The sequence below is a fragment of the Sphingomonas ginsenosidimutans genome (assembly GCF_002374835.1).
GTDB classification, from domain to species: Bacteria; Pseudomonadota; Alphaproteobacteria; order Sphingomonadales; family Sphingomonadaceae; genus Sphingomonas; species Sphingomonas ginsenosidimutans.
On the sequence record NZ_NWVD01000005.1, the window covers coordinates 1 to 57,125 of the forward strand.

52 protein-coding genes, 1 pseudogene and 1 other annotated feature (1 of these 54 running past the window's edge) are annotated in these 57,125 nt (G+C 67.1%); of the genes and pseudogenes, 24 read left to right on the forward strand and 29 right to left on the reverse strand.

From position 1 onward, the window contains the following. The 5 genes from COA17_RS12180 to COA17_RS12200 all read right to left on the reverse strand — a co-directional run. The coding region (locus tag COA17_RS12180; RefSeq protein WP_141397088.1) for a transposase at positions 1-186 on the reverse strand (186 nt) is incomplete at its 3' end. Positions 187-518: 332 nt separating this feature from the next. Beyond that, positions 519-1,916, reverse strand: a complete 1,398-nt coding sequence (locus COA17_RS12185; RefSeq protein WP_217991009.1) for an efflux transporter outer membrane subunit — start codon at positions 1,914-1,916, stop codon at positions 519-521. After that, the gene (locus COA17_RS12190) at positions 1,913-2,809 is read right to left on the reverse strand and encodes an HlyD family secretion protein (protein ID WP_096612792.1); all 897 of its coding nucleotides are present in this window, start codon (positions 2,807-2,809) and stop codon (positions 1,913-1,915) included. The genes COA17_RS12185 and COA17_RS12190 overlap by 4 nt, the downstream gene beginning before the upstream one ends. A 13-nt stretch (positions 2,810-2,822) precedes the next feature. Next, positions 2,823-3,020: a DUF1656 domain-containing protein gene (locus COA17_RS12195; RefSeq protein WP_096612794.1), complete on the reverse strand. Its 198-nt coding sequence runs from the start codon at positions 3,018-3,020 to the stop codon at positions 2,823-2,825. Next, a complete protein-coding gene (locus tag COA17_RS12200; protein ID WP_096612796.1) occupies positions 3,017-5,116 on the reverse strand; it encodes an FUSC family protein in 2,100 nt (699 codons plus the stop codon). Before COA17_RS12200 ends, COA17_RS12195 begins: the two co-directional genes overlap by 4 nt. A 28-nt stretch (positions 5,117-5,144) precedes the next feature. Here COA17_RS12200 and COA17_RS12205 point away from each other — a divergent pair, with 28 nt between their 5' ends. Continuing rightward, complete coding sequence (locus COA17_RS12205) at positions 5,145-5,990, forward strand: AraC family transcriptional regulator (RefSeq protein ID WP_245857770.1); 846 nt, start codon at positions 5,145-5,147, stop codon at positions 5,988-5,990. A 373-nt stretch (positions 5,991-6,363) separates the two neighbouring features. Here the strand turns inward: COA17_RS12205 and COA17_RS12210 are convergent, their stop codons facing one another. The 5 genes from COA17_RS12210 to COA17_RS18835 all read right to left on the reverse strand — a co-directional run bounded on the left by COA17_RS12210 (position 6,364) and on the right by COA17_RS18835 (position 8,722). After that, entirely contained in the window at positions 6,364-6,534 is a 171-nt protein-coding gene (locus COA17_RS12210) for a metallothionein (RefSeq protein ID WP_096612798.1), read from the reverse strand. A gap of 4 nt (positions 6,535-6,538) precedes the next feature. Continuing rightward, on the reverse strand, positions 6,539-6,844 hold the full coding sequence (locus COA17_RS12215; RefSeq protein ID WP_096612800.1) for an ArsR/SmtB family transcription factor: 306 nt from the start codon (positions 6,842-6,844) through the stop codon (positions 6,539-6,541). 61 nt (positions 6,845-6,905) lie between these two features. Then, positions 6,906-7,613, reverse strand: a complete 708-nt coding sequence (gene dmeF / locus COA17_RS12220; RefSeq protein WP_217991010.1) for a CDF family Co(II)/Ni(II) efflux transporter DmeF — start codon at positions 7,611-7,613, stop codon at positions 6,906-6,908. 105 nt (positions 7,614-7,718) lie between these two features. Next, positions 7,719-8,426 carry a ZIP family metal transporter gene (locus COA17_RS12225; RefSeq protein ID WP_141397089.1) on the reverse strand — a complete coding sequence of 236 codons (708 nt, stop codon included), beginning with the start codon at positions 8,424-8,426 and terminating at the stop codon, positions 7,719-7,721. Further along, positions 8,423-8,722 (reverse strand): hypothetical protein, encoded by a 300-nt coding sequence (locus COA17_RS18835; protein ID WP_141397090.1) that lies wholly within the window; start codon positions 8,720-8,722, stop codon positions 8,423-8,425. The genes COA17_RS12225 and COA17_RS18835 overlap by 4 nt, the downstream gene beginning before the upstream one ends. 136 nt (positions 8,723-8,858) lie before the next feature. Here COA17_RS18835 and COA17_RS12230 point away from each other — a divergent pair, with 136 nt between their 5' ends. The 4 genes from COA17_RS12230 (at position 8,859) to COA17_RS12245 (ending at position 12,394) form a co-directional block, all read left to right on the forward strand. Beyond that, positions 8,859-9,215, forward strand: coding sequence for a hypothetical protein (locus COA17_RS12230; RefSeq protein WP_141397091.1), 357 nt, complete (start codon positions 8,859-8,861; stop codon positions 9,213-9,215). Between the two features lie 79 nt (positions 9,216-9,294). Then, on the forward strand, positions 9,295-9,486 hold the full coding sequence (locus tag COA17_RS12235; protein ID WP_245857772.1) for a hypothetical protein: 192 nt from the start codon (positions 9,295-9,297) through the stop codon (positions 9,484-9,486). Positions 9,487-9,494: 8 nt separating this feature from the next. Further along, positions 9,495-11,480 carry a TonB-dependent receptor gene (locus COA17_RS12240; protein ID WP_245857775.1) on the forward strand — a complete coding sequence of 662 codons (1,986 nt, stop codon included), beginning with the start codon at positions 9,495-9,497 and terminating at the stop codon, positions 11,478-11,480. Positions 11,481-11,698: 218 nt separating this feature from the next. Next, on the forward strand, positions 11,699-12,394 hold the full coding sequence (locus COA17_RS12245; protein ID WP_245857778.1) for a class I SAM-dependent methyltransferase: 696 nt from the start codon (positions 11,699-11,701) through the stop codon (positions 12,392-12,394). A gap of 32 nt (positions 12,395-12,426) precedes the next feature. Here COA17_RS12245 and COA17_RS12250 read toward each other — a convergent pair whose 3' ends face one another. Genes COA17_RS12250 through COA17_RS12270 form a run of 5 tightly spaced genes read right to left on the reverse strand, consistent with a single transcriptional unit; the run spans position 12,427 to position 19,109 of the window. Next, complete coding sequence (locus tag COA17_RS12250) at positions 12,427-13,101, reverse strand: superoxide dismutase (protein WP_096612808.1); 675 nt, start codon at positions 13,099-13,101, stop codon at positions 12,427-12,429. 14 nt (positions 13,102-13,115) lie between these two features. Next, positions 13,116-15,146 (reverse strand): TonB-dependent receptor, encoded by a 2,031-nt coding sequence (locus COA17_RS12255; RefSeq protein WP_096612810.1) that lies wholly within the window; start codon positions 15,144-15,146, stop codon positions 13,116-13,118. Continuing rightward, a complete protein-coding gene (locus COA17_RS12260; RefSeq protein ID WP_245857781.1) occupies positions 15,146-17,233 on the reverse strand; it encodes a M3 family metallopeptidase in 2,088 nt (695 codons plus the stop codon). The genes COA17_RS12255 and COA17_RS12260 overlap by 1 nt, the downstream gene beginning before the upstream one ends. 53 nt (positions 17,234-17,286) lie before the next feature. Then, on the reverse strand, positions 17,287-17,865 hold the full coding sequence (locus COA17_RS12265; RefSeq protein WP_096612989.1) for a DUF1826 domain-containing protein: 579 nt from the start codon (positions 17,863-17,865) through the stop codon (positions 17,287-17,289). 8 nt (positions 17,866-17,873) lie between these two features. Beyond that, entirely contained in the window at positions 17,874-19,109 is a 1,236-nt protein-coding gene (locus tag COA17_RS12270; protein ID WP_176484893.1) for a GTP-binding protein, read from the reverse strand. A gap of 54 nt (positions 19,110-19,163) precedes the next feature. Here COA17_RS12270 and COA17_RS12275 point away from each other — a divergent pair, with 54 nt between their 5' ends. From COA17_RS12275 to COA17_RS12290, 4 genes are all read left to right on the forward strand, one after another. Then, positions 19,164-19,598, forward strand: a complete 435-nt coding sequence (locus tag COA17_RS12275; protein WP_096612814.1) for a MerC domain-containing protein — start codon at positions 19,164-19,166, stop codon at positions 19,596-19,598. Continuing rightward, the gene (locus tag COA17_RS12280) at positions 19,595-20,692 is read left to right on the forward strand and encodes a CobW family GTP-binding protein (protein ID WP_096612816.1); all 1,098 of its coding nucleotides are present in this window, start codon (positions 19,595-19,597) and stop codon (positions 20,690-20,692) included. The genes COA17_RS12275 and COA17_RS12280 overlap by 4 nt, the downstream gene beginning before the upstream one ends. Positions 20,693-20,880: 188 nt before the next feature. Next, the gene (locus COA17_RS12285; protein ID WP_141397092.1) at positions 20,881-21,096 is read left to right on the forward strand and encodes a hypothetical protein; all 216 of its coding nucleotides are present in this window, start codon (positions 20,881-20,883) and stop codon (positions 21,094-21,096) included. Between the two features lie 41 nt (positions 21,097-21,137). Next, on the forward strand, positions 21,138-21,677 hold the full coding sequence (locus tag COA17_RS12290) for a hypothetical protein (protein ID WP_245857782.1): 540 nt from the start codon (positions 21,138-21,140) through the stop codon (positions 21,675-21,677). 222 nt (positions 21,678-21,899) lie between these two features. On the opposite strand, the gene COA17_RS12295 is transcribed toward COA17_RS12290, so the two are convergent. Both COA17_RS12295 and COA17_RS12300 read right to left on the reverse strand, forming a co-directional pair. Then, positions 21,900-22,799 (reverse strand): alpha/beta fold hydrolase, encoded by a 900-nt coding sequence (locus tag COA17_RS12295; protein WP_245857784.1) that lies wholly within the window; start codon positions 22,797-22,799, stop codon positions 21,900-21,902. Continuing rightward, positions 22,768-23,184 (reverse strand): GFA family protein, encoded by a 417-nt coding sequence (locus COA17_RS12300; RefSeq protein WP_096612824.1) that lies wholly within the window; start codon positions 23,182-23,184, stop codon positions 22,768-22,770. The genes COA17_RS12295 and COA17_RS12300 overlap by 32 nt, the downstream gene beginning before the upstream one ends. 331 nt (positions 23,185-23,515) lie before the next feature. On the opposite strand from COA17_RS12300, the gene COA17_RS12305 reads away from it, so the two are divergent. Continuing rightward, entirely contained in the window at positions 23,516-24,088 is a 573-nt protein-coding gene (locus COA17_RS12305; RefSeq protein WP_176484894.1) for a TetR/AcrR family transcriptional regulator, read from the forward strand. Here COA17_RS12305 and COA17_RS12310 read toward each other — a convergent pair. From COA17_RS12310 to COA17_RS12330, 5 genes are read right to left on the reverse strand one after another with little or no spacing between them, the layout of a single operon-like run. Then, the gene (locus tag COA17_RS12310) at positions 24,085-26,217 is read right to left on the reverse strand and encodes a molybdopterin-containing oxidoreductase family protein (protein ID WP_096612828.1); all 2,133 of its coding nucleotides are present in this window, start codon (positions 26,215-26,217) and stop codon (positions 24,085-24,087) included. The two genes, COA17_RS12305 and COA17_RS12310, sit on opposite strands and share 4 nt — an antisense overlap. After that, entirely contained in the window at positions 26,217-27,383 is a 1,167-nt protein-coding gene (locus COA17_RS12315; RefSeq protein ID WP_096612830.1) for a thiolase C-terminal domain-containing protein, read from the reverse strand. The genes COA17_RS12310 and COA17_RS12315 overlap by 1 nt, the downstream gene beginning before the upstream one ends. Continuing rightward, positions 27,380-27,781 (reverse strand): Zn-ribbon domain-containing OB-fold protein, encoded by a 402-nt coding sequence (locus tag COA17_RS12320; RefSeq protein WP_176484895.1) that lies wholly within the window; start codon positions 27,779-27,781, stop codon positions 27,380-27,382. Before COA17_RS12320 ends, COA17_RS12315 begins: the two co-directional genes overlap by 4 nt. Next, positions 27,778-29,004 carry a cytochrome P450 gene (locus tag COA17_RS12325; RefSeq protein ID WP_096612834.1) on the reverse strand — a complete coding sequence of 409 codons (1,227 nt, stop codon included), beginning with the start codon at positions 29,002-29,004 and terminating at the stop codon, positions 27,778-27,780. The genes COA17_RS12320 and COA17_RS12325 overlap by 4 nt, the downstream gene beginning before the upstream one ends. Before the next feature lie 10 nt (positions 29,005-29,014). Next, entirely contained in the window at positions 29,015-30,514 is a 1,500-nt protein-coding gene (locus COA17_RS12330) for a class I adenylate-forming enzyme family protein (RefSeq protein WP_281253323.1), read from the reverse strand. Positions 30,515-30,701: 187 nt separating this feature from the next. Here COA17_RS12330 and COA17_RS12335 point away from each other — a divergent pair, with 187 nt between their 5' ends. Further along, positions 30,702-32,312, forward strand: coding sequence for a GMC family oxidoreductase (locus tag COA17_RS12335; RefSeq protein WP_096612838.1), 1,611 nt, complete (start codon positions 30,702-30,704; stop codon positions 32,310-32,312). 92 nt (positions 32,313-32,404) lie between these two features. After that, entirely contained in the window at positions 32,405-34,906 is a 2,502-nt protein-coding gene (locus COA17_RS12340) for a TonB-dependent receptor (protein ID WP_096612840.1), read from the forward strand. A 56-nt stretch (positions 34,907-34,962) separates the two neighbouring features. Here COA17_RS12340 and COA17_RS12345 read toward each other — a convergent pair whose 3' ends face one another. Beyond that, complete coding sequence (locus COA17_RS12345) at positions 34,963-35,646, reverse strand: TetR/AcrR family transcriptional regulator (RefSeq protein WP_070321394.1); 684 nt, start codon at positions 35,644-35,646, stop codon at positions 34,963-34,965. A 201-nt stretch (positions 35,647-35,847) separates the two neighbouring features. Here COA17_RS12345 and COA17_RS12350 point away from each other — a divergent pair, with 201 nt between their 5' ends. From COA17_RS12350 to COA17_RS12360, 3 genes and pseudogenes are all read left to right on the forward strand, one after another. Further along, positions 35,848-37,029 (forward strand): aromatic ring-hydroxylating oxygenase subunit alpha, encoded by a 1,182-nt coding sequence (locus tag COA17_RS12350; protein WP_096612842.1) that lies wholly within the window; start codon positions 35,848-35,850, stop codon positions 37,027-37,029. Beyond that, a pseudogene (locus tag COA17_RS19920) lies at positions 37,030-37,249 on the forward strand (hypothetical protein). It abuts the gene before it with no gap. A 2-nt stretch (positions 37,250-37,251) separates the two neighbouring features. Then, positions 37,252-38,274 (forward strand): acyl-CoA dehydrogenase family protein, encoded by a 1,023-nt coding sequence (locus COA17_RS12360; protein WP_176484896.1) that lies wholly within the window; start codon positions 37,252-37,254, stop codon positions 38,272-38,274. Positions 38,275-38,355: 81 nt separating this feature from the next. Here COA17_RS12360 and COA17_RS12365 read toward each other — a convergent pair whose 3' ends face one another. Together COA17_RS12365 and COA17_RS12370 are read right to left on the reverse strand one after the other, a co-directional pair. After that, positions 38,356-39,555, reverse strand: a complete 1,200-nt coding sequence (locus tag COA17_RS12365; protein WP_096612846.1) for an acyl-CoA dehydrogenase family protein — start codon at positions 39,553-39,555, stop codon at positions 38,356-38,358. Next, the gene (locus COA17_RS12370; protein ID WP_096612848.1) at positions 39,552-41,012 is read right to left on the reverse strand and encodes an aldehyde dehydrogenase family protein; all 1,461 of its coding nucleotides are present in this window, start codon (positions 41,010-41,012) and stop codon (positions 39,552-39,554) included. The genes COA17_RS12365 and COA17_RS12370 overlap by 4 nt, the downstream gene beginning before the upstream one ends. Before the next feature lie 93 nt (positions 41,013-41,105). Between COA17_RS12370 and COA17_RS12375 the strand changes: the two genes are divergently transcribed. From COA17_RS12375 to COA17_RS12410, 8 genes are all read left to right on the forward strand, one after another. Then, positions 41,106-43,331: a CaiB/BaiF CoA-transferase family protein gene (locus tag COA17_RS12375; RefSeq protein ID WP_096612850.1), complete on the forward strand. Its 2,226-nt coding sequence runs from the start codon at positions 41,106-41,108 to the stop codon at positions 43,329-43,331. A 207-nt stretch (positions 43,332-43,538) separates the two neighbouring features. After that, positions 43,539-45,323, forward strand: a complete 1,785-nt coding sequence (locus COA17_RS12380) for an SLC13 family permease (RefSeq protein WP_245857786.1) — start codon at positions 43,539-43,541, stop codon at positions 45,321-45,323. A 79-nt stretch (positions 45,324-45,402) separates the two neighbouring features. After that, positions 45,403-48,216: a monovalent cation/H+ antiporter subunit A gene (locus COA17_RS12385; RefSeq protein ID WP_281253326.1), complete on the forward strand. Its 2,814-nt coding sequence runs from the start codon at positions 45,403-45,405 to the stop codon at positions 48,214-48,216. Then, positions 48,213-48,560 carry a Na+/H+ antiporter subunit C gene (locus tag COA17_RS12390; protein WP_176484897.1) on the forward strand — a complete coding sequence of 116 codons (348 nt, stop codon included), beginning with the start codon at positions 48,213-48,215 and terminating at the stop codon, positions 48,558-48,560. The genes COA17_RS12385 and COA17_RS12390 overlap by 4 nt, the downstream gene beginning before the upstream one ends. Further along, positions 48,557-50,083: a monovalent cation/H+ antiporter subunit D gene (locus COA17_RS12395; RefSeq protein WP_096612852.1), complete on the forward strand. Its 1,527-nt coding sequence runs from the start codon at positions 48,557-48,559 to the stop codon at positions 50,081-50,083. Before COA17_RS12390 ends, COA17_RS12395 begins: the two co-directional genes overlap by 4 nt. Next, positions 50,080-50,568 (forward strand): Na+/H+ antiporter subunit E, encoded by a 489-nt coding sequence (locus tag COA17_RS12400; protein WP_066490436.1) that lies wholly within the window; start codon positions 50,080-50,082, stop codon positions 50,566-50,568. The genes COA17_RS12395 and COA17_RS12400 overlap by 4 nt, the downstream gene beginning before the upstream one ends. Then, positions 50,565-50,834 (forward strand): K+/H+ antiporter subunit F, encoded by a 270-nt coding sequence (locus tag COA17_RS12405; protein ID WP_066490437.1) that lies wholly within the window; start codon positions 50,565-50,567, stop codon positions 50,832-50,834. The genes COA17_RS12400 and COA17_RS12405 overlap by 4 nt, the downstream gene beginning before the upstream one ends. Next, positions 50,831-51,244 (forward strand): Na+/H+ antiporter subunit G, encoded by a 414-nt coding sequence (locus tag COA17_RS12410; RefSeq protein WP_066490440.1) that lies wholly within the window; start codon positions 50,831-50,833, stop codon positions 51,242-51,244. The genes COA17_RS12405 and COA17_RS12410 overlap by 4 nt, the downstream gene beginning before the upstream one ends. A gap of 101 nt (positions 51,245-51,345) precedes the next feature. Here the strand turns inward: COA17_RS12410 and COA17_RS12415 are convergent, their stop codons facing one another. Beyond that, on the reverse strand, positions 51,346-52,842 hold the full coding sequence (locus COA17_RS12415; RefSeq protein ID WP_096612854.1) for a SulP family inorganic anion transporter: 1,497 nt from the start codon (positions 52,840-52,842) through the stop codon (positions 51,346-51,348). Between the two features lie 59 nt (positions 52,843-52,901). Beyond that, positions 52,902-52,957 (reverse strand) — a sequence feature (sul1 is cis-regulatory element that is thought to sense ions involved in sulfur or methionine metabolism; They are found in Alphaproteobacteria). Positions 52,958-53,180: 223 nt separating this feature from the next. Here COA17_RS12415 and COA17_RS19400 point away from each other — a divergent pair. Continuing rightward, positions 53,181-53,357 (forward strand): hypothetical protein, encoded by a 177-nt coding sequence (locus COA17_RS19400; RefSeq protein WP_176484898.1) that lies wholly within the window; start codon positions 53,181-53,183, stop codon positions 53,355-53,357. Positions 53,358-53,492: 135 nt separating this feature from the next. On the opposite strand, the gene COA17_RS12420 is transcribed toward COA17_RS19400, so the two are convergent. The 3 genes in view from COA17_RS12420 to COA17_RS12430 are tightly spaced (at most 53 nt apart) and all read right to left on the reverse strand, a layout consistent with a single transcriptional unit that may run on beyond the window. Then, positions 53,493-55,562 (reverse strand): TonB-dependent receptor, encoded by a 2,070-nt coding sequence (locus tag COA17_RS12420; RefSeq protein ID WP_096612856.1) that lies wholly within the window; start codon positions 55,560-55,562, stop codon positions 53,493-53,495. A gap of 53 nt (positions 55,563-55,615) precedes the next feature. Beyond that, a complete protein-coding gene (gene add, locus COA17_RS12425) occupies positions 55,616-56,716 on the reverse strand; it encodes an adenosine deaminase (RefSeq protein WP_066490449.1) in 1,101 nt (366 codons plus the stop codon). A 35-nt stretch (positions 56,717-56,751) separates the two neighbouring features. Then, positions 56,752-57,125, reverse strand: the 3' portion of a protein-coding gene (locus tag COA17_RS12430; RefSeq protein WP_096612997.1) for an adenosine deaminase family protein. 1,120 nt of this gene lie beyond the right edge of the window; only the last 374 of its 1,494 coding nucleotides appear in the window; its start codon lies beyond the right edge, outside the window; its stop codon occupies positions 56,752-56,754.

Below are 57,125 nucleotides of genomic sequence, written 5' to 3' on the forward strand. Positions count from 1 at the left end.
ATCCTTCATCCGACGCGCCTGATCCGTCTTCAGGCCGCCATATTCCTTGCGCCAGCGGTAATACGTCTGCTCGCTGACTGCGATGCGCCGGCATGCCTCAGCAGTCGTGCCGCCCTGGCCCAGCATGATCTCCGCCTCACGCAGCTTGCCGATGATCTCCTCCGGCTTGTGCTTCTTCGCTGGCATTCGTTGTCCCTTCCTTGGTCCAGACTGTCATAGTCGATGGACCACTCAGAAGGGGGCAGCTCAGCTCTGTGGCTCGTTCTGCGAGCCGTACAACATCTGAGCTGGCCATCGGTGCCGGCGCGAGCCGCCCGGCGGTTGACGTGGGTTGCTACCCCACCACTATCAGCTCGGCCAGACCTGCAAGATCGTCGGCTCGGCGGAGCAGCCCGAGGTTCCGGCGATGCGAAGCATCGTTCGAATAGCTGCGAAGGGGATGCGCGACCACATGCGCGCCAAGTTGCCGCTCGCCGCGATGATGACAGGCCCACGGTGGGAACAAGCAGCGCCCGGTCTTATTTCTCCCACCCGCCGCCCAGCGCCAGGAAGAGATCGATCTGTCGATCGACGAGGCTGGCGCGGGCGGTGGACAGGCTGGCCTGGGCATCGGCGTAACCGGCCTGCGCGTTCAGGACGTCGAGGAAGGACGTGCGGCCGAACCGCTGGAGCCTTTCGGCATCACGGCTCGCATTGGCGGCGGCATCTGCCGCCCGCGCCCGATCCTGCAGGCGATTCGTCGCCCGGGCGTATGCCGACAGCGCGGTCTCCATCTGCTGCAGCGCGACCAGCACGGCGCCATCGAAGCCTGCCAGCGCGACCTCCGCATCGGCGCCGGCCTGATCGATCCGGGCGCGAACCGCTTTCCTGTTCGGGAACGACCAGGACACGAGCGGGCCGAGGCTGAACCCGAACGACGTCGGTCCCAAAGCGCGCCCTACCGACGTCGCCGTGCCGGCCGAACCGCCAAGGCTGACCCTTGGATGGAGATCGGCTTCCGCGATGCCGATACTGGCAGTGGCGGCCGCGAACACACGCTCGGCCTTGCGCACGTCCGGCCGGCGCCGGAGCAGCATCGCGCCGTCGCCGACCGGTATCGGCCGCGCGATCGTCGGGATCGTGGCGCAGGCCTCGAGATTGTGCGGGTAGTCGGAAGGCGTTCGGCCCATCAGCGCGGCCAGTTCGAACAGCGCTGCCTTTCGGTCGGCGATGATGTCCGGAATGGCGGCCTCGCCGGAGAAGGCGGCTGCGCGTGCACGGTCGATGTCGAATCGCGTGCCGCGTCCTTCGCGCGCCATGCGGACCGCCACCGCCAGGGTGGAGCGCTGGATCGCGGCGACGCGCCGGGCCGCTTTCAATGTCACGCCATCGGCGCAGACCCGTGCATAATTGCGGGTTACGGCGGCCGCTACCACGACACGCACCTGATCGCGCGCCGCCACCGCCGCCTCGCCCTGCGCCGTGGCCGACTCGATCCCGCGCCGGATGCCGCCTGCAAGGTCGAGCGGGTAGCCGGCGTCGAAACCGAGCGCGTAGCTGAACGGGGCCGGCAGCGCTGCGGTAGGGCCGCCGATCCGGCCGCCTGCCGCCTGTCCGCTCAGGCCGGTGCTGACCGTCCGTGCGGCAGCGGCTTCGCGAACGATCGCGCCGGCACGGCGCAGATTGGCCTCAGCGGCGCGCAGATCGGTATTCGCCGCCAGCGCCTCCTCGACATAGCTGTCGAGCCGGGCATCGCCGTAGAGGCGCCACCAGCGTGGCGGCAGTTCGGCTTGGGACATGCCGGCATCCCTGCTGCCCAGGAACGGTGCTGCTGCCTCGGGTCGGTTGACGATCGCCATCGAGGGAATGCGATAGTCCGGGCCGGCTGCACAGCCCGCGAAAAGCAGGGCGGGCAGAATGGCGAGCGCACGCTTCACGACCGCCGCCCCCCGACCGGCGCCGCGGTGGCGGGGAGAATCTCCACCGTCGCCGTCCGCCCGGCGATCAGGCGGACACCGGGGGGCAAGCGGTCGATATGCACGCGAACGGGAATGCGCTGGGCCAGCCGGACCCAAGAGAAGGTCGGCGCGACCTTCGGGAGCAGATTGCCGGTATCGTCGCGCTGGTCGTCGGCGATCGCGGCGGCAATGCTATCGACATGGCCGGTAATCTCGCCATCCTCTCCCATCAGGCGGACGCGGGCGCGGCCGCCGATCGCGACGCGGCGCAGCTTTGTCTCCTCGAAATAGCCCTCGACGCGCAGCGAGGACGTGTCGACGAGCGCCATCGCCTGCGCGCCCGCGGCGAGATAGTCGCCGGGGTGGATGTCGAGATTGGTGACGATCCCTGCCACGGTCGCGCGGATCTCGGTTCGCTCGATATCGACTCTGGCGACATTGCGGTCGGCAATCGCGCGGGTCAGCGCGGCCTCCGAGGTTCGGACCTTGGCAGCGCTCTGTTCGCGTGCCTCGGTCGCGACAAGGTCACCCAGCGCCACGTCGCGTCGCGCCTCTTTGCGCGCCTGTTCGAGCAGCGCGCGCGCCTCCGCAATGGCAGCGTCCGCCCGCTCGATCATGGCGGCGAGGCGCGGCTGGTCGAGCACGATCAGGAGTTGCCCGGGGTGCACGACCGCATTGTCGCGAACCATCACCTGCGTCACCAGCCCACCGACATCGGTTGAGACTCGCACCACATCGGCGCGGACGCGGCCGTCGCGTGTCCAGGGCGTCTGCTGATGCCGGTCCCACAACCGCCAGCCGACCAGGGCGGCAATAGCGACGACGGCAAGCGTGATGCCATAGCGCGCAACGACGAAGAGAACGGACTTCATAACAAGGTTCCGGTCACAGGCAAACTCGCATCAGCAGGCTGTAAAGGAGGATGAACACGGCGATCTCGGTCAGCGCCGGCAAGGCAAGGCGGCGCGACAGGCCGGTGACGGCGAGAAGTCGCAGCAGGAGCACCGTCGCCACCAGGGCGAGGCAGGCGAGCGCCAGCAGTCCCGGCACCAGGATGCCTGCGATGTCGAGGTCGGAAATCATCCCGCGCGCTTCGGATCGGTCGCCGCTGCGGGGGCCAGCGCATGGCGGAGGTCGAGCAGCCGATCGAGCAGCCGCAACCTGCCTTCGTTCGCGTCGGCCGCGACACGCGCAATCAGCGTTTCGATGCGCTCGACCAACGCCGCTACCGCGCCGGCATCGCCATCGCGGGTGTTTGCCCAATACTCGGCGAGCGCCCCAAGCAATTGCAGCCCCTGCTGGACGATTGGCGCTCTCGCGCCGTCGAGCGCACGACGCAACCCAGCGACCGCATGACCGATGCGAAGATGGCGCAGCATCGCGTCAAGCGTGTCCGCCCGCGCGCGCGTGGAAGCCCCAAGTCGTGGCAGGAGCAGCGCGGTGCGATCGACCATCAGGCTCGTCCAGACCGCCTCGGCAGGCCCACGGCCAAGCGCGCGCCGGGCGACGTCGCGGCGAGTCAACCGCAACAGGCGATCGATGGCCGCATCGGCAGGTACGGTCTGGAGCAGGGTCATGCTCGCCGCTCCGAACCCGGTCGCCACGAACAATGCCACGCTGCCGTTGAGCGCGTCGGCAAAATCCCCGCTGTACGGCGCGCCCAGTCCCGACAGGATCGGGATCGTCAGCGTGATCCCCAGTGCCATATAGGCCGTGGCCGGCCGAGCCTGTAGCGATCCGCCCCACAGGAAAGCGGGGGCGAGCACGGCGACCAGCGTCGGAAAATCGGTGACGCGCGGCAGGATGACGAAGCTATACGCAAGGCTGAGCACCACGCCGTAGAACGAGCCCAGCATGTATTTGCGCACATGGGGCGCGGGCGCATCGACATTGCCGAACAGCGCGCAGGTGACGCCCAGCACCGATACAGCCAGCCCACCGTCCGGCCATGCGGACCAGATCCAGAGCAGGCAGCCGGCCAGGATGCCAAGGGTCGCACCGGTCCCAGCTCGTGCCGCCATGAGCGGATCGCGGTGGTGGACATAGCCCGTCGCCGGCGTGCGCCGGCGCCATCCCCGCCGATCCCGTGCCGAACGGTCGTTCGCGACCTCACGCACCAGCAGGTCACCCTCTTGGAGCAGGCCGACCAGTTCGGCGAGGTGGCCGGCGAGATTGCCGGTCAACAGATTCCCCTCGCGCGCCGGTTCGGCATAGGCGATCGCGCGCAGCTGATTCGCACGGTTGATCAGATGGGGCGCGGTGGCGTCCGCCTCCCGTGCGGGCGTCGCGTCGATCCACTGGCCGATGGCGTGCAGCAGCGCCGCCAGCGCCTCGTCGTCGCGCATCGCCGCCAACCGCGCCTCGATCTCCGTCGCGAGGGGCAGCAGCCGCGCCAGACGATCGTGTAGATGCCGCAGCGTCTCGCGATGGGGCGCGGCGGTGGCCGGATCATGGGGCAGATGCGTTGCCAGCCCGTTCAGGGCGAGCAGATCGAGCGCCAGCCGGTGGCGGTCGGCGCGCTGTTTCGGGTCCGAGGCGCTGCGCACCGCGTCGCCGGCCAGGCGCCGTGCATCGCAAAGCGTCGCCGTCACCTTGCCCACGAACTGACCGGTCATCGGCCGGGGCAGCACGAAGCGGTGGATCAGCACCGCGCAGAGGATGCCGAGCCCGATTTCCTGCAGGCGGACCAAGGCGGTGTCGAAGATCGCGTCCGGCTCGGCAACGCCGGGAAAGCCGATCAGGCTGGCCGTGTAGCCGGCCAGAACGAAGGCATAGGCGCGCGGCGTACGGTCGAGCAGCGACAGGAACAGGCAGAAGCCGATCCAACCGGCCAGCACCAGGCTGCAAATGATGGGCTCGCCGACAAAGGTCGGGAGGATCGCCACCGTCGCCGCGGCGCCGACCAGCGTGCCCGTCAGGCGATAGAGGCCGCGGCTGAGCGACGCACCGGCCGAGCCTTGCGAAACCAGGTAGGCCGTGATGATGGCCCAGGACTGGCGGGGAAGCCCGATGCGCAGCGCGATATAATAGGCCAGCATCGCCGCCACGAAGGTCTTGGCGGAAAAGAGCAGCGCTTCCGCATCGGCCCACAGCGCCGGCGCGCGCACGAGCGTGCCGAGACGCGGCAATGCCAAGCGCGGGCTGACCCAACCATAAGTGTAAAACAGCCAGATACCCATTTGCTTGTTGATAACGATTCTTATATCGGTGGAAATTCGCTATTCAGGCAATCAGTCCCTGAATCCGGTCAATCGCATGCTTTCCCCGTTACCAGCCATCACCGCCTTCGATCCCGACGCGACCGACGGGCCCACGGTTGCCCGCCATCTCGACTTCGCGGACTATGCCGCGGAGGTGCCGACGCACGTGCACCGAAAGGGGCAGATGATCCTAGCGCTGCATGGCGCGGTAACCTGTACGGCGGCAGACCAGCTCTGGATCGTTCCGCCGAACTGCGGGATCTGGATTCCGGGGGGCACGGTCCATAGCGCGCGCGCCACGCCGAATGCCCGGCTTAGCTACCTGTTCGTCGAGCCGGGGGCGGCGCGTCTGCCGGATCATTGCTGCGCGCTGTCGGTCACTCCGATGATTGGCGCGATGATCGATCGCTTGACCATGGAAGGGGCCAGCTATCGGCCAGACAGCCATGCCGCCCGCCTCGCACGTGTGCTGCTCGACGAACTGGCCGCGATGCCGCACCAGCGGTTCAACCTGCCGGTGTCGGCCAACCCGAAAATCAGCGCCATCGCCGACGCGTTGACGTCCAAGCCATCGGATCGCGCCACGCAGGCGGAATGGGCGAAGCGCGTGGCAATGAGCGAAAGATCGCTGTCGCGGTTGCTCGTCCGGGAAACCGGCCTGACGTTCGGGCACTGGCGCCAGCAAATGCATCTGGTCATCGCGCTCCGGGAACTGGCAGGCGGTGCGTCGGTGCAGGCCGTTGCCGCCGAATTGGGCTATGGGTCGGTCAACGCCTTCATCACCATGTTTCAGAAGGCATTGGGGACCACACCTGCGCGCTTCTTCTCTTCGCGGCGGGAAAAGCAGGCATAGATCTTCCAACGGCGACGCCGGGTAGCGGTGAATGCCGGCGTGGAGACAGCGACAGGCAGGAGAACGCGGCACGTCACATGAAATGGTCGCGCTGAGGCTCTCGAAAAACGACAGGGGTAGGTTGTATCGCTGCGATAATCAGGGGATTGGCTTGCGGCGCCATCGCCCGGACAGCCTTGTCCGCGCCCCTGGCAGTCAGTGGCGACGGAGAGATGCTATGCCGCGTAGCTGCGACGGAAGTCGCGCCATGGCTCGGCAACCATAGGCGCCTCGCCGGGCGCGGCGAATAGGGGCAAACTAGCATTTTGGGATCGTGCACGAAAAAGGGGCCGGTTTCCCGGCCCCTTTTATCGCCCTGAAAGCGATGATCGGCTCAGCCGTGGCAGGGGCAACCGGCATGGTCGCAGCCGGTCGACTGCTGGTGGTGGTTGGCGCAGTTCTCGCCGCAGAAGATGCGGCCATCGGCCTTCACCGCATTGTCGGTGCTGACGACGCAGACGCAATCGGTGCAGGCGCACTTCACCATTTCGACATTGACGCTCATGATCTTATTCCTCGTGGCTATGGTCTTCGGGTTCGAGCACGTGGTCCATCATGTTGGTGAGCATGGTGCGGACATGGCAGTCGGGCAGGTCGTAGAAGACATTCCGCCCGCTGCGGGTCTGCTTCAGCAGCCGGCCGGCGCGTAGCAACCGGAGGTGCTGCGACACCAGGCTCTGGCTGATGCCGACCTCTTCCGTCAGATCGCCGACCGAACGCGGCCCGTCGAGGCAGGCCGCCACCAGCCGCAGCCGGTTTGGCTCCCCCAAAAGGCGGAACAGTTCGGCGAGCTGCGTCCCTTCGTCCTGTGTCATGCACCCATCAACATATGAACACATCCTAATATGTTCATAGTCTCACGGATGTCAAGCGGCGTCAGTGATAATGCCCGCGTTCCACCGGAGTGTGCATCGCGACCATGTCGGGCCCAGGCGCGACATCGGCGTCGAGCAGCGCGTCGGCACTGCGGCGCAGTAGGCTGGACGACCAGCGCAGGATCACTGCCGCGCCGACCAGACCCATCAGCGGATCCAGCCAGACCAGCCCGTAGCGCCGCCCGCACCACAGCGCGACGATGGCCAGCGCGGAGGTGAGGGCGTCGGACAACACATGGATCAGCGCCGCCTCGCGATTGTTGTCGCGATGCTCGTGCCCGCAGCCATGATCGTGTGGCGAGTCGCGCAGCAGCCAGGCGCTCAGCAGGTTCACAGAGAGGCCGATCACCGCCACCGGCAGCGCGGTCGAGAAGTCGATCCGCTCGGGCGACACCAGCCGCACCGCCGACTCGCCGGCGACCAGCACCGCGATCACGGCGAGAATCACCGCATTGGCGAACGCGCCTAGGTCTGGTGCCTTGTGCGCCCCGGCGGCATAGCGGTTAGCGCCTGCATGACGGCGCGCGAAGCGATAGGCGAAGACCGCGACCGCCATCGCCGCGGCGTGCATTCCCATATGCCAGCCATCGGCCAGCAGCGCCATCGACCCGGTCCACCAGCCGGCCACGATCTCCGCTGCCATCGTCACGATCGTCAGGACCAGGACGATCGCGGCGGCCCGCTCGCCATGACCGGGTGCCGTTGTCACGGACGGGGCATGACCATGGTCGTGGTTGTCGGCGGTACAGGACGGCATAGGGCGGACTCCGTAGGGTGGCGACCGCTCCTTGTTAACGAATCAACCTGAAACGCGTCAGTGGGCGACACTCGTCACGACGAACATCAGCATCATTCCGGCGAGACTGGCGAGTGTCGTACGCAGCCGCGGGTCGCGGGCATAACTGCGCGGCAGCAGTTCGCATGCGCCGATATAAAGGAACACGCCCGCGAACACGCCCATCAGCGGGGCCAGCATCACCGGCGGTACGGCGATGCTGAGGCCGAGCAGTACGCCCAGGACCGGTGCCGCGCCGTTCAGCACCAGCCAGCCCCGCGCCGCTTCTTCGGATCGGGCGGCAAGGCACAGGCTGACCGTGTTAACGCCGTCGGCGAGATCGTGGGTCAGCACCGCCAGCGCGACCAGCCAGCCGGCGCGCGTGTCGATCTGGAAGGCGATGCCGATACCCATCCCGTCCATCAGGCTGTGCAGCGTCAATGTCGCGGGGGCGAGATGGACGCGCCAGCGCGCGGGCAGCCACGCGGCATGGTGCATCGTCCGGTCGATCAGCATATAGCCACCGAGCCCCACCGCCGCGAAGGCGATCAGCGACCGGGGATGCCACAGCCCGTTTGCCAGCGTGATCGCCTCGGGCAACAAATCGAACACCGCGACGCCCAGCACCACGCCCGCCGTCAGGCCTAGGATCAGGACGATCCGGTGGCCGAACCGCAGCGCCAGCAGCCCGCCCGCCAGCGTCGACAGCGTCGCGGCCGTCCCGAACAGGATCGGCTCCAGCGTCATGGTTCGCCGGCCAACGGCGTCGCGGTATTCGGCGGCAGGATCATTCGCTCGCGGACATGGCGGTCCATCTCGGCAGGCACATTGACCATGTCGGCGATCAGGTCGCCGCCGCCCTCGCAGATCATCGGGCAACAGGACCGTTCCAGCCGCTGGAGCGGCTGCGCTAGCCGCAGCGTGTTGTTCACATCGCCCCCGCCCATGTCGGGCACGATAGTCCAATCCCATTGGCCGACGCCACAATGGTTGAAGATCGGCATCCTGCGCGGCTCGATCAGCAGGCAGTCGAGCAGCGTCAACGTCCATGCACGAGGGAGTGCGGGAAACGAGAAACGGGCAAACGGGCGTCACACGCGAACCGGGACATCCCTACCCTCCGTTTGCAAATTACGCGAAACGTTATATTGTCACATTTGAGCTGCCGCAAGCGTCAGGGTGGCGGAGAAATTGATCGTGAACGGAGAAATGCGGCGTTTGCCGATGCGTGCGATGCTTGTCGGTGGCGTTTTTGCCGCCATCGGCCCGACAGGACCGGCAAGTGCACAGCAGGCTGAGGCCCCCGACGAACGTGATGAGATCGTCGTCACGGCGATGCGCGGCGAGCGTCGCCTGATCGATGTTCCCGCCGATGTGACGGTCAAAGACGTAAAATGGGCGATCGGCGCGTGCACTGGTCTGTCGATTTACGGCACCTATGTGGACCGCCGTTCGGAAACGCCGAGCGTATTCGCGCTGGACGCCGCCGCGCGGCCGATCAACGTATTCGGCGGGCGACGTGCCTTCAACGGCTAGCGCAACCCGCGCTCGGTCGTCAAAGGCGGCTTCGGCGCGATCCGGCTCGAGCATCGTGCCACCGACGAACGGCGCAGTGGTGCTCCTGTCCAGCCATGATCTGGGCCTGTCGCGGCAGTTTACCGACAGCGTGTGGCTGCTCGACGGACGCGGTGGCCTATCGGTGGGGACCGCGGAACAACTGATCGCGGACGGCCATGTCGGCCGCGCCTTCGACACCGATGCCGTCCGCTTTTCGCGCGCGCCGAGCCGTTTCGAGTTCGTGCAGTGATCCGGTCGGTGTCCATTGCCACGCTGATCCTGGCGACGGTCTGCTCCTGGCCCTGTGCGGCGCAGGACGCGCCGCCCCCGCCCGCGGAGCATCTGCCATCCGACCCGCCGCAGACCGCCGACCCGGCTTCACCGGTGCCGATCGGTCGTACCGCCGAAAATGCCGTGCGTCAGGCCGAGGATGCGTTCGGCTATAGCGTGGGCCGCGAAACGCTCGGGCTGTATTCGTCGGCGAACGTGCGCGGTTTCTCGCCGTTCGACGCCGGGAACGTGCGGATCGAGGGGCTGTATTTCGATCCCTATCTCACGTTGATCCAGCGCTTGCGCCAGTCGACCACCATCCGGGTTGGCCTGTCGGCGCAGGGCTATCCCTTCCCGTCGCCCACCGGGATCGTCGACTACAGCTTCCGCAAGCCCGGCGACCGAGCCACGTTGTCGCTGCTGGCGAGCGCGGACAGCTACGGCAATGCGGGGATCGAGGCCGATGGCGCGGTGCCGCTGTCGTCGACACTCAGTCTCGGCGTCGGCGCGCAGGGTGCGCGCAACAGCTTCTACAACGGCACCACCAGCTGGTCGCACAATGAAGCCGTATCGCTCCGCTGGCGCCCGTCCCCGGATATCGAGATCCTGCCCTTCTGGACGCGCAGTCAGGTCTATGACGACGAGGCAGGGCCGATCTACATTCCCGCCGGTGCGCATCTGCCCCCGCGCGTGTCGCGGCGGCGCTATGACGGGCCGGGCTGGAACGATTATGACAGCGTCGCGGGCTTGCAGGGATTGCTCGCCACCGTCTCGCCGTGGCGCGACTGGACGGTGCGTGCCGGGCTGTTCCGCTCGCTTTACGACGATCGCTCGACCTTCGCCCATCTGCTGACCGACCTGACGCCGGACGGGACCGCGAACCGCCTCATCATCGCCGATCCGCGCAGCCGCTTCGTGTCGCTGTCCGGCGAACTGCGGATCAGCCGCGCGCTGGCGGAGGGGCCACGGCTTCACGTCATCCATCTGTCCTTGCGTGGCCGCGACCGGCAGCAGCGCTATGGCGGTTCCGACTTTCTGGATTATGGTCCGACGCGCATCGGCCAGTCCTTCGATCCGCCCGAGCCGCGGTTCGCCTTCACGCCGCAGACCCACGACCGGGTTCGACAGGCGACGCTCGGCATCGCCTATGACGGGCGGTGGCGTGATGTGGGCGAACTCAGCTTCGGCGTGTCACGCACCGACTATCGCAAGCGTTTCTCGCTGCCGGGCGCCCCGCAACTGGATACGCGGTCGCAGCCCTGGCTGTGGAACGTCACCGCCGCCGGTTTCCCGAGACCGCGACTGGCGATCTACGCCGGCTATGCGACCGGACTGGAAGAAAGCGGCATCGCGCCCGACAATGCCGTCAACCGCAACCAGCCGTTGCCCGCGATCCTGACGCGGCAGGTCGATGCCGGGCTGCGGTACCAGCTGACCGACACGATCAAGCTGGTGGGCGGCGTGTTCGACTTGCGTAAACCCTATTACAATCTGGACGCGGCCAACCGCTTCGACCTGCTTGGCGACATCGTCAACCGCGGCGTCGAGTTCTCGGTGGCAGGAGCCGTCACGCCCCGGCTGAACATCGTGGCGGGCGGCGTGCTGCTGGACCCGCGCGTAACCGGAGCGGGCGTGGCTTTGGGCCGCGTCGGGCGACGTCCGGTCGGGATCGCCACGCGCTCGCTGGATGTCAACGCCGACTGGCGACTGCCGCTCGACGGCCTGTCGGTCGATGCGGGCGTCTCGAACACCGGCCGGGTGCCGGCCACGCTGGACAATCGCGTCTCGATCCCGTCGCGCACCCTTGTCGACCTTGGCGCACGCTATCGATTTCGAGCGGGCGGGCACGACGTGACCTTCCGGGGCGAAGTCCACAACATCGGCAATGTCTATGGCTTCGCCCTGGAAGGCGCCGGGGCCTATGACATCATTCCGGGACGGGTCGTTTCCGCCTATGTCACCGTCGATCTTTGAGCCGGAACCGGTGAACCGCTTTCCGCGCCGGCCCTGTATCGGCAAAAACGCCGTGGCGACGACACCGCGTTTCGTGGTGAGATCGACGGCTGGTTCGACACCGGGGCGCCGGCCCAGCACATAGTCCACGACAAAATCGCGAAATCTTTCAGCCGGATGTGCTCGGCAAGGTGATCGTCGCGCCCGGCGCGTGATTGCCAAGAAACAAGGATTTACTGGTGACCGACAGCAACCGACTGTTCCTCGACATGTTTTTCGATCGCGAACGGATCGCGCACTATGCCGATGGGCCGCGGCGCTTCACGCCCGGGCTGGACGCGGTCCACCGCATGACGGCGATCCTGCTGGCCGAACATGCGCCCGCCGACGCGCATGTGCTTGTGCTGGGGGCCGGCGGCGGGCTCGAACTGACGGCATTGGCGCGGGCGCACCCCGGCTGGCGCTTCACCGGCGTCGATCCGGCCGGCCCGATGCTGGACCTCGCGCGCATGACCATGGGCGACGATGCCGGTCGTGCCGATTGGGTCGAGGGCTATGTCGAGGATGCGCCCGAAGGCCCGTTCGACGCCGCGACCTCTCTTCTGACGCTCCATTTCTTGGGTCGCGACGAACGGGTCCGAACCTTGCGCGAGATGCATCGGCGCATGTCGCCCGGCGCGCCGCTGGTGGTCGTCCATTCGAGTTTTCCGCAGGACGAGCCTTCCCGGACCCGCTGGCTCGAACGCTATGCGGCCTATGCCGTCGCATCGGGTGCCGATCCGGCGCAGACCGAACAGGCGCGGACGGCGGTAGCCGCAAGCCTTGCCCTGCTGACGCCGGAGGAGGATGCGGCGTGCCTGCGCGATGCGGGCTTCGAGGCGGTCGAGCTGTTCTACGCCGCCTTCACGTGGCGGGGTTGGGTGGCGCGGGCCTGAGCAGGGGCGCAGGCCCGCGCGGAGCAGCCGGCCTATCGCGCGGCGTAACGGGCGGACACGGCCTGCCAGTCGACCACCTGCCACCAGGCGTCCAGATACTCGGCACGGCGGTTGCGGTGCTTCAGATAATAGGCATGTTCCCACATGTCGTTGCCGAGCAGTGGCGTACCGCGTTGGTCGGCGACATCCATCAGCGGATTGTCCTGATTGGGTGTCGAGGTGATCGCAAGCTTGCCGTCCGGCCCGACGATCAGCCACACCCAGCCCGATCCGAACCGGCCCGTACCGGCGGCCTTGAACGCGGCCTTCATCTTGTCCATCGATCCGAAGGCCGCGTCGATCGCGCGGGCAAGTTCGGGTGACGGTTGGCCGCCGCTGCCGGGAGGCGCCATCGTCTTCCAGAAGAAGCCGTGGTTCCAATGCCCGCCGGCGTTGTTGCGCACCGCCGCCGGTTCCGAACCGGCCTGCGCCAGCAGCTGCTCCAGCGAGCGACCGGAGAGCGCCGGATCGGCCGCCAGCGCCTTGTTCAGCGCATCGACATAGGCCTGGTGATGCTTGTCGTGATGCAGGGTCATGGTCTCGGCATCGATGACCGGTTCCAGCGCGGTTGCGGAATAGGGCAGCGGGGCCAGCGTGAACGGCGCGGCGCGGTCCTGCGCGGCCGCTGGCGCGGCGAGGACGGCGAGGCAGGCAAGCCAGTATTTCATCGGTCGTCTCCGGTTCAGATACGGATGCTGACTCCCAGCCGCACGTCGCGACCGGCGAGTGGGGCATAGTCCTTCAGGAAGCTGGCATGGCGGCGCGCCACCACGTCGAACAGGTTGCTGGCGCTGAGTGTCAGGCGCAGATCGCGGTTCGGCAGCGGCGTCCAGTCGGCGCTGAGATTGACGAGCGAGAAGGCGGGTGTCGTCGTCTCGAACCCCGTTACGCGCGTCTGTCGGGTGCTGTGTTCGACCTCGGCACGCAGGCCGATCTGGTCGCTCCGCCCCTCGATCCCGCCCAGCAGGCGCAGCGGCGGAATGCGCGGGGCGGGGCCGAACCCGTCGATCGTCGCTTGTACCGCATCGACCAGCCCGTCCACTTTGACCATCAGGCCGGGGCGATCGACGACGCACGCCTGGCCCTCCACCTCGAAACCCCGATAGGTGGCGTCGCCCTGCGCGAAGCGGAACACCGGCAGGTCGTCGATCACCTGGCCGGTGTCGAACTCGTAGATATAGCCGCTAAAGCGGGTACGATAGGCCGACGCATCGAGCCGCCAGCGGGCACCGGACAGGCGCGCGACCAGTTCGATCCCGCGCGCGCGTTCGATGCCGAACCTGCGGTCGCCGATCTCATAGGACTGGGTGCCGACATGCGCGCCGTCGGCCAGCAGTTCCTCCGCCGCGGGGGCGCGGGCGGTGCTCGACAGGTTCAGCCCCAGCTTCACCCCCGGCGTGACCGTGGCGAACGCGCCGCCGGCGATCGACGTCGCGGTGAAGCGGCGATCGAACCCGGCGGGCTGCGAACGGATTCCGGTCCATTCGACGCGCCCGCCACCCTCCAGGCGGACGGGGCCGATGGGGACCTCTTGCAGGGTGAAGACCCCGTTCTGCGTCGTTTCGTTGGGCGGCACGAACGCCTCGGCCCCCACGGCGCGGAAATCGCGGAAGAAGGTCTGGACGCCGCTGACACCCTGCCATCGGCCGTGGGACCGTTGGCGCAGCTCGGCGCGCGCCTCGATCCCCTTGTTGGCGAAGGTGGTGCCGGTGACGGGATCGCCCTCGAAATGGACATAGTCGGCATAGCCCGCGCGCAGCGACAGACGTTCGAAGAAACCGGGTAACACCACCGACGCGCGCAGGTCGGCCCGCCACTGCTGCGCGTTGATTCGCACCGCTTCCTGTTCGGCGCCGGGTGTCAGGTCATAGCGGATCGGCAGGCCATAATCGGTCTCGTAGCGGGTGATCGCGGCGCCGAGATCGCCGCCGGTATCGATGAAGGCCGCGCCGAGATGGGCGGTGCGGGTGCGCGCGCTGGTGTTGACGAGACGACCCGACAGGTCGGCAAGATCACGGATGGCGGGATCGCTGCTGGCGCGGGCCTGGGCGCGCAGGCGATCGGACAGCACCGGGCCACCGACGCGCAGATCGCCGGTGTCGGTCAGGCTGCCGCCGCCCGCCATCACGATCCGGTCGGACAGGCGTACGCCGAGATTGGCGCCGGCGGAACGCTCATCCGCCGCCGATCCCAGCGATCCGCGCGCCTGCACCGCGACCGGTGCGTCGGGAACGGCGGTGGGGATGCGGCGGTCGAGCACGTTGACGACGCCACCGATCGCCGACGATCCAAAGCGCAGCGAGGCAGGGCCGCGCAGCACCTCGATCCGTTCGGACAGCAGCGGGTCGATCGCCACGGCATGGTCGGCCGAGGTGTTCGAGACGTCGAACGCGCCGATCCCGTCGGTCAGCACGCGCACCCGTTCCCCGGCCAGACCACGCAGGATCGGACGCGCGGCATTGGGGCCGAAGCTGGTCGACGATACCCCCGGCAGCCGCGCCAGCGCCTCGCCGATCTGCGGGCGCAGCGATCGGTCGAGCGCTGCGCCCGTCAGAACCGACACCGGCGATGGTGAATCGCGCGGATCGCGTTGGAACACGCCCGTAACGACGATCTCCTCCTGATCGCCGCTTTCAGTGGACCTCTCGTCGGCGGCCAGCGCCGGGGCGGGGAGGGCGGCCAGCGCAGCGCCGGTCAGCAGACGACGAAGCATCACGCCAGCCCCCGATTGCGCAACAACGCCCCCGCGTCGGGCATCCGCCCCCGGAACGCGACATAGCTTTCCGCCGGATCGCGCGAATTGCCGCGCGACAACACCTCGTCGCGCAGCTTCTTCGCCAGCACCGGATTGAACACGTCGCCGCTTTCCTCGAACGCGGCGAAGCCGTCGGCGTCGAGTACTTCGGCCCAGGTATAGGCGTAATAGCCCGCCGAATAACCGCCGTCGAAGATATGGCTGAAGTGCGGCAGGCGGTGCCGCATCCCGACCGCGTGTGGCACGCCCAGATCGGCGAGTTGCGCCTTTTCCCAGGCCAGTGCATCGAAATCGGCGGGCAGCGCTTCCAGCGAATGCAGCCGCATGTCGAGGATCGCCGACGACAGCTGCTGCACGGTCAGATAGCCCTGGTTGAAGGTGCGTGCCTCCAGCAGCGCGGTGAGCATCGCCTCCGGCATCGGCTGACCGGCGGCGTTGCGGGCATGGGCGCGCAGGATCGCCGGATTGCTGGCCCAATGCTCGTGCACCTGCGAGGGGAATTCCACGAAATCGTGCGTCACCGCCGTGCCCGACAGGCTGGGATAGCGGACCTTGCTGAACAGGCCGTGCAGCCCGTGGCCGAATTCATGGAACAGCGTTTCGGCATCGTCGAGGCTGATGAGCGCGCGCTCACCGGGCGCCGGGAGCGTGTAGTTGCAATTGTTGACGACGATTGCCCGCTGGCCGAGCAGCGTGTTCTGGTCGCGCAGCGAGTTCATCCACGCTCCCGGCCGCTTGGTCGGGCGCGCGAACCAGTCGGCATAGAACAGCCCGATCGGCGCGCCATTGCCCTCGCGCACCTCCCACACCTTCACGCCATCGGCATAGACCGGCACGTCGGCGCGGGCCACGAACTGGATGCCGTAGAGCCGCTTCGTCGTGTCCATCAGCGCGGCGACCATGCCGTCGAGCGGGAAATATTGTTTCACCGCGCCTTCGTCGAGGTTGTAGCGCCGCTGGCGTTCCTTCTCGGCATAGAAGCGCCAGTCCCATGGCTCGATCCGCGTCACGCCATCGGCGCTGGCGAGCTTGAGCAGTGCCGCTTCCTCTTCCTGCGCGCGGGTCAGTGCCGGGCGATAGACACGCATCAGCAGGTCGGTCGCGGCCTCCGGCGTCCTGGCCATCGCGTCCTGCAGCGCAAAGGCGGCGTGGCTGCGCGCTCCCATCAGCTTGGCGCGTTCGATGCGTAGCTCGACCAGCCTGCGGATGATCGCGGCGGTGTTGTTCTCGTTCGCGTTCGCACCGCGATTGTCGAACGCCGCGAACACCTTTCGCCGTGCCGCACGATCGGTGGCGACGGTCAGGAAGGGCTCGACCGCCGATCGGGTGGCCGGGATCAGATAGCCGGTCTTGCCCTCGGCCTTGGCTGCGTTCGCCGCCGCCGCCTTCTGATCGGCGGGCAGGCCCGCGACCTCCGCCTCGGTCAGCAGCACGCTGCTCGCCTTCTGGTCGGCCAACAGCTTCTGGCCGAACTGGACACCCAGCGTCGCCATTTCCTCGTTGATCGCGGCGACGCGGGCGCGGGCCGCCGGGGGCAAAGCGGCACCGGCGCGGACATAGCGCTTGTGCGTTTCCTCCAGCAGTCGCAACTGTTCGGCGTCGAGGCCGAGCGAGGCGCGGTCCTGGTACATCCTGTCGACACGGGCGAACATCGCGGGGTCTAGCGAGGTTTCGTTCGAGAAGCGGGTCAGTTCGGGGACCACTGCTTCCTCGACCGCCTGGATATCGGGCGTCGCATCGGCGGAGGCGACGTTGAAGAAGGCCGACGACACCCGTGCCAGCTGCTGGCCCGTGCGCTCCATCGCCTCGATCGTGTTCGCGAAGCTAGGTGCGGAGCGTGCAGCGGTGATCGCGCGGAAATCCGCGCGCGCCGCCTTCAGCGCGGCAGCGAACGCAGGGCGATAATGCGCCGGGCGGATCGCCCGATAGGGCGGAATGCCGTCGGCCCACTCGTCGAGCAGCGGATTGGCCGGTTCGGCCGCCCGCAAAGGCGTATTGAGCAGCGGCAACATCGCCGCGGATACTAACAGGGTACGACGGTGCATGAACGTCCTTTGAAGCGAATGGCGTTGACCGGCGGCAGGGCGGCGTCCGCCCATTACGGGATCGGTCGGCCGGGCAGCGGATCGATCGCCAGAACCAGACGGCGCTCGCCGGTCGCGCCGATCGGCGGCGAGCGGTGGAGAATGGTCGGCGGATCAAGCAACAACCGCCCCTTGAACACGCCCACCGCCCCGGTCGGCACCTCGCAGATGGCATCGGCGGCATCGGCGCGGCACCATTGGGTGCCCGGTCCGACATAGCTGCACAGCAGCCGCAGCGTGACGAAGTCGGCGTGGAAGCGGCGGCAGGCATCGGTTTCGATCACTTCCAGCCGCAGCCGCAACCGGTCCTCGCCGGTCAGTGCGGCGTGGCGTCGCACCAGCAGCCCGATATCCTCGGCGAGCAGCGTGGCGACCGGATCGGCATAGCCCGCGTCGGCAAGCGCGCCATCGACCGGCTCTTCGGCGGCGAAGTCGAATGACATATCGTCGACCGTGTCGAGATCGAGGGATGCCAGTGCGGCGTGAAGCGGATCGGGCAGCGATCGCCACCAGATGGCCAGCGCGGCATCGGGCCGGGCGATGGCGTCGAGCGAAGCGCGATCGTGGCCGAACGCCACGATGTCATCGAGCATGGCGGTGCTCATTCGGCCGCCTCCAGCCGAGGCTCGCCCCAGGCCGGGAACGGATCGCGCAGCCCGGCCCACAGCGTCGGGGTGAAAGCGGCGGCGGGCAGGAGGCAGGCGTCGAGCCGCGCGCGGATCCGCGCCTCGTCCATCCCGATCCCGATGAACACCAGCTCCTGCCGCCGGTCGCCCCAGATCACGTCCCAATGTTTGGCGACGAACTCCTCGAACCGGCCGTCATCGGGCCATTGGTGCTTGGGGATCGACGCCCACCAGCGCCCCATGCGCGCGGTTTCGGTCTGGCTGCCCGCCACCGCCAGCTCGCCCACCCAGTCGGGCCGCGTCGCCAGCCAGAAATGCCCCTTGGCGCGCACGACATGGTCGAGGCCGCCTGTCGTCAGGAAGGCGTGGAATTTCGCCGGGTCGAAGGGTGCCCGCGCGCGATAGACGAAGCTCTCGATCCCATATTCCTCGGTCTCGGGCTGGTGATGGGCATAGCCGTACAACTCCTTGGCCCAGAGCGGATGGCGCGAGGCCTTCTCCTCGTCGAACAGTCCGGTGGCGAGGACCAGATCGAGGTCGACGCGGGATTGGTCGGCGGTCACGATGACGGCATCGGCGTTGAGGCTGGCGACCAGCTTCTTGACCACGGCCAGTTGCTCGGGCGACACCGACGATGCCTTGTTGACGATCACCACATCGGCGAACTCGATCTGTTCGACCAGCAGGCCGACCAGACTGCGCGTGTCGTCCTCGCCCATCGTCTCGCCGCGATCGGCGAGGAAGTCCTGGCTGGAATAGTCGGCGAGCAGGTTCACCGCATCGACGACCGTCACCATCGTGTCGAGCCGCGCGACATCGCCCAGCGACACGCCGCCCTCGTCGCGGAACGAGAAGGTGGTGGCGACCGGCAGCGGCTCGGAGATGCCGGTCGATTCGATCACCAGATAATCGAATCGTCCGGCCTCGGCGAGCGTGCGCACCTCGGCAAGAAGGTCGTCGCGCAGCGTGCAGCAGATGCAGCCATTGGTCATCTCGACCAGCGCCTCCTCCGATCGCGATAGTGCCGCCTCTCCGCCGCGCACCAGGTCGGCGTCGATGTTCACCTCCGACATGTCGTTGACGATCACCGCCACCCGCCGCCCCTCGCGGTTGGCGAGGATGTGATTGAGCAGCGTCGTCTTTCCGGCGCCGAGGAAACCGGACAGCACTGTCACCGGCAGGCGATTATCATGCAGGGAATGGCTTGCCATGTCTGTTATCCAATGAGATACGTTACAACATTACATAGTCATGAGTTTCAGCCGATGTCCAGTAGCTCTCCGATCACGGGCGATCGCCCGCCCCGCTGGCTCGACGGGGTAGCGGTGACCGCATCGGTCCTGTGTCTGATCCACTGCCTCGTCCTGCCCGCAATCCTGGTGGCGTTGCCGGTGCTGGCGACCATGTTGGCGGTGCCCGAGAGCTTCCATGCCGTCGCCTTCGCACTCGCGCTGCCGACCAGCGTGCTGGCGATGACGCTCGGCCATCGGCGTCATGGCTTGCGGTGGCCGTTGGTTGCCGCCGCGATCGGACTGACGCAGCTCGGCATCGGCGCGTTCGCGGTCGACTCGGAAACGGTGGAGCGCGCGGTCAGCAGCGTGGGTGCGGTCCTGCTGGCGGTGGCCCATGTCGGCAACTGGCGTGCCCTGTCGCACCGGGCGCCCGCGCGTCCCACCTGTTCGATGGAGGAGCAGGCATGAGCGGCCTTCTGACGGGGGCGGGTGGGCGCATCCCCGCATCGGTGCTGACCGGTTTCCTCGGCAGCGGCAAGACGACCGTTCTCAACCATCTCGTCCGCTCGCCGGGCATGGCGCGGGCACTGGTGATCATTAACGAATTCGGGGCGGTCGGGCTGGATCATGACCTGGTCGCCCGCTCGAACGACGATCTGGTGGTCGAGATGATAGGCGGATGCCTGTGCTGCACCATCCGCGGCGATCTGTCGCGAACGCTGCGTGAAGCACCGTGGCGGTTCGCCCGGGATGGGCAGTGCTGGTTCGACCGGGTGGTGATCGAGACGACCGGGCTGGCCGATCCGGCGCCGATCCTCCACACCCTGATGACCGATCCGCACCTCGAGGCGCTCTACCGGCTCGATGCGGTGATCGCGACGGTGGATGCCGCGACCGGGATGGCAACGTTCGATACGCAGTCGGAAGCGGTAAAGCAGGCGGCGGTCGCCGACCGTCTGCTGCTGACGAAGACCGATCTGGTCGACGAGACAGTGCAGCGCGCGATCCGGGTCCGGTTGGCGGCGCTCAACCCGGCCGCGCCGGTCATCACGGTGACCGACGGTGCGGTTGACCCGTCGCTGCTGTTCGGCGTCGGGTTATGGGACCCCGCCAGCAAGAGCGACGATGTGCGCCGCTGGCTGGCGGAGGAAGCGCATCACGGCGGAAATCACCACCACCATCATCATGACGTGAACCGGCACGACGACGGCATCCGCGCGACCTGCCTGACCTTCGACACGCCGCTCGACCCGATGGCGTTCGAGCGGTGGCTGGGACTGCTCACGATGTTCAGGGGCGCCGACCTGTTGCGGGTGAAGGGGATCGTGAACCTGGCGGGCCACGACGCACCCGTGATCGTCCACGGCGTGCAGCATGTCTTCCATCCGCCGGTCGAACTGGAGCGGTGGCCATCGGAGGACCGGCGCACGCGGATGGTGTTCATCACCCGCCGGATCGATCCCGAGGAACTGCGCGGCACGCTGGCGCTGATGACGCTAGGGCTGAGCGACGTTCAGTTGGAGGGGCTGGTCGAGCGCGTCGCTGCGGACCTGCCGGCATGATCCATCAGGTCGCCGCTTTCCCCCGTCGTCGTGCAGGTGAGATCGACGAACTGATCTGCACGATTCTCGCCGGGGAGTCTCGTCCGCTCAGTGCCTATGACCTTGCCGGGTAGGCCAGCAAGAACGGACGACGTGTCGTCGCCGCCCAAGTGTATCGCACCCTTGCGCGATTGGTGGGGCAGGGCCGCGTGCTGCGTATCGAGATGCTGGGCGCCTATGTCACGCGACCGCCCACAGCTGACCTGTGCCTCGTCTGTCTGGAATGCCACGCCGTGCAGTTGATCGAAAACCCGGCGCTGCGCGTGATTTACACCGATGCGATCGGACGCCGGTTCCGACTGGCTGCGACCCCGGTGGAGGCGGGCGGCCTGTGCGCGACATGCGCCGATGCTGCGTCGGTATAGCCCCAAGGAAACGCTGGCGATCGCCGCGACGGTGCTCGCCCATGCCGGAGTTCGGCGCGCCCGACCTTTTCCTCCCGCCAGGCGGGATGCCCTCTCAAGAACAAGGATCAACAGGAATGTTCACCGAAGATATGGTCCACAAAGCGTTGCAGACCTGGTGCGACAATGTGGTCGCGGTCGGCAAGGCCCATTCCGATGGCGGCGATCCGCGTGCTGTCGCGACGAAGGTGCTGACCGACAATTACGACTATGACAATGGCAAGGTGCTATTCAAACCGACCCTGACCTTCGGCACCCGGACCTACCGGCCGACGAAGGATGGCGCGCTGGCCTATTTCGTCGGCGGAAGCGACGAATTTCCCGATGACAAGGGCTTCAAGCTGAAGCCCTGGGTGAAGGTATGGTACAGCAAGGAGGATTTCATCCTGCACGGCGATCTTGCGATCGTGCAATGCAACGTGCATTTCATCGGTCAGGACGACAGCCACATCTTCGTCAACAAGAGCTTCGTGTTCAAGGAATGTGAGGACGGCAAGGTGCGAATCATCCTTCATCAGTCGTCATTGCCGTATCAGCCCTGATCGCTGGACCTTGACCCGCTCGGCAGCAGGCGCTGGCGGGTGGGGTCGTCCATCGTGATCTCCCCTTCGGGTGCCTCGGTCGCAGGGTTGATGACGGTGAACGGGTCCGTACCGTTCGGGCGCCGCCCACGCTCCGCCGATGCGGATAAGCTCTCGCCCGATCGCCCCTCCCGGTCCGAAACCGCTTTAACGATGGCAGATATAACGGACCAGGTAGGATACTCAGGCGCTGGCGCTGTGATGCCCTGCGTGAACGGGTAGATGACGGGCAAGGAAGTCGAGCATCGCGGCGTTGAATGCGTCGTTGCGGTCGCCTGCGATCATATGGCCCGCTCCCGCGACGTTGGCCACTTCCGCCCATGGAAGCAAGGCGCGGAACGCCGCGACGCTCTGGTCCGACACGATGTCGCTGCTCAGTCCGCGGATCAGCATCACGGGAAAGGGTGTATCGGCGGCGATCCGGTCGGCCGACGCCCGCACCGTTGCGTGATGCACGGCGGGAGCGGTGCCGATGATCTTCGGATCCCAATGCCAGCGCAGGCGACCATCGGGATGCTCACGCAGATTGCGCCGTAGCCCGCCCGGGTCGCGTGGTCGGGGACGATGCGGATTGTAGGATGCAACCGCGTCGACCGCCTCGTCCAGCGTCGCGAATCCGTCGGGGTGTTGCCGCATGAACGTGGTGATCCGCTCTATGCCGGCCGGCTCCGGATGCGGTGTGATGTCGACCAGGACCAGCGCATCGACGTCCAGCCCCTGCGCCACCGCATGGAGTGCGGTCGCTCCTCCAAGCGAAGCGCCGACCAGCGCCAGAGGGTGCGTGTCGCCTACGACCGCCCGCAGATCGGAGGCGCGATGGTCGAGGAGATAGTCGCCTTCGGGCGACCACATGCTGTCGCCGTGGCCACGGGCGTCGAAGTTGAGGACGCGATAGCCATCGGCGATCAGCGCGCGCATGGCGCCGGACCAGCTGTGCCGCGTCTGTCCGCCACCATGGAGCAGGACGACCGTGGGTGCGTTCGCCGGGCCGCCCTCGTCGAGCGCGATCGTCAGCCCGTCCGGCGTGCGGACGTGCCGTTGGTGTATCGCCTCAGCCGACATCGCGCGCGAAGCTCGGTACATTGGCAGGAACCTCGACCCAGGGGAGCTTGGATTGTGTCCAGACGTGGAGCGTGGGGGCAAAGTTACCGGCCTGGTCGGCTGTTCCGGCCTTGATCGCAACGATCGCCGGGTTGGCGGTGATGACGGACTGGATCGGCGATCCGCATTCACCGCAAAACTGGCGCAGGACCGGCTGGCCGCTTGAAGTCATCTTGTCTTCGAACGTCTTGATCGGACCTTCGATCGCGACGTCCCGCGCCTTGGCGACGATGTTCACCGAGAAGGCCGCACCCGATTGGGCACGGCAATTGGTGCAGTGGCAGGCCGCGACGGCGAGCGGCGCGCCGTTGATCCGCCACGATACGGCGCCGCAGTTGCACCTGCCCGTCGCGTCATCGCCTGTCATGATCCTCTCCTCTTTCGGGATTGCCCAAGGGCTTCCTTCTGCCCGCAATCTGCAATTCTAACAACAATAGATATGTGTGGAAACGACGACAGTGGACGTGCTGTCGTGCACGCGGGGCTGCATCAGGGCCCTTCCGCGCCCACCCGCCGGGCAGGGGTTCGCCGCCGCAGGAACGGGGCCACGCCGGTCCGCGACGTAACGGCGGCGAGTTCTATGTCGATTGCGTCGGTCGGCATCGCATGACACGTCCAGGGTGGAGGAGATACTTTACGTGCCAAGACCGACCAACCCGATGATCTCGCGCCGCGGTGCGGCCCAAGCAGCGCTCGCGGTGATCGACGAACATGGTTTGGACGGATTTAGTATGGCGCTGGTCGCCAAACGACTGGGCGTCAAGCCGCCGTCGCTTTATCACCATTTCCGCGATCGACGGGAGCTGTTGGCGGAGGTGGCGTTGCTGCTGCTCGACCCGGGTATGTTCGAACTGAAGGAGGTCGACTGGGCCGAGCGATTGATCGAATTGTGTCGGAAGACCCGCCGATCGTTGCTGACGCATCCCAAGGCTGCCTCGCTGATCCTGCATTTCTTCCCGCGGCATCTGCTGCTGGATGAATATGACCGGGCAGTCCGTGAAGATCCGCTCGCCGCGGAACTGCATTTGGCGGTGATCGAGGGCACGGAGAAAATCACCTTCGGTTCGGCATTGTTCGAGGCGTTTTCCCGATCGACCGATGTACCGTCGTTTCCACCGGTGGATGCGGCAATTCACCCCACGCTCACCACCTCGTTGGCGGCGAACCCGTTCGGTGACGAGGAACTGTTCGTCGAGACCCTCCGGATGTTCCTTGCCGGTGCGAAGATGCGGGCAGAGGCGAAAAGCTGGGGCACGCGGCTGGCGATCTAGTCGGCGCGTTCCAGCCGGATCGGGATGGCCGACAGCCGGGGCATGGCGTTGATCGCCTGGACGGCGCGGTCACGTGCCACCAGGCGGCTGGTGGAGGCGCCGTCGACCAGCGGATCGGTCGCATCTGGCAGGTTGCCCCAGCCATGCGACATCGACACGACGCCGGGGCGGACCGCGGCGTCGATCCGCACCTCTGCGATGATCGCGTCATGTTCGGCGATCACCCGAACCAGGTCGCCGCCGGCGACACCGAGCGACCCGGCATCCGCCGGCCCGATCCACGCGGGATTGCGCGGAAAGCGCTTGCGCGTGCCGGCGAGGTCCCGGCCGAAACTGTTCATCGTCTCGCGCTCGCGACGAGCGACGAGCAGATGCGTCGCCGGTCTGCCGCCGACGGTGCGTGGAGCGGCGATGTCGGCGCGGCACCGATGCACTTCATCGATGACGTCCGGGGGCGCAATCGTCAGCCGGTCGCGCCGGCCGTCGCGCGCGGGCTGGACTAACGGAGCCGGGCGGTCGAACACCGCGCCTGACGGGTGCTCTTTCACGACCGACAGCGGCACGGTCGATCCGCCCGCGAGCCGATCCAGCAAGGCATCGCTGGTGGGTGTCACCTGCATGTCGAGCGGGCCGGCAAGGTCGAGTGTTACGCCAAGGCGTTGCGCAAGTGCGTAGTAGACCAGCCAGTCGTCCACCACGTCGGCGTCCGCCGGCGGCTCTACCAACGCAGGAGTATATTGCGCGAACGGCAGCTCGAGGCCGAGCGTTTCGAGGAACTGGGTGTGGTCGGGGCGTTCGAATGGCTGCTTCACCGCGAAGACGACGTCGGCGAGCCTGGCGGTTTCCGACCAGACGACGTCGCTCGTCACCAGCAGATCGAGCGCGCCGAGCGCCGCCACCGCATGACGCTGGTCGGGCAGGGCATTGGCCGGGTTGGCGCCGACGCAGAACAGCGCACGGATTGCGCCGGGCGCATCGCTCAGGATTTCGTCAGCGAGCGTCGCCGTCATCATCTGGCCGAACATGGTGCCATAGCCGGTGAGGCCGCGATGCCCGGTTTCCCATTCGCGGCGCGCGGGGCGGACCTCGGCACGGACCGGACGATCCGGGTTGAGGACGGGACGGCGCGGGGCCGGCTCGCCGGCGCGCAATACGCGGCCGCAGACGACGTTGAGCGTCTCGATCAGATGTTCGGCGAGGTTGGAGTGATCGGCCATGTTCGGGCCGGTGCCACCACCGGCGCACCCGCGGCGTCCGTCGCGTGCGAACATCGTCGCGGCGTGAAGCAACTGCCCGGACCGTATGCCGGCGCGCGCCTCTACCAGCGCGGGGTCGAAGGCGGCCACCGCACGCGCGAGGTCGTCCAATCCCGCGACATGCGCGGCGCAGAAGGGCGCATCATGCCAGCCCTCGCGCAGGATGATGTTGAGCAGGGCGGCGAAGATTGCCGCATCGTGTCCGGGTAGCGGCTGCAGGAACAGATCGGCGTTCTCCGCCGTCTGCGTGCGCACCGGATCGATCACGATCAGCTTCAGGCCCGCGCGGCGCGCCTCCTTGATCTGCTTGACCGGGTCGTAGGCGGGCAGGTTGCCCGACCAACCCGACATGGACACCATCGGGTTGACGCCCGACAGCAGCCAAACGTCCGCGCCCTTCAGCGGCTGGCGACCGGCGAGCCAACTGCCCATACGCCCGATCGTCACCCATTTGGCCGACTGGTCGATCGTCATCGAGGTGAACAGCGAGGGGGAGCCGAGCACGCGCAGGAAATCGATCGCCAGCGGGCGGTATATCACGTTGCACGTCGCCTGCGTGCCGACATAGGCTGCGACCGCCCGTGGACCGTGCCGGGCGACGATCGGGCGCAGACGATCGGCGACGAGATCGATCGCGTCATCGAAGCAGATCGGTTCGTGTGTGCCGTCCGAACGACGGCGCTGATGGCGCAGCAGTCGCTTGGGTCCGTAGTGGAACTCGGGCGAGGCGAGGCCCTTGCTGCACGCAAAGCCGCGGGTCAGCGGATTGTCCTTGTCGCCGCGCACCTTGACGACGCGCCCGTCCTCGATGGTCGCCACCAGCCCGCACATGCCCTGGCAGATCCGACAGAAGGTGCGGGTTTCGGTTGTCATCAGATCCGGTTGGCGAAGATCGCGGAACTGACGGTCGGTGCGCCTGGCCCGCCGGCGAGCAGGCAGGTGCGCGCGCCCGCGACCGGATTGGCGCTCTCACCGCGCAACTGGCGCACCGCCTCGATCGGCAGGCCGATGCCGTGGATGAAACCCTGGGCCAGATTGCCCCCCGCGGTGTTGATCGGCAGCTTGCCGCCATCGGCGATGAGATTGTCGAAGCGGATCACCTCCGTCGCATTCTCATAGGTGCAGAAGCCGTGATCGATCAGCGACATGACGCCTTGCGCATCGAAGTTCTCGTAAAGCTGGACGACGTCGATGTCGGCGGGGGTGAGGCCTGTCTCGGCGTACAGGCGTCTAGCGATGCCGCGGAATCCACCAGTGACGTAGAGGTCGGGATCGTCATTCTCGAGCAGGTCGCCCCAACCCGCCTCCGCGCCCTGCGCGCAGCCGAGCAGATATACCGGCGGCCTGGCGAGGTCGCGCGCACGCTCGGCGGATACCATCAGCAGCGCGCCGGCCCCGTCGTTCTCGCGGCTGCAATCGAACAGGCGGAAGGGCTCGGCGATCAGGCGCGATTGCCGCAATTGCTCGACATCGAACGTCTGGCCGTAGCTGACCGCTTCCGGGTTGCGGCTGCCGTGGTGATAGGAGGCGCGAACCAGTTCCTCGACGATGTCGCGGGGGACGCCGTGGTGATCGAACAACCGTGTCGCCCGCACCGCGCAGGCCTGGGCCGGCGACACCATGCCGGTCGCGCGCAGGTGATCGTTAAGATGGTGCGCCATCACCGCAGCGGACATGCGGCCGCTCGAGCCCTCGACCAAGGCGCGAAAGATCACCACCGCGCTCGCCTGCCCGGACAGGATCGCTGCTGCGGCAACGCCGAACGCGCCGGCGATGCCCCCGCCGCCGCCGCCCCAGACCTGCGTCGACCACCGCAATTCGCGGCTGCCGAGCTCGGGCATCAATCGGACCGGCTCGTTCTTGTCGTCGCCATAGGAGACAAAGCCGTCGATCTCCGCCGGATCGAAGCCGGCCTCATCGCAGGCAGCGACGATCGCTTCGACCAGCACGCTGCGCTCGGGCAGCGGGGAGCCGCCGCGCTTGTATTGCTTCAGGCCCACGCCGGCGATGGCGGTGGTGCCGTAGAGGGGGTGAGTCACGCGGCGCGGCTCCAGATGATGGTAGGGATGGAGTCGTCGCCGGCTTGCGTGCGGCCGATGCGGCCGGTCAGGGGTTCGCCGAGCTTCGGATCGATCCGGTCGGGATCGTCGAGCCGGCCGAGCAGGCGGATGCCGCAATCATCGATGTCCACCAGCACGGTGGTGAAGGGCAGGCCGAGCGACTCCGCCCCGCCGAACGCATGCCAGGTGCGCGTCCAGGAGAAGACGGTCGCCGTCATCGATCGCTCGACCCATCGCACGCCGGTGCTGCCGCAGGCGCCGCAGCGATGGGCGGCAGGCCAGATCCAGCGGTCGCAGCCGTTGCAGCGCGGCAGCATCAGTTTGCCCTGTTCCAGTCCGTCCCAGTAAGGTGCGTCGGCGCCGTCAGCGCGGCTCATGCGGGCGACCATTCAAGCGGAAGATTCTCAAGCGCCATTACCGTACCGGTGCGGAAGGCATGTTTCTCGCCGGCCACCGCCCTGAATGACGGGATGCGCTTGATCCATTCCTCGGTCAGGATGCGCAATTCCGCACGGCCGAGGACATGGCCGATGCACAGATGCGGTCCGCTGGAGAAGGTGAGGTGCGCGGTGCGTTTGCGATCGATGTCGAAGGCGTTGGGGGCGTCGAACTTCGCGGGATCGCGGCTGCCCAGGCACAGAATGCACAGCACCATCTCGCCCGGGTGGAAGGTGGCGGCGCCGATCGTCTGCTCCTGCACCACGAGGCGCGGGGTGTTGACGACGCCGTAGAGGCGGATCGCTTCGTCGGCAAAGGCGGGGATCAGCGACGGGTCGGCGGCAAGGCGTGCCTGCAACTCGGGCATCTGCGCCAATTGCTGATAGGCGAAGCCGGTGACGTTGGTGACGGTGTCCATGCCGCCCAGGAACAGGACGAAGCTCATCGCCAGGATCTCGTCCTCGTTCATCGTGCGGCCACCGATGTCGACGGTGATGAAGTGGCTCATCAACTTGTCGTCGGGGTTGGCCCGCTTCTCGTCGATCAGCGCCTTCATCTCCCCCAGGATCAGGCCCGACAGCCGACCGATCTCCTCGGCATTGTTCTGATTGTCGAAGAAGGCCTCCGCCAATTCGCGAAACTCGCGCAGCCGGGACAAGTCCATGCCCATCAACTCCATGAAGACGCTGACGGGGAACACCTTCGACACGTCGCCCTGGAAGTCGCAGCGGCCGCTGTCGGCAACCTTGTCGACCAGCATCTGCGCCCAGCGGCGAATCTGCGGCTCGATCGCCTTGATCGCGACGGGCCCGAACATCGGCATCATCGCGCGGCGGTACGGCAGGTTTTCAGGCGGATCGAGGCTGAGCGGAATGAAGAAGGGCGGATTCTCGACCCGCGGAATCTGCATCTCGCGAACAGAAAAATGATCGGGATCGGTGACCACGGCGGTGATCGTGTCGAACCCCGTGGCGATCCAGTGGCCGCCATTCAGCGTCGTCCAGAAGATCGGCGGTGCATCAGCCAACGCCTCGGCATAGCTGCCCTGTACGTCCTCGCGGATGCGCGGATCGGCATAAATGTCAAAATCGAAGACGAGATCGGCGGGAATGTGCGCGGGTACGGGCCCCGGCACGGCGGCAACAGCAGTATGAGCGTTCATGATGGGCTCCTCAGCGGACACGCGACAGGCGCTCGTGCGCGCCGGCGTAGAGTTGACGCACCGCGGGCTTCGACAGCTTCCCCGTGGCGAGCCGCGGCAGTGGATCGGCGGAGAAGGCGACGTAGCGCGGCACCTTGTAGTTGGAGAGGTTGGTGTCGCAGTAGCGGATCAGCGCCGCGACATCGATTTCGGCGGGGCCGTGATAGACGACAAAGGGTGTCTCGCCGAACTTTGGATCGGGCGCGGCGATCGCCAGCGCCTCGGTGATGCCGGGGAACTCGCACACCACGCGCTCCACCTCGGCGGCGGAGATGTTGAGGCCGCCGGAAATGATCAGGTCCTTCAGCCGGTCAACAAAGGTGAGCAGGCCATTCTCGTCCAGCGTGCCGATGTCGCCGGAATGCAGCCAGCCATTGCGGATCGTCTTGGCGGTCTCCTCCGGGTTGCGCCAATAGCCCTGCATCATGCCCGGCGAGCGCATCACGATCTCGCCGGGTTCGCCGGGATCGCAGTCGGTGCCGTCGGGTCGCACGACGCGCAAGTCCATGAAGATGTTGCCCCAGCCGCATTTCTCGGGCGCCGCCATGGCGAGATGCTCGGGCATCATCGTCGCGTTCCCACCAACCTCGGTCTGGCCGTAGATCTGGCGGATGGTGATGCCCTTGGCCTTGTACGTCTCCAGCAGCTGACGGCTGACGCGCGCGCCGCCAGCGGTGGCGAGCCTGATCGACGACAGGTCCGCGCCGGCGAACTCGGGCAGGGCGGCGATGAACTCGAAAAAGGCAGGCACCGCGCCGAAGCAGGTGATCCGTTCGCGCTCGATCAGCCGGAGCGCATCGGCAGGAACGAACTGCGGCATCATGTAGATGGTGCAGCCCAGGGTCGTATAGTGCATCAGCTGAACGAAGCCGGCCGATGTGTTGAGCGGCGCAAGGCTGATGATCCGCGATCCGGGTGCCGAGCTCGTCTCCTCCACCGCCCAGCTGGCGGCATAGGCCGTCATCGAGCGGTTGGTGAAGACCACGCCCTTCGGCTTGGCGGTGGAGCCGGACGTCGCGATGATGACCACCGGCGCGTCGGGTTGCGGATCGTGCGACGGGGTGACCGACGCGCCGTGGCGCAATGCGTCGATCTCCGCCAGGGCGCGGGGCGAAACGCCGGCGTCCGTCATGTTTCCGCTATGCGCCGGATCGGCGAACGAGATGGCCGGTTCGGTGGTTTCGACCAGTTCGGCGATCTCGCGCGGCTTATATCGGAAGTTCACCGGGTTGACGATGCCGCCGGCGCGGATCGTGCCCATGATCAGGGCGACATACGCAAGACTGTTGGTAGCGCAGATGGCAACCCGGTCACCCGGCTGGAGCCCATCGGCGATCAGCATCGCGGCGACGCGGCCCGACCAGTCGTGATAGTCGCGGTAGGTGAGCACATCGCCGTCGAGGACCACGGCCGGCTGGTCGCCGCGCATCCTGGCCCACCATGCGATGGCATTCGGCAACGTCTGCGGCATATCTTCCTCTCCGGCGTCGGCATGGCCGGCGCAGCTTCTCCTTGTCGACGACGAAGCTAAAAAGGCGCCAACCTAATAGCAATAGTTTTTCTTCGGCCGGGGCTTGTCGACATGCGCCCGATGGCGTTACCTATTCATCGTAGGTTGAGCGGCGCGAAATGCTGCCGACCCAGGGGAGGGCGCGCGAATGAGCTACGATTACGTGATCGTGGGGGCGGGAGCAGCGGGATGCGTGCTGGCCTATCGGCTGTCGGAAGACCCCCGGATCGTGGTGTGCGTGATCGAGGCCGGGCCGCGCGACACGCATCCGTTCATTTCCATGCCCAAGGGGCTCGCCAAGGTGATGGCCGATCCCAAGCACCTGTGGGCCTATGCCAGCGAGCCCGATGCCTGCACCGGCGAGCAATCCGAAATGTGGGTGCGCGGGCGGGTGCTGGGCGGATCCACCTCAACCAATGGCATGATGTACGTGCGCGGGCAGCCAGCCGATTTCGATGCGATCGCCGACGTGTCGAGCGACGATTGGAGCTGGAAGCATATCGGCGCGGCCTATGCGGCGCTGGAAGGGCATGAACTGGGCGCAGCGGAAACCCGTGGCGACGCCGGCCCGCTGAAGGTGACGATGCCGACGCTTCGCGACGAATTGTCGGAAGCGCAGATTGCCGCGGGCGTGGCGATGGGGTGGCCGCGCAAGGACGACGTCAACGCGCCCGACAATGGCGACGGGATCGGCTTCACGCCGCGCACCATTGCCGGCGGCAAGCGACAGAGCGCAGCGACCGCGTTCCTGCGCCCGGCAGAGAAGCGTGCCAATCTGACGGTGATGACCGACTGCACCGTGGATCGCGTCACCTTCACCGGTAAGCGCGCCACCGGAGTGGAAGTGGTGCGCGACGGCAGACGGGAGACGGTGGCGGCGAGGGGCGAAGTGATCGTCTGCGGCGGCGCGATGGCAAGCCCCGGCGTCCTCGAGCGATCCGGCATCGGTGACGAGGGGCGGCTGAAGGCGCTCGGCATTCCGCTGATCCACCACAATCCGGAAGTCGGCGAAGGGTTGATCGAGCATCGCGGGCTGATCGTGCAATGGAAGGTCAGGCGCGACATTTCGCAGAACAAGCAGTTCCACGGGTGGCGGCTGCTGCGGTCCGCTGTGCAATATTATCTGACCCGCTCCGGTCCGATGGCGGCCGCGGCCTATGAGATCGGTGGCTGGTTCCGCACGCGGCCGGGGCTGAACCGGCCCGATGCGCAGATGCTGGTCGCGCCCTTCTCGTTCGACTTCGCCAAGCAGCGGCAGGATGTCGAGCGCTTCCCGGGCATGCACGTGGTTGTCTATCCGCTGCGTCCCACCTCGCGCGGCAGCATTCATATCACCACGCGCGATCCGGATGCGGCGGCGTCGTTCCGGCCGAACTACCGCGCCAACGACGAAGACCGCGCCGCCATGATCGGCGCAATCCGGGTGGTGCGCGACTACGTCCGCCGATCGCCGCTGGGCGAGCTGGTCGGCGAAGAAACCATGCCGGGCGCGCAATATGAGACCGATCAGCAGATCCTAGACGCCTACGATCGCTTTGGCACGTGCGGCTATCATGCGGTCGGCAGCTGCCGGATGGGGAATGACGCAGCGTCGGTGGTCGACCCCCAGCTGCGCGTGCGCGGCGTCGACGGGCTGCGCATCATGGACACATCGATCATGCCCGCGATCCCCGCCGGCAATACGCAGGGCCCGACCATGGCGATGGCGTGGCGCGCTGCGGACCTGATCCTGCGCGACCATGTCGCCACGCCGGCGTGACCGTTATCTATTGACATTAGGTTTGTTACGGCCGAAGTTTCGGCGACGCGACAGAAGATCGCGCAACCTGTTTTCAGAGAGGATGTAGAAGGATGAAGCGTTCCTTGCGGCTCGCCTTGGTGGCGCTGACCTCCACCACAGCGATTGTGCCCTCGGCCGTTCAGGCGCAGGTGGCCCCGGATGTTGGCCCCACGACGGCGCAGGAATCCGGCACCAACAGGGGCGAGGCATCCGAGACCGGCGCCCGTCCGGCCAACACGACGCCCTCCGCGGTCGGCGACGGCGAGATCATCATCACCGCGCGGCGCCGTGACGAGCGCCTGCTCGACGCGCCGGTCGCGGTCACTGCCGTCGGCGGCGAGACCCTCACCCAATATCAGGCAACCCGCGTCAGCGACATCGCGACCCTTGTCCCCTCGCTCATCGCGGGCAAGGCGGCGTCGGGCTCGTCGGCCAGCATCTTCCTGCGCGGCGTCGGCTCGACCGCGCTGAGCGCCGGCTTTGACCAGTCGGTGTCGTTCGTGATCGACGGCCTGCCGATGAGCCGCGGGCGCGAGATCAGCCTTCCGCAGTTCGACATCCAGCGCGTCGAGGTGCTCAAGGGGCCGCAGGCGTTGTTCTTCGGCAAGAACACCACCGGCGGCCTGATCAGCGTGTCGAGCAACAACCCGACCGACACGTTTGAAGGCGGGATCAAGGGCGGGTACGGGTTCAACGCCGACGAACACTATGTCGAAGGGTATCTGTCGGGCCCGGTGTCGGATACGCTGCGCGCGCGCGTCGCCGGTCGTTATTCCAAGGCAAAGGGTGCGTTCACCAACACCGCGGCGGACGAATACACCAACTACATCCCGGGGCAGTTCCGCACGCGCGACCGGGACCGCCGGGGCTTTTCGGAAGCCTATGGCGCGCGCGGCACGGTCGAGTGGGAACCGAGCAGCGCCTTCAAGCTGCAGGTGAAGGGCGGCTTCACCAAGGTGACGGATGGCGGCCCGACCGACATCATCGAGCGGCTCTGCGGCGCCGGCCGGACGACCCCGCTGCCCGCCAACGGCATTCCCCCAAGCCCCAACGCCGATTGCCAGATCAACGGCCGATCGGATCAGTCCGCCATCCCGATCCAGGTGGCCCAGGCGAATTATCGCTATGCCCGCAACGGCGACATGTATGGCGATTTCGCGTCGCAATACGGCATCGCGACGGCGAACGTGACGAGCGATCCGTTCGATGTCACGTCGATCACGGGCTATTATCACTTCCGCCAATATGATCTGAACAACGTGTCGGGCGAAGCCTATCCAGCCGGGTTCAGTCAGCTCGCGGACTTCGATCAATTCTCGCAGGAGTTGCGGTTCCAGTCGAAGTTCGACGGCCCGTTCAACCTCCTGTTCGGCGGCTTCTATGCTTACGGCGATTTCCTCTTCAACACCGACGCCTATATCGCACCGCTGCCGTTCGATCCGGGCACGGGCACGTTTGTCAGCTTCAAGCGCGACAACGGGTTCAAGACCCACTCCATGTCGGTGTTCGTCGAAGGAACGCTCAATCTTTCAGAGCAGTTCGAGCTGTCGGCCGGTGCGCGCTACAGCCTGGAATCGCGCGACAGCTACCAGCGTTCGCTGCCGGCTAACGCCGCCTTCGCGGCGGTCTTCCCCGGCGGGATCGCGGTGAGCGACCGCTACCGCGACGACAATATTTCTCCGCAGGCGACGATCCGGTTCAAGCCGGATACCGACACCACCTTGTACGCATCATACAAGCAGGGCTTCAAAGCAGGCGGCTTCAATATCTCGCAGGCGCTGACACCGGCTCCGACTGCCGTGTTGCAGGATCAGGGCCGCTTCGGCGCGGAAACCGCGGAGGGCGGCGAGATCGGCTATCGCACGCTGGCGTTCAATCGCCGGCTGACCTTCAGCCTCACGGCATACCGCTACGAATACAAGGATCTGCAGGTCCAGTTCTTCGATCCCACCACCGTGTCGCTCACCGCGGGCAATGCCGGCAAGCTGCGCACCCAGGGCGTGGAGGCAGACGTCAATTTTCGCGTGCCGGGGATCGACGGTTTCAGCCTGCGTGGTGCGGCGGCCTATAACGATGCCAAGTACCAGGACTATGTCGGCCAATGCTATCCCGGGCAGACGATCGCGCTGGGCTGCAATCTCCAGCCCGCCGGCGGCGTCTTCAACGCGCAGAATTACGATGGCCGCACGCCGCCGAAGGCGCCCAAATTCGCGGGGCGCGCCGGTTTCACGTTCGAAACGCCGGTAAGCGGCTCCGGATGGTCGGTCCGTGTCACCAGCGATGTCAGCTATACGTCCAAGTATAATTTCTCCGATGCGCTCCGTCCCGACGCGGTCCAGAAGGGATATGCGAAGCTCGACGCGGCACTGGCCCTCAATGGTCCGAACGAACGCTGGACGCTGTCGGTGATCGGCCGCAACCTCACCAACAAGCTGGTGGTCACGGCCGCGAACGACATTCCGTTCGCAGGTGGAACCGGCACAGGGACGGCCGGGCCGGGCGTTACCGCCGACATGTCCGCCTTTGTCGACAACCCGCGGGAAGTATTCGTCGAGCTGGCGTTCAAATTCTGACTGTTCTTCTTCCGAACAACATCGAAGGGGTGGTGAGTTCACCGCCCCTTTTCTTTTTACCTGCTGCCGTATCGCGCACGAAGGCCGGCAAGCAGCACCTGCAACCCTTCCTTGAAAATGTCCTCGTCCGACGGAGCGAGCTCAAGCGCCTCGGCAAGTCGGGGGAAATGCGCCGCATCGACCTCGGGCATGGCCGGGATGTGATGCGCTTCCGCCGCCGCCGCGAACAGCGACGAGCCATATGTGAACTTCTCTATCACTTCGTGCACGATCATTTGCGTGGCGAGCGGATACGGACAATCCCGCAAACCGGCTTCGTAAGCGGGGAGCATCAATCGCCGCGGAAAAAACCGTAGCGAAAGCGGCGCCGCATTGGGATGGCGCAGGGCAACGCGGCGAGTGGCGCAACTGAGCTCCACCATCCGCGTCTCCCAATCGGTGGACCATTCCTCCTGCTCGTGGCCGACTTCGAAAAGCAGCCTGCGTGCGACTTCCGCGAGAAGCTCCTCCTTGTCACGAAAGTGGTGGTAGAGCGATGGCGCACTGACACCTAGTTCCTTCGCCACAGCTTGCAGGCTCAGGGCGTCCAGTCCCTTCGCATCGATGAGCCGCAATGCCGCCTCCGCAGCGGCCTCACGGGTGATCAGCGGGGACGATGGGCGCCCTGCACGCGGCACGCGACGCTTGCCGCCAACGGTCGTCTTCGTCTTTTTCGCGACTGCCGGAGTCATGATGTTCATGCCGGCAAGCTAACGGGCTTGCTGCCGGACGGCCAGAGCTTGCTCCACGCACCGGTAATCCAACGACCATATATCTCGCGATTGCGCGCGGCGAGGGTCACCGACGGGCATGACGCCACGTGCTGCGCAAAGAGGCATAAAACTATTGCCATTAGTTTTAGAGTCGGGTACGACCGGCCTACAAGCAGGAGAGGTGCGACCATGAACTTCGTCGCCGATATCGCGAGGCCGGCCGAGCGCCGCGTGACGCGGCTGTCTGACCTGACCGACAGCCAGCAGGAAGCAATCCGCCGCATTCCGGCCGAGAAGGACGCCGTCAACGTCCCGCTCGCGGCGACGCGGCCGAACGCGATCTTCACCGGTCGCGAGCGGTTTGACGCCGAGCAGGCGAACATCTTTCAAAAGCATGCCGTGCCGGTGGCATTGGCGGCGGTGTTGCCGGAGCCGGGATCGGTCGTCGCGATCGAAGCGTACGGCAAGCCCCTGCTCGTTACCCGGACACGCGCCGACAATATCAAGGTCTTCATCAACGCCTGCCAGCACAAGGGCGCGAAGCTGGTGGAGGACTGCGCCGTCCATAAGCAGGGGCGGATGGTCTGCCCCTATCATGCCTGGACCTACGGCCTCGACGGCAAGCTGATCGGCGTTGCCCGGTCGGACATGTTCGAAGGCGTGATGAAGGATCAGCGCGGGCTGAAGGAACTGCCCAGCGTCGTTTGGGGCGGCGTCATCTATGCCCAGCTGAACGGCGGACCGCTGGACGTGTCGCAGTTGCACGACCAGATCGATGCAGACTTCACCGCGCTTGGTATCCACGGCGGCTATGTCTACGGTCGCAAGACCTTCGACCTGGCGGCCAATTGGAAGGTCGTTCTCGAGCCTTTCCTCGAAGGTTATCATGTGCAGCGGCTGCACGCCGCATCGATCGGCGCGCTGTTCGTCGATGCGCCCAGCGTCAGCGACACGTTCGGCGTCAACATCCGTCAGGTGTCAGGGCGCATCGGCTATGAGCCGGCGATGCTGGACGAGGATGCGGACACGAACGTCCACAAGCTCGTCACGCACGCCTATACCGCATTCCCCAATGTCGTGGTCGTCACCAGCCAATATTACACCAGCGTGATGATCCTGATGCCGTACGGCGTGGACCGGACGATCGTACATTATTACATGGTCACCCCCGGCCCAGCGACGACGCCCAAGGCGGAAGAGGTGTTCGAACGCTCCTACGACCTGATCATCAAGGTGTTCGCGGGGGAGGACTTTCGCGCGGCGCAGATCAGCCAGGAAGGGTTGAACGCGGGAGTGCCCGAAAGCACCGTCTATTGCGGTCTGGAGGAAAACGTCATCCGTTACTACGAAGCGCTCGAGACGTTGCTGTAGATGCCGCAACTGATCGTTACGATGAGGGGCGGGACCGAGCATGACCGCGGCGACGGGTTTGACGCATTGCTCGCCATGTGCGGCGGCGGTTATTCGTGTCCGACATCCGATGAGGGTCGATAGCTCCGAACATTGTGGCAAGCGCTCGCGGCTGTCTTGCTCGTTGCGCTTCGAGAACGCATTTGACGGTTTGCGCGTCACCATCGCGCCGGAGGATTGAACGTGGAGCAGGCATTACGCGAGGCGCTCGACCGCCATCTGGCAAGCGCCCGCGACGGATCGACCGCTCTCGGCGCCGCCGGCGTTTTCGGGTTGATCGTACCCGAGGAACTTGGAGGTCTTGGCCTTGACGTGTCGACGGCGGGAGCCGTGCTCGACATGCTTGGCGAGCATTGCGAGCCGACATCCTTCCTGGAGACATGTGTCATCGCCGCGCAGTTGCTTCAGGGCGCGCGAACACCGGCCGGGGAGGGCGTGCTGCGGGACATTGCGAAAGGCGCGACGGTCGCTGTCGCTGGGCTGGATCCACGGCTTCGCCCCGGCGTCAGCGCGACACCCACGGCTGTCGGGTGGCGACTCGATGGCGATGCACAGCTGGTGCTCGACGGCGCGTCTGCGGACTACTTGCTCGTTGCGGCGCAAACCGAACGCTACACGTCCGCGCTTCTTGTGGTGCCCGCAACGACCGACGGCGTGATCGCCAAGGCCTATCCGACGATCGATGGCCGTGCGGCCGCCGATCTCCGCTTCATCAACGCCGAGGCCGCGCTGCTCGCCACCGATGTCGAAGATGCGCTGAGCGAAGCGGGTGACATCGCGCTCGCCTGCCTCGCGTCGGAAGCAAGCGGTCTGATGCGGCGGCTGGTGAGGGACACGGTCGCCTATGCAAGGGAGCGCGAACAATTCGGCCAGCCGATCGCGCGCTTCCAGGTGATCCAGCATCGGCTTGCCGACATGCATATCCAGGCGCGCCGGGCAACGGCGATTGCTGCGCGCGCCTGTCAGGCGCTGGGCGGCCACTGGGCCGAGCGCGCGCGGCTGGTCAGTGCGGCGAAAGTGACGGTGGCCGATGCCGGGCGCTTCGTCGGGCAGAATGCGGTTCAACTGCACGGTGGCATGGGCATGACGCAGGACCTGCCGGTCGGTCGCTGCTTCAAACGGCTGACGGTGATCGAGCACGAACTCGGCAGCGCCGATCAGCACCGCCAGCGTTTCGGGCGTATGACCGCGCAACTCGCGGTCTAGTGCCTTTTTGCGCAACGAGCCGTGCGCGCAACCCCCGCGAGAGACCGCGCCACCCCGGCCTTCCCCTGAGGGAAGGTACTACTATCCAAGCACCTCCTTGGCGACGATGCCGCGCTGGATCTCGTTGGTCCCGGCATAGATCAGGCCGGCCCGCGTATTAAGGTAGCGAAGTGGTGCGATCGCCTGCCACGGTTCGCCGCTGCAATAATCTGACGCCGTTTCCGGATAGCCGACAATGGGGCCGCCCGGCTTGCTGACGCCGGGCTGCCACGCCCGGCCGACAGGCCCCGCCGCTTCAAGTTCGAGTTCCGACAAGCGTCCCGCCAGTTCGGTGCCGAGTATCTTCATGATCGACGGATCGGCTCCGAGCGGCTCGCCCCGCGACAGCTTCGACAAGGACTCGCTTTCAAGCGAGTCGAGCACCTCGATATGGATTTCGAGGTCGGTCAACTTGTTGGCGAATAGCGGCTCTTCGGCAAGGGGCCCGGCATGGGCGCGCAAGGCGTCGAGCCTCACCTGAAGCTGCGGCGCGTAGGCCGAACCGCCCCGTTCGAACTCGAGCAGATATTTGGCGACACTCCATCCCCCGTCGATCGCGCCGAGAACATGGGCAATCGGAACACGTACCCGGTCGAAAAACACCTGATTCTGGATCCATTCGCCGGATGCCATGACGATCGGACGCACCTCGATACCCGGTGTGGTCATGTCGGTGAGCAAGAACGTGATGCCTTGCTGCTTGCGCTCGCCGCGCGCGGTGCGGACGAGGCAGAACATCCAGTTCGCGACATTGGCATGCGTGATCCAAATCTTGCTGCCGGTACAGACGAGATCGTCACCGTCGCGCTCGGCCTTCATCTGCAGCGCCGCCAGGTCCGACCCGGCGCCCGGTTCGGAATAGCCCTGACACCAGAAATGCTCGCCCGACAGCATCCGCGGCAGGAAGAACGCCTTTTGCTCTTCCGTGCCGAAGCGGAGGATCGCCGGCCCGGCCATGTCGATCCCCATGGGCGAGGTGGGTGGCGCGCCGGCGAGGACGCGCTCGCGCTCGAAGATGTGGCGCTGCGTGACGGACCATCCAGCCCCGCCATGCTCCTTCGGCCAGGCGGGTGCCGCCCAGCCGCGCTCATGGAGGATCGCCTGCCACGCCATCTGCGCCTTGTGATCGGCGTAGACGCTCGTCATGCGGCTGCCGGCAGCGCGGATCGGGGGCGTCAGCTTCTCGGCGAGAAAGGCGCGAACTTCCTTGCGAAAGGCTTCGTCTTCGGGCGTCAGCTTCATGACGCCGCCCCGGCCGCTTCCGGGGCGGTGCCGGCAGGCTGCTTGGGAATGAAGATCGACTTTGGCCGGGTGAACTCGAGCAAGCCGGCCAGGCCGTTTTCCTGCCCGAAGCCCGATTGCTTGGCGCCCGCCAGCGGGGTGAAGGGCGTCGATTGCAGGTTCTGGTTGATCCACACCGTACCGGTATCGAGCCGGTGGGCGATTTCGGTCGCCTTCTCGATGTTGGCCGACCAGACGGCGCCGGCAAGGCCATATTCGGTGTCGTTGGCCCGCGCGACCACGTCGTCCACGTCCGTCCACTTGAGCAGCGGCAAGACGGGCCCAAACGCTTCCTCTACCACGACGCGGCTGTCGTCGGGCGGGTTGTCAACCAGCGTCAGCGGCACAAAATAGCCACGCTGGGGCACGTCGCCGCCCTCCAGCAGCGTCAGCCCGTTCGCGCGCGCATCGTCGAGGAGGCCGAGAACGCGGCGATATTGCGCCTCGTTCTGGATCGGGCCGTAGCGGTTACCCTGCTCGGCACCGTCACCCACCGGCGTGGCCTTGGCAAGCTCGTGCAGCCGGTCCCGAACCTGGTCATAGATATCCGCGTGGATGAACAGCCGCTTGGTCGCGACGCACACCTGCGCGGTGTTGTGAAACGCGCCCTCGAACAGCTGTTCCGCCACCGTATCGACATCGACGTCCGGCAGCACGATGGCCGCGTCGTTTCCGCCCAGCTCGAGCGTGATACGCTTCAGGTCCTTGGCGGCGCTTTCCATCACGCGGCGGCCGGTTGCCGTGGAGCCGGTGAAGCTGATCTTGGCGAAGCCCTTGTGCGCGGTCATCAGCGGGCCGAGCGCGTCCCCGCCCGCGATGACGTTCAACACGCCCGCCGGAAAGCAATCGCGGATCAGCTCGGCGATTCGTAGCGTGGTAAGCGGGGTGAAAGGGGAGGGCTTCAGGACCAGGGTGTTGCCGGCCATGATCGCCGGCGCGATCTTCCACACCGCCAGCAGCACCGGGAAGTTCCACGGCACGATACCGCAGACGACGCCCAGCGGCACGTGATGCACCTCGATCCGGCGGGTGTCGGTCTCCTCCGTCACGTCGATGGGGATATCGAGCATGGTGGTCGCCTTCATCCACATCGCACCGCCCAGCACCTCGCCCTTGGCGCCGGGATAGGGACGGCCCTGTTCCTTGACGAACAGGGCGGCGAGCTCGTCGGCATGTGCCTCGATGATCCCGGCCGCGCTGATCAGCGCGGCCTTGCGCTCGGCGATCGGCACGTTCTTCCAGGTCGCAAAGGCGCGGGTCGCAGCCGCGACGGCGCGATCGAGATCGTCGGCGGTCGCGTCGGGAGCCTCGGCGAACACCTCCCCCGTCGCCGGATTGCGCACCGGCAGAGAGGCTGCCGTGGGCGCGGCGGCGCCGTCGATCGTCATGGTGAAGCTTGTTGCTGCCACGTTGGCCATCTAACTCTCCCGCTGATCGCGGCCATCAGCCGCTTGTGTCTGGCAATCTAATGCCCTTAGATAAGATGGGCCGCAAGAGGTTGGGAGAGGAAGATGGCAGTTGACCGGCCTCTGACGGGAGTCCGGGTGGTCGACGCGGTACACGGGCCGCTGAGTATCACCACACGATATCTTGCGGAGCTCGGCGCGCAAGTGGATCGCATCGCGGATGCCGCTCACGGTGATAGGCTGGCGGATCGCATCGCCAATCTCGGCAAGACGGTGCATCCCTTCGATCATCGCGCGCCGGAAGCCGCTTCTCTGCTCGCCGCCGCAGATATCATAGTCGAGGATTGCGGCCTCCAGCTACGCGCAAGCCAACCAGCGCAGGTCATCGTCAGCGTCAGTCCGTTCGGACAGGGAAACTCCCTGTCGGGGTGGCAGGCGAGCGACGCCGTCTTGCATGCGCTTTCAGGCGAACTGTCGCGCTCGGGGATTCGTGGGCGCGAGCCGCTGCTGCCGCCGGGGCAGCTGGCATGGCAGTGCGCGGCGGTGCAGGCGGCATTCCTGGCGCTGCAATCCTATTTCCTCGCATTGCGAACCGGGCAGGGCGACCGCATCGACTTTGCCGCTTTGGACGGCGCAGTGCAGGCGCTTGACCCCGGCTTCGGGATCGGTGGCAGCGCCACGATGGGGCGTCCGGCGCACCTGCTGTCGCGCGAGCGGCCTGCCAAGGGTTTTCAATACCCCATCATCCGCTGTGCCGACGGTCACGTGCGCCTGTGCCTGCTGGCAGCACGGCAGTGGCAGGGCATGTTCCGCTGGATGGGCGAACCCCCTGCCTTCGCGGACCCGAGCTTCAACAGCACGGCGGTCCGCTACAAGTCACCTGATCTCCTGCCGGCGATCGCTGCCTTCTTTGCGGACAAGACCCGTGCCGAACTTGAAGCCGCTGCCATCTCGTACGGCGTGCCGCTGAGCGGCGTGGCGACGCTCGCCGAAGCGCCGACGCTGCCCCACTTCGTCGAACGTGCGTCCTTCCGCAGCGAAGACGTGAATGGCGCGACCTATCCCGTTCCAAACGGGTGCATCGTCGTGGATGGTGAGCGGATGACGCCGGATGCAGGGCATCCGCGGGCTCGCTTGGTGCCAAGCGCACGGGATCTGTCCCGGCCGTTCGAAGGGCTGAAGGTGCTGGACCTCGGCGTCATCGTCGTCGGCGCCGAAACCGGTCGCCTGCTGGCCGATCAGGGGGCCGATGTGGTGAAGGTGGAAAGCGGTGCCTTTCCGGATGGCAACCGCCAGTCCTATCTGCCCTACGGCCTCTCGGCCAGCTTCGCGGCCGGGCACCGTAACAAGAGAGGTCTTGGCCTCGATCTGCGTCACCCGGATGGCAAGGCGCTTTTCCTTCGGCTGGTCGGGCAGGCCGACGTGGTGCTCTCCAACTTCAAGCCGGGGACGATGCAGTCGCTCGGCCTCGGCCGTGACGTTCTCGCAGCCGCCAACCCGCGCGTGATCAGCGTCGAGAGTTCCGCCTTCGGAGATAGCGGCCCCTGGAGCAAGCGGATGGGGTATGGCCCGCTCGTGCGGGCAGCCACCGGTCTGACGGAGGCGTGGCGCTACGCCGATGATCCCGAAAGCTTCAGCGATTCGATCACCATCTACCCCGACCATGTCGCTGGCCGCATCGGCGCGATCGCTGCGGTGGCGTTGCTGATCCAGCGTGAGCGGACCGGGCAGGGGGGACATGCAAGCATCGCCCAGGCAGAGGTCATGCTCGCCCAGTTCGGAGCGGAGATCGCACGAGCGTCGACCGGCGTTCCTGCCGAACGCGAGCATTCGGCGGTCTACCGCTGCCGCGGGGACGACGAGTGGATCGTGGTCACCGAGCGCGACCAGGCCGATGCTGCTGCGTTCGTCTCTGGGTGCGGTGGGCGGCCCGCAAGCGAATGGGCGGCGTCGGTCGATGTCGACGATGCGATGCATTGCCTTCAGGCTGCCGGCATTCCCGCCGCGAAGATGCTGCGGGTGGGAGACCTGCCGGGCTTTCACTATTTCGCCGAACGAGGCCTTCTGCGGCGCGAGCATCATCCCTTCCTGGCGGACGTGGTCACGTCCGAGGCAACGCAAGGGCATGGGCGCCTCCCGGCCCCTCCGATCGCCCCCGCACCGCTCATGGGCGAGCACAGCGACGAGATCATGAGGGAGTGGCTGGGCCTCAGCCCGAACCAGATCGAGGACCTTGTGGCCAAGGGTGTGGTCGAGCGCGCCAGCATCGAGGAACGGAGCGCAATCCAGCAGACACTGGCGGCAAAGACCTTGCGCTCGGAGGACGCGTAACAGCGTAAGACCGCCAGCCAAGTGGTCCAAGAATGGGTAGCAGCTCAGGTCGAGCGCCGCCAGCAGCGATAGCGCGCGCAATGACCGAGGCGATGTCGCAGGCCGGGGCGGTTCGCGGTCGCCGCGTTGCCGCGATGATTTATCCCCGCTGTGGCACCGGGTCACATGGCGGATGCGGCGAACCTTGCGGTCATGCGTATGAGCAGCATGATCGCATCCCTCTCGGCCAACGGCCCCATCGCCGGGCTTGTCTTCGTCGTGCTTCTGCTGATCGCCTTCGCAACCGAACGATTTCCGCCCGTGACCGTCGCGGTCTGCGGCGCCGCTGTGATGATCGCGCTCGGCTGGATCGGCTGGGACGAAGTGAGCGCCGCTTTCGCCAACCCCGCGCCGATCGCAATCGGAGCGTTCTTCATCCTGTCGGGGGCGTTGGTGCGGACCGGCACGATCGAAGCACTGGCGAGCACGGTCGTGCGGCGCGCGGCGCGTCAGCCGCGACGGACGGTCGCGGAGATGTACATCGGTGCTGCGATCGCACCGGCGTTCATCAACAACACGCCCGTCGTGATGGTGCTGATTCCGCTCGTCCGACGCCTTGGCCAGGCGATCGGCATCGCCGCCACGCGCTTGCTGATCCCGCTGTCGTACCTGTCGATCCTCGGCGGAACGCTGACGTTGATCGGGACGTCGACCAATCTGCTGGTCGATGGCGTCGCGCGCGCCAACGGGCAGCCGGGCTTCGGCATTTTCGAGATTTCCGGGGTTGGGCTGGCCGCGATGCTGGCCGGCATCGCGACGATGCTGTTGATCGGAAAGCGCCTGCTACCCGACCGCCCCGACTATCCCGCGGAGGATCGGCATCATCTGACCTATCTGACCGAGATCGAGTTGACGAAATCGGTGGGGCTGCTGGCCGACCTGCCGCTGCTGCGGCGGGCGACCATCAAGCTGATCGCGGTGCGCCGCGGTACGGAGCTTCTGCGGCGGGTCGAGGCCGACTTCGAACCGCGCATGGGTGACCGGTTGATTGTGGCGGGCCCGGCGGCCGAAATCGACGACCTGGCGCGCAGCGAGGGGTTGATCGTCGGGTTGCAGAACGTCGGGCATCCGATCCGCCTCGCCGACGACGAACGGGCCTCCGACGTGCGCCTTGTCGGGCTGACGATCGCGCCGACGCATCCGGCGCTTGGGCGCGCCTTGCGCGATATTCCGTTTCTCAACAATCTGCCCGCTCGTGTGCTTGGCATCGGGCGGGCCCGCCATCTGCCGGGTCCCGATCTGGGCAGCGTGCGGCTGCGTGCCGCCGATCACCTGCTCGTTGCGGCGCGTGAATCGGCCATCCTCGAGTTGAATGAGAACCCGAATCTGATCGCGGAGGACACCAGCCACGTCCGCCGCTTTCGGCGCCGCCTCGCCCCGATCGCGATCGGCACGCTGGCGGCGGTCGTCGTGCTCGCGGCGCTCGGCGTCCTGCCCGTGGCGCCGCTCGCGATCGTCGGGGTCGCGGTCGTCCTGATCACGCGGTGCATCGATCCCGAGGAAGCATGGAGCGCGATCGACGGGAGCGTGCTGGTCCTCATCTTCGCGATGCTCGCGATCGGCAGCGGGCTGCAGGCGATCGGGACGGTCGACATGATCGTCGCCTGGGTCGCCCCGTGGCTGCGTACCTTGTCGCCGCTGATGCTAATCGCCGTATTGTATCTGCTGACGTCGGTCCTGACCGAAACGGTCACCAACAACGCCGTCGCCGTGATCATGACGCCCGTCGCGATCGGCATCGCTGGCGCCACCGGCACTGATCCGCGGCAGCTGATCGTAGCCGTGATGTTTGCCGCATCGGCGAGCTTCGCGACCCCGATCGGCTATCAGACGAACACGATGGTCTATGCCGCCGCCGACTATCGCTTCGCCGATTTCCTGAAGTTCGGCATACCGATGAACCTGACGGTCGGCGCCGCCACGTGCGTCGCCATTCACCTCCTGATCGCATGACCGGTGCCGCGATCACCCGCTGAAGCATCGACCTGAGGCGTTTAGCCTGTAAAGGACCGTCAACCAGTGGGAGTGTCCGATCCTCGTTTTCCTCGTCCTGTTGCCCTTCGCGGCCAGCCTGATGCTGGGGACCCTGTTCCGGGCGTCTCGGACGGTGCACCTCGGCGTCGCGGGCGCGGCGACCGCGATCGGATTCGTCGTGCTGCTATCGCTGGCGCCGGCGGTGCTCGCCGGCGATCTGCCCGCGACCAGGGTCGCATGGGTGCCCGCGCTCGGCCTTGAGCTCTCGCTGTGGCTCGATCCGCTTGCGCTGCTCTTTGCCGGATTGATCCTCGGGATCGGGTTTCTCGTTGTCGTTTATGCCGCCGGCTATCTGAGCGAGGACGAGCCGACCGGGCGGTTCCTGTCGTTCCTGATGCTGTTCCAGGGGGCGATGGTGGGTATCGCGCTGTCGAACAACGTCGTGCTGATGCTCGTCTTCTGGGAGCTGACGAGCCTGTCGTCGTTCCTGCTGATCGGTTTCTGGCGGCACACGGCCGAGGCGCGGCAGGGTGCGCGGATGGCGCTGGCGGTAACCGGCGGCGGCGGACTGGCGCTGATTGCGGGCATGCTGCTGCTGGGGCAGGCGGCGGGGTCGTTCGAACTGGCCACGATCCTCACGCGCGGCGCGATCGTGCAGGCGTCGCCGCTCTATGCGCCGGCGTTGCTGCTGATCCTGCTCGGCGCCTTCACCAAGTCGGCGCAGTTCCCGTTCCATTTCTGGCTGCCGCACGCGATGGCGGCGCCGACGCCGGTCAGCGCGTACCTCCACTCCGCGACGATGGTGAAGGCGGGGGTGTTCCTGCTTGCGCGGCTCTGGCCGGTGCTCGCCGGCACCGATCTCTGGTTCGCACTGGTCGCGACCACGGGGCTGGTCACGATGATCTTCGGCGCCGCCATCGCGTTGTTCCGCACCGATCTGAAGGCGATCCTGGCCTATTCGACGATCAGCCAGCTTGGGTTGATGGTAATGCTGCTCGGCTTCGCGACGCCCGCCGCCGCTGCCGCTGCGGTGTTCCACATCCTCAATCACGCCGCCTTCAAGGCGGCATTGTTCATGAACGCCGGTATCGTCGATCACGAGACGGGGACTCGCGATATCCGCCGGCTGGGCGGGCTCGCCCGGCTGATGCCGCTCACCGCGACGATGGGTGTGCTGGCGGCGGCGGCGATGGCGGGCCTGCCGCCGCTCGGCGGTTTCATCTCTAAGGAGATGATGCTGCACGAGACCGCGCAGACCGCCGTTCTAGGCCAGACCTGGCTCGTCCCGCTGCTGGCGACGGTCGGCGCGACGCTGTCGGTCGCCTACTCGCTGCGCTACGCGCTTGGGCTGTACTTTGGGCCGCAGCGCACGGGCGAGGTCGCGAAGCCGCATGATCCGGGTGCGGCGCTACTGGCGCCGCCGCTACTGCTCGTCGCGCTCGCGCTCGGTTTCGGGCTGCTGCCGATGCTGATCGCGGGGCCGCTGGTGACCGCGACGACCGCTGCGGTAACCGGCGGCGCGCCGCCGAAGATCGATCTCGCGCTGTGGCACGGCCTCAACCTGGCGCTCGCGCTGAGCGTCGGTGCCGTCCTGGGGGGAGCATTTCTGCTCGCGCGTCACGCGGCCCTCGCGCATCGGGTCGCGACCGGGCACTGGGTCGATGCGAAGCGCTTGTTCGATGCCGCGATGGACGCGCTTGTCACCGCGACGCGCCGCGTGACGCTGGCGATTCATGCGCCGTCGCTTCAGCGCTACCTGCTGCTGCTGTTCGCCACCGTGGTCGTGCTGGGGCTCGACGGCGCGACGAAGGTCGGCCCGGTACTGACCGGGGGGCGGGCGACCACGCCGGCAAGCCCGGCGGCGATCGTCGTCTGGGTGCTGCTGCTGGCCGCAACGCTGACGGTCGTCGTCACGCAGCGGCAACGGTTCCTCGCGCTCGTCTTCATCAGCGTCATCGGCCTCGCCATCGCGCTTGCCTTCGTCCACTTGTCCGCACCCGATCTCGCGCTGACGCAGATCGCCGTGGAAGTGGTGACGATCCTGCTGCTGCTGCTCGCGCTGCACCTGCTGCCGAAGCAGCCCGCACGTTTGTCGAGCACGCGCCGCCGCCTGCGGGACGCCGTCCTGGGGCTGGTCGCCGGGGGTGGTGCCTCCGCGACGGCGTGGGCGATCATGACGCGTGTGCGAGGGGATACCATCTCCACGTTCCACTGGGCGAACAGCTACTCCGGTGGGGGCGGCACGAACGTCGTCAACGTCACGCTGGTCGATTTTCGCGCGTTCGACACGATGGGCGAGATCATCGTGCTCGGCATCGCGGGCCTCGCGATCTTCGCGCTGCTCGAGCCCGCGGTGCGCGGTGCCGCCGGGCAGCGGCTGCGCGCATGGCGCGACACCATGCCGCATTCGCCCGAGCGACACCCGATGATGTTCGTGATGGCGACGCGCCTGCTGCTGCCGCTGGCGCTGCTTGTCGGCATCTACATCTTCCTGCGAGGGCATAATCAGCCCGGCGGCGGCTTCGTCGCCGCGCTGATCTTCGCGATCGCCATCCTGCTCCAGTATCTTGCCTCCGGCTACGACTGGACCGACGAGCGGCGGCGCATCGGCGAGCACCCGCTGATCGCGTTCGGCGTGCTGATCGCGGTCGGCACGGGGCTCGGCTCGCTGGCGTTCGGCGCGCCGTTCCTGTCGAGCAGCTTCGGCTATTTCCACCTGCCCGTCGTCGGCGAGTTCGAGCTGGCGACCGCGATGATCTTCGACGTGGCGGTGGCCTGTGTCGTGCTCGGCGCGGTGATGATGGCGCTCGCGCAGCTGAGCCACGTCGCCCAGCGCGCGGCGCGGCAGCCGGATGCGGAGGGGGAGCGATGAGCCTGGAGTTCCTCATCGCCAGCGCGATCGGCGCACTCGTCGCGGGGGGCGTCTACCTGTCGCTGCGCGCCCGAACGTTTCAGGTCGTGCTGGGGCTGACCCTGCTGTCCTACGCGGTGAACCTGTTCCTGTTCGCGGTCGGGCGGCTGACGGTCGATCGCCCTCCACTCTATGCGAAGGGGGTGGCCGACTACGCCGATCCGCTGCCGCAGGCGCTGGTGCTCACCGCGATCGTCATCACCTTCGGCATGACCGCGCTCAGCGTCGTGCTCGCGCTGCGCAGCTTCCTGGAAAGCGGGTCCGACCAGGTCGACGGTATCGCTGACGAGGAGGCGGAATCGTGACCGCGTTCGATCACCTGATCGTTGCGCCGATCGTCATTCCGGCGGTGACCGCCGCCGTGGCGCTGCTGGTGATGCGTCGCCGACGCCGCCTGGGCGCCGCGTTGTCGCTGGCCGGCTGCGTCGCCGGCCTGCTCGCCGCGGTCGCGCTGCTGGTCACCGCGAGCGACGACGCGATCCGCGTCTACGCGATCGGCGGCTGGCGCGCGCCGTTCGGGATCGTGCTGGTGCTCGACCGGTTGTCGGCGGCGATGCTGGTGCTCGCGAGCCTTCTCGGCACGATCGTCATGGCGCACGCGGTGATCACGGCGGCGGATCGCAAGGGCTGGCACTTCCACCCGCTGTTCCAGTTCCAGTTGCTCGGGCTGAACGGCGCGTTCTTGACCGGCGACCTGTTCAACCTGTTCGTGTTCTTCGAGGTGCTGCTGATCGCGTCCTACGGCCTGATGCTGCACGGCCAGGGCGCGGCGCGGCTGAAGGCTGGCGTCGCCTATGTCGTCGTCAATATCGTCGGATCGGCGATTTTCCTGGTCGCGCTCGGGCTGCTCTACGGTCTGACCGGCACGCTCAACATGGCCGATATGGGCGTTCGGATCGCGATGCTGCCATCGGGCGACGGCGGGCTGGCGCGAATCGCCGGCCTGCTGCTGACCGCGGTGTTCGCGCTGAAGGCCGCGCTGGTGCCGCTCCATCTGTGGCTGCCGCGCACCTACGCCGCGACGATGCCGGTCGTCGCCGCGCTGTTCGCGATCATGACGAAGGTCGGCGTCTATGCGATGATCCGCGTCGTCCCGCTCGTGTTCGGCGCGACAACGGGCGAGGCGGCGTGGGTGCCGTCGCCGTGGCTTGCGCCCGCCGCGATCGTCACCGCGCTGCTCGGCTTCGGCGGCGTGCTGTCAGGCCGGGGATTGCGCGAGAGCGCGGCGTTCGCGGTGCTGGGGTCGACCGGATCGTTGCTGCTCGTCCTCGCCGCGTGGACGCCCGCGGCGACCGCGGCGGCGCTGTTCTACCTGATCAACGCGACGCTGGCGGGGGCGGCGCTGTTCCTGGTCGCCGACGTGGCGATGCGGCGGCGCGGGCAATATGGCGACGCGATCGTGCCGACGCCGCGCTTCGCCGGGCAGGATGCGGTCGGGCTGCTCTATCTGGCGACGTGCATAGCGGCGATCGGGCTGCCGCCACTGTCGGGGTTCATCGGCAAGCTGCTGATGTTGCGCGCGACGGTCGATGCGCCGGCACAGCCCGCGATCTGGGCGACGATCCTCGGGACGACATTGATCGGCGTCGTCGGTTTCGCGCGTTCGGGCAGCGCGATCTTCTGGAAACCGGCCGATGGCGGTGCCGGGCTGGTGTCTGCCGAGCGATCGCGCGCCGATCTGACGGCACCGGCGGCGGCGCTCGGCGCGATCGTCCTCCTCACCGTTTTCGCTGGACCGGTGTCGGACTGGACCGCGGCAACGGCGCGCCAGGTCTTCGCCGCGGATCGCTATGTCGCCGCGGTGCTCTCGTCGGAGGCGGGACGGTGAGGGCGCTGCTGCCGCATCCCGCGCTGTCGGCGCTGCTGTTCCTCGTCTGGCTGCTGATGGCGAACAGCGTCACGCCGGGCGGTATCGTGCTCGGCGCGGTCTTCGCGATCGTCCTGCCGCGCTTTACACGTCCGTTCTGGCCGGATCGCCCGCGCGTCCGCTTCAACCGCGCGCTGCTCGGCTATGCGCTCGTCGTGCTGTACGACATCGTCGTCGCCAACTTCGATGTCGCGCGGCTGATCCTGTTTCGCCGCAACCGCGACCTGCGCGCGCGCTGGCTCGTGGTGCCGATCGCGCTCGACACGCCCGAGGCGATCACCGTGCTGGCCGCCACCATCAGCCTGACGCCGGGCACCGTTTCGTCCGACGTGTCGGCGGACGGTCGCTTTCTCCTCGTCCACGCACTCGACGTCGCCGATCCGGCGGCGGAGATCGCACGGATCAAGGCGCGCTACGAGGCGCGCCTGTTGCGGATCTTCGCATGATCGAGGTGGCGCTCCACATCGCACTGGGCGCCGTCGCGCTCGCTCTGCTGCTGAACGGCTGGAGGCTGCTGAAGGGCCCGGCGATCGGCGACCGTATCGTCGCGCTCGACACGATGGTGATCAACGCAATCGCGGTCATCGTGCTGATCGGCATGATCGGCGGCAACGACACCTATTTCGAGGCGGCGCTGCTGCTCGCAATGGTCGGGTTCGTCGGCACGATCGCCTATTGCAAGTTCATCCTGCGCGGGGACATCGTCGAATGAGCAGCGCCATCGATCTCGCGGTGGCGGCCCTGGTGCTGCTCGGCGCCGCCTTCGTGCTGATCGGCAGCTGGGGGCTCGTTCGACTGCCCTCGACGATGGAAAGGCTGCACGGGCCGACGAAGGCGACGACGCTGGGTCTCGGGGCGCTTCTGGTCGGTTCGGTCGTCTTCTTCCAGGGGAAGCTGGGCGTGTGGACCGCCCACGAACTGTTGATCTCGGTCTTCCTGTTCATCACCGCGCCCATTTCCGCGAACATGATCGCGAAGGTCCATCTTCACCGCATGCGGACCGGTGCGCTTGTCGAGCCGGAGAGCATCGCCGGCGAGCCGCCTGCGCCGGCACCGGATGTCGACTGGGCGACGTTCCAGGCGCCGCGCGACGGCTCGTCGGCGTCGACCGCGGGCAGTTGAGCATTTGGGCGGCGCATTATGCTTCCAGCTTCGTCGCCACAGCGCCGCCCCCCGCATGGATATCGCTCGCCCGACGTCCAGGGTGTTGCACCGTCGACAGGTCAGTGTGGCGCCAGCCCCATTTCGACGCCGGTCTTGTCGTGGAGGGCGAAGCGATCGACGATATCGGCGCTGGCGCGATTGTAGCCGACGACTTCCACCGCGCGTCCATCCCGACGCAGGCGCGCGATGATCCTGTCGAGCGCGCCGACGCCCGAAATGTCCCAGAAATGCGCGCCGGTGACGTCGATCACGATGTGGCGTGCCTTGTCCTCCGCCTGAAACGCACGGGTGAACCGCGTGACCGAGGCAAAGAAGATCTCTCCGGCGACGCGATATGTCGCGCAGGTTCCGTCCTCGGTTTCCTCGCGTTCCACCACGAACATCCGCTGGACCTTGCCGGCGAAGAAGATGCCCGACAGCAGAACGCCGGCGAGCACGCCAAGCGAAAGGTCATGCGTCGCGACAACCACCACGACCGTCGTCAGCATGACGATCGACGACGTCGGCGGATGGCGGCGCAGGTTGGGGATCGAGTTCCAGCTGAACGTCCCGATCGACACCATGATCATGACGGCGACGAGCGCGGGCATCGGTACGCGGCCGACCAGCGGGCCGAGCACCGCCAGCAGGAACAGGAGGAACGCGCCCGCGAAGAACGTCGACAGGCGTCCCCGCCCGCCGGAGGTGACGTTGATGACCGACTGCCCGATCATCGCACATCCGCCCATGCCGCCGAAGAGCGCGGCGACGATGTTGGACCCGCCCTGGCCCGCGCACTCGACGCGCTTGTCGCTGTCGGTGTCGGTCATGTCGTCGACGATCTGTGCGGTGAGCAGCGATTCCAGCAGGCCGACCGCCGCCATCGTCAGCGAGTAGGGCAGGATGATCCGCAGGGTGTCGAGCGTCAGCGGGACATTCGGCAGAACGAGGTTGGGCAACCCCTCGGGGAGCCTGCCCATGTCGCCGACCGTGTTCACGTCCAGACCCATGCAGATGCTGATCGCGCTGAGGACGAGGATCGCGACCAGCGGTGACGGTACGGCCGTGGTGATACGCGGCAGGCCGTAGATGATGGCGAGACCGCCTGCGACCATCGCGTAGGTGTCCCAGCCGACGCTCGTCAGCTGCGGCAGCTGCGCCATGAAGATCAGGATTGCGAGCGCGTTGACGAAGCCGGTGATGACCGAGCGGGACACGAACTGCATCACCAGGTCTAGGCGAAGCAGCCCGGCGATGATCTGGATCAGCCCCATCAGGATCGTTGCGGCGAAGAGATACTCGACGCCGTGCTCGCGCACGAGCGGGGTCACGAGCACGGCGACTGCCGCGGTCGCCGCGGAGATCATGCCGGGGCGCCCGCCCATCAGCGAGATCGTGATGGCGATCGCCACCGAAGCGTAAAGGCCTAGGCGCGGGTCGACGCCGGCGATGATCGAGAAGCCGATCGCCTCGGGAATAAGCGCGAGGGCGACGACGATGCCCGCCATGATATCGCGGCGGGCGGCGGTGCCGTCAGTGAACCACTGGCGGCGATAGGAAGCGAAATCGAATGCCATAAGAAGTCCACATCAGGGCACATGGCGCGGAAGGCGGCGCGGTCGGGTTGCATGTGTGATGTTGTCCGGCGGATCGGCGGCCGGCATAGCCACCCGGGTTCGCACCGGGTCCTTGCGATTGGTGCTCGCCTTACGCTAGGAAGAAGTGTCGGCGCAACCGGCGACGTGGTGAGGCCGAGGGCGTGGCGGCCGTCCTGACGATGAACGTCTTCCTGCGATTGACCGAAACGCCGTCGCCCGGCGTCGTCGAAGGCTTTCCGGGGTAGCCGGGACGGCCTCCATACGATCTCCACCTGACGTCGACGGTCACGCAACCCGCTGCTGCGAGGGGCGTCGTCATGATCGCTGCCCATCCCCTTCGCCGCGGCGTCGCGCTGTCGCTGCTGCTGCTCGCTCCGCTGGCCGCATGCGTCGCCGAAGCGCCCGCCGCGCCGCCGAGCGCGGCCGACGTGATGACGACGCCTGTCGGCCCGGCGCCGGCGACCGCGACTCCGGTACTGACGCGGCAACCCTGATCCGCCTGCCCGACGACGGGGAAATGTTCCGCTTCGTGAAAAGGATGGAGCGGCATAAGGGCTGAAGACTTTAGCGTGCTGGACGCGCCATCGCCATCTCCGTCGCGTTACGGCCGGTACCGGCGCGGGCTGCGGTCAACCGGCGCGCAGCGTCAGTGACACCCATAGCGTGCGCGGCGTGGCACGTTCGATGATCGACGTGCCGCTGATCCCGGTCTCGACCCGCGCATCGAACAGGTTCTCGCCGCGCAGCTCTACCCCGATCGCGCGGGTGAGCGGCACGGCGGCGACCGCGTCCAGCGTGGTCGCGGGAGCGAGCGAGCGGCTGTTCTGGTCGTCGTCGAACTGCCGCGCGCCGTGACGCAGCGTCGCGGACAGCGCGGCACGGTTGCGGCGCCACCCTGCCGAGGCGGATACTAGGTCACGCGGCGTCTGCGCCGGCCGCAACCCGTCGAGCGCAGCGGCTGGCCCGCTGGCCACGACGCGCGGGTCGACATGGCTCCACGACCCTTGCGCGAACAGCGGGCCGTGCTGCCACCGCGCCTCCACCTCCACCCCGGTCGAGCGGATCGCGTCTAGGTTCCGGCGCACGCGATAGGTGCCGCCCGCCGCAACGAAGCCGACGCCGGGGAACGTCCCCGGCCCGCGCCCGGCGGTGACATTGGCGATCGCCCCGTCCAACCGGTTCCAGAACAATGTCGCGCTCAGCGTCAGGCCGCCGCCGGGCGCCAACACGATGCCGCCGTCGACGCCGCTCAGCTGCTCCGGCGACAGCGCGGCATTGGCCGAGGTCGCGTCCGCGCCGACACGGAACGGGCGGTACAATTCGTTGAGCGTCGGTAGCCGCCATCCGCGATAGGCCGCGGCCCGCAGCGTCAGCGCCGGCACCGGCCGCACCGCAACGCCGGCACGCCCGGTCCATTCGGTCCCCGACCGCTCGGGAAAGCGTGTATCCGTCAGCGTCCCGCCGGTCGCCAGCGTCGTTTCCCGCAACGCTCCGTCGGACAGTCGCCACCGATCGACGCGCCCGCCCAGCGTTAGCGTCGCAACGCCCGCGGTCAGGCTGGCATCACCGAACAGGCCGTAGGTCAGTGCCGTGCCACCCGCGACGCGGCGGCGCGTGGGCTGCGCGCCGACAAAGGTGTAGAGCTCCTGCGTCCGCCCATCGACGCGCCGCACGTCGCCACCCAGCCGCAGGTCGCGCCCCGCGCCGACCGGGGGCGCGATTTCGACGCGGCCGCCCATGCCGGTCGCGGGGGTGTTGTATTGGTCGAGCGTCTGAGTCGCGCTGGTCCGTGCGGCGTCGATGGCGGCGAATTGCGAGGCGAAGGCGCGCGCCTGGAGATAGGCGAGCGCGCTCCATCCCCAGGTGCCGCGCCCGACCACGCGCAGGCTGGCGTCGGCGCCCTCGCCGCGGTTGCGGGTGAAGGCGGTGCCCCGGTCGCGCGTGTCGGTGAAACCGGACAGGTTGGCCTGAAGCTCGGTCGTGGCGGTCAGCGCCACGACGGTGCGCGCGGCGACGGAGAATTGCTCGAACGGGGCGGCGCGGTCCACCGGGCCGCGGCTTTCCGCCACGGTGGGGACGAAGCCGTCGCCGCGCATATAGGCCGCCGACAGCGTCGCGAAGCCGCCGTCGCGCGCCAGTAGCGCCGATCCCGCCGCCGACAGCGAGCGGCGGCTGCCATAGGCGATGTCGGCGCCGAGCGCGGGTTGCCGTGCGGGGTCGGCGCTCTCGATCTCCACCGTCCCCGCCAGCGCGCCCGGCCCGAAATACCCGCTGCCCCCGCCGCGGGTGACGCGGATCAGGCCGATACGATCGGTGGCATAAGCGGGGAAGGGCACCCAGCCGCCGAAGGGATCGGCCTGCGGCACGCCGTCGAGGATCAACAGCGCGCGGCTGGAGGCATTGCCGCCGATCCCGCGCAGCGAGATGCCCTGGCTGGTCGGGTTGGCCGAGCGCGAATCGCTGCGGCGGAACTGCTGTAGCCCGGCGACGTCGGCCAGCACGTTTTCCAGCCGCCCGCTGGCATTCTCCGCGATCCGCTGCGCGTCGATCGTCACGGTGTCGAAGGCGGCGTCGCCGGGGCGGGCGGGCAGCCCGCGGCCGACGACGATGATGTCGTCGCTCTGACGGGTGCGCTGCTGGGCGGCGGCGGGGCAGGCGATGCTGCCGGCGAGCAGCAGAAAGGGGAAGGCGGGACGCATCCGGCCTGCCATGCTGGGTTCCGGCGCGCCCGGCAACCCGCGTCGCGGGGCCGTCAGGCGGCGGTCGCGGCGAAACGGTCCAGTTCGGCCAGATAGGCGGCGCGCTGCCCCGGCGGCAGCCATGCGGCGTTGAAGGCGTTGCGCTGGATCTGGACCAGCTCGGCGCGGGTCAGCGCGCTGACCGGCTGCGCATCGACGATCGCGTCGGCGACGTAGCGGCTGCCCATATAGGCCGGATCATCGGAACTGATCGTCACTGCCAGCCCCTGGTCCAGCATCCCGCGAACGACGTCGATCGGCGCGCCGCCGGTCGCGACCTTGCCCGAAAAGCCGGGGCAGACGGTGAAGGCCAGACCGCGGGCGCGCGCGATCGCGACCAGTTCGGGCGACTGAAGGATATTGCCGCCGTGGTCGATGCGATCGGCGCGCAGGTCGACGATCGCCTGGCGCAGATGCTCCAGCGTGTTTTCCTGATTCAGGTCGCAGTGCATCGTCAGGTGCAGCCCGGCGGCGCGCGCCTTCGCGAACAGCGGCGCGAAGTCGCGCGGCGGATGACCCTTTTCATCCGAATCAAGTCCGACCGCGATCAGGTCGCGCTTGAACGGCAAGGCCGCGTCGAGCGCCGCCGCCGCGGTATCCAGCGGCGCGTCGCGCACGAAACACAGGATCAGCCCCGATCCGATCCCCAGCCGCTTCGCCGCGTCGCCGCGCGCGCGGGTGATGCCGGCGATCACCGCCGCCATCGGCACGCCGCGCTTCAGATGTTCCTGCGGGTCGAAGAACATCTCGGTATAGCGCACATTCTGCGACGCGGCCTTCGTCAGATAGGCGTAGGCGAGGTCGTAGAAATCCGCCTCGGTGCGCAGCACGTCCATGCCGCTGTAATAGATCGCCAGGAAACTGGGTAGGTCGTGGTAGCGATAGCTGGCGCGCATCGCCTCGACCGTGTCGTAGGGCAGCTTGATGCCGTTGCGCCTGGCCAGCGCGAATTTCATGTCCGCTTCCAGCGTCCCTTCCAGATGGAGGTGCAGTTCGGCCTTGGGCATCGCGCGAATGAAACGTTCGGTCGCCGCATCCGGCGCCGCCGCCCCGCCCAGCAGCGGGACCAGCGGTGCGCACAGTCCGGCGCGAAGGATGGTGCGGCGGTCGAACATGGCAAGGCTCCGGTGGCAGGGGGAGGGGGGCGGGGTCAGCGGGTTTCCGCCTCGAACGCGGTAAAGTCGCGTTCCAGCTGCCATTGCCGCGCGGCCTTGGCATCGGTGGCGCGATAAGCGGCGCAGGTGGTGGAGGCGAGGTCGGCGCAGGGCGCGACGCGCGTGCCGCCGGCGCGATCGCGCCACAGTCCTTTGCCCGGCAGGAAAGAGTAAGCGAGCGTGTCGCGCGCAATCTGCTTCAGGTCGGTGTAGCGCAGCCCCTGTTCCGCGACGGCGCGCTGATATTCGTTGGTCATGTCGCTGCGCGACACGCCTTCGTCGTCGGTCGACAGCACCACGGGCACCCCGGCGGTGCGATACAGCGACAGCGGATGCTGCGCGCCCTTCACCCCCAGGATCACCGCGTTGC

Excerpts from the sequence above, each read along its gene's own strand:
- COA17_RS12255 (WP_096612810.1), bottom strand. The coding sequence starts at position 15,146 with ATGCTTCGTCGTCTGCTGACCGGCGCTGCGCTGGCCGCCCTCCCCGCC.
- COA17_RS12415 (WP_096612854.1), bottom strand. The coding sequence starts at position 52,842 with ATGGCATTCGATTTCGCTTCCTATCGCCGCCAGTGGTTCACTGACGGC.
- COA17_RS12325 (WP_096612834.1), bottom strand. The coding sequence starts at position 29,004 with ATGAACGCTCATACTGCTGTTGCCGCCGTGCCGGGGCCCGTACCCGCG.
- COA17_RS12200 (WP_096612796.1), bottom strand. The coding sequence starts at position 5,116 with ATGGGTATCTGGCTGTTTTACACTTATGGTTGGGTCAGCCCGCGCTTG.
- COA17_RS12335 (WP_096612838.1), top strand. The coding sequence starts at position 30,702 with ATGAGCTACGATTACGTGATCGTGGGGGCGGGAGCAGCGGGATGCGTG.
- COA17_RS19400 (WP_176484898.1), top strand. The coding sequence starts at position 53,181 with ATGATCGCTGCCCATCCCCTTCGCCGCGGCGTCGCGCTGTCGCTGCTG.
- COA17_RS12350 (WP_096612842.1), top strand. The coding sequence starts at position 35,848 with ATGAACTTCGTCGCCGATATCGCGAGGCCGGCCGAGCGCCGCGTGACG.
- COA17_RS12365 (WP_096612846.1), bottom strand. The coding sequence starts at position 39,555 with ATGAAGCTGACGCCCGAAGACGAAGCCTTTCGCAAGGAAGTTCGCGCC.
- COA17_RS12260 (WP_245857781.1), bottom strand. The coding sequence starts at position 17,233 with ATGCACCGTCGTACCCTGTTAGTATCCGCGGCGATGTTGCCGCTGCTC.
- COA17_RS12410 (WP_066490440.1), top strand. The coding sequence starts at position 50,831 with ATGAGCAGCGCCATCGATCTCGCGGTGGCGGCCCTGGTGCTGCTCGGC.
- COA17_RS12320 (WP_176484895.1), bottom strand. The coding sequence starts at position 27,781 with ATGAGCCGCGCTGACGGCGCCGACGCACCTTACTGGGACGGACTGGAA.
- COA17_RS12420 (WP_096612856.1), bottom strand. The coding sequence starts at position 55,562 with ATGCGTCCCGCCTTCCCCTTTCTGCTGCTCGCCGGCAGCATCGCCTGC.
- COA17_RS12330 (WP_281253323.1), bottom strand. The coding sequence starts at position 30,514 with ATGCCGCAGACGTTGCCGAATGCCATCGCATGGTGGGCCAGGATGCGC.
- COA17_RS12345 (WP_070321394.1), bottom strand. The coding sequence starts at position 35,646 with ATGAACATCATGACTCCGGCAGTCGCGAAAAAGACGAAGACGACCGTT.
- COA17_RS12370 (WP_096612848.1), bottom strand. The coding sequence starts at position 41,012 with ATGGCCAACGTGGCAGCAACAAGCTTCACCATGACGATCGACGGCGCC.
- COA17_RS12380 (WP_245857786.1), top strand. The coding sequence starts at position 43,539 with ATGATCGCATCCCTCTCGGCCAACGGCCCCATCGCCGGGCTTGTCTTC.
- COA17_RS12280 (WP_096612816.1), top strand. The coding sequence starts at position 19,595 with ATGAGCGGCCTTCTGACGGGGGCGGGTGGGCGCATCCCCGCATCGGTG.
- COA17_RS12195 (WP_096612794.1), bottom strand. The coding sequence starts at position 3,020 with ATGATTTCCGACCTCGACATCGCAGGCATCCTGGTGCCGGGACTGCTG.
- COA17_RS12275 (WP_096612814.1), top strand. The coding sequence starts at position 19,164 with ATGTCCAGTAGCTCTCCGATCACGGGCGATCGCCCGCCCCGCTGGCTC.
- add (WP_066490449.1), bottom strand. The coding sequence starts at position 56,716 with ATGTTCGACCGCCGCACCATCCTTCGCGCCGGACTGTGCGCACCGCTG.
- COA17_RS12340 (WP_096612840.1), top strand. The coding sequence starts at position 32,405 with ATGAAGCGTTCCTTGCGGCTCGCCTTGGTGGCGCTGACCTCCACCACA.
- COA17_RS12215 (WP_096612800.1), bottom strand. The coding sequence starts at position 6,844 with ATGACACAGGACGAAGGGACGCAGCTCGCCGAACTGTTCCGCCTTTTG.
- COA17_RS12270 (WP_176484893.1), bottom strand. The coding sequence starts at position 19,109 with ATGGCAAGCCATTCCCTGCATGATAATCGCCTGCCGGTGACAGTGCTG.
- COA17_RS12190 (WP_096612792.1), bottom strand. The coding sequence starts at position 2,809 with ATGAAGTCCGTTCTCTTCGTCGTTGCGCGCTATGGCATCACGCTTGCC.
- COA17_RS12300 (WP_096612824.1), bottom strand. The coding sequence starts at position 23,184 with ATGACAGGCGATGACGCGACGGGCAGGTGCAACTGCGGCGCCGTATCG.
- COA17_RS12225 (WP_141397089.1), bottom strand. The coding sequence starts at position 8,426 with ATGACGCTGGAGCCGATCCTGTTCGGGACGGCCGCGACGCTGTCGACG.
- COA17_RS12310 (WP_096612828.1), bottom strand. The coding sequence starts at position 26,217 with ATGACAACCGAAACCCGCACCTTCTGTCGGATCTGCCAGGGCATGTGC.
- COA17_RS12295 (WP_245857784.1), bottom strand. The coding sequence starts at position 22,799 with ATGTACCGAGCTTCGCGCGCGATGTCGGCTGAGGCGATACACCAACGG.
- COA17_RS12290 (WP_245857782.1), top strand. The coding sequence starts at position 21,138 with ATGCCGGAGTTCGGCGCGCCCGACCTTTTCCTCCCGCCAGGCGGGATG.
- COA17_RS12210 (WP_096612798.1), bottom strand. The coding sequence starts at position 6,534 with ATGAGCGTCAATGTCGAAATGGTGAAGTGCGCCTGCACCGATTGCGTC.
- COA17_RS12250 (WP_096612808.1), bottom strand. The coding sequence starts at position 13,101 with ATGAAATACTGGCTTGCCTGCCTCGCCGTCCTCGCCGCGCCAGCGGCC.
- COA17_RS12390 (WP_176484897.1), top strand. The coding sequence starts at position 48,213 with ATGAGCCTGGAGTTCCTCATCGCCAGCGCGATCGGCGCACTCGTCGCG.
- COA17_RS12405 (WP_066490437.1), top strand. The coding sequence starts at position 50,565 with ATGATCGAGGTGGCGCTCCACATCGCACTGGGCGCCGTCGCGCTCGCT.
- COA17_RS12375 (WP_096612850.1), top strand. The coding sequence starts at position 41,106 with ATGGCAGTTGACCGGCCTCTGACGGGAGTCCGGGTGGTCGACGCGGTA.
- COA17_RS12265 (WP_096612989.1), bottom strand. The coding sequence starts at position 17,865 with ATGCTCGATGACATCGTGGCGTTCGGCCACGATCGCGCTTCGCTCGAC.